This is a genomic window from Caloranaerobacter ferrireducens, assembly GCF_001730685.1.
GTDB lineage: Bacteria > Bacillota > Clostridia > Tissierellales > Thermohalobacteraceae > Caloranaerobacter > Caloranaerobacter ferrireducens.
Genome location: NZ_MDJR01000006.1, coordinates 1 through 57,671, shown reverse-complemented (window position 1 = coordinate 57,671; position 57,671 = coordinate 1). Strand labels below are relative to the sequence as shown.

Genomic DNA, 57,671 nt, shown 5'->3' with positions numbered 1-57,671 from the left:
TGTGTTATCAATTTGGGGAGGATATAACGAAAAATCTTTTTCGAATATTGATGCAAAAAAAATGCAAAAGAGAAGAACAGCAACTAGAGAAATTAACATTAAGTTTATGAATAGAATGGGTAAAGACTTAAGGTGGTGTGGAACACTATTTCCTACTTATGCAAGTGCACAAGAAGCTAATATGAGTTTAGAGGAATATGAAGATTTTGTTTATGGAGCAGGGCTTTTAGATAAAGATGACCCTATAAAAGAGTGGATAGAAATTTCTAAAAAACAGGAAAGAATTTGTGAATATTTAAATTCTAAGAAGACACTGCATATTATTTCAAAAGATACCGATCTCAAAATGAGTATTGAAGGTAGAAAGTGGATAAACTGTGATGGAAAAATGAACTTTCCTGATGGAGAAGTTTTTACAACTCCAATAGAAAATACAGTTGAAGGCTATATAAGATTTAGCTATCCTGGAATTTTTATGGGTAAAGAAATTGAAGATATCAGGTTAGAATTTAAGGAAGGAAAAGTAGTTAAAGCGACTGCAGCTAAAGGTGAAGATTTACTTCACGCTTTATTAGACACAGATGAAGGAGCAAGATATTTAGGAGAAATTGCGATAGGTACAAACTATGGAATTCAAAAATTTACAAAGAATATGTTGTTTGACGAAAAAATAGGTGGAACAGTACATGCTGCAATAGGTGCTGCTCCTAAGGAAACAGGTGGGAAAAATGAATCTGGAATACACTGGGATATGTTATGCGATATGAAAAATGGAGGTAGAATTTACGCTGATGGAGAACTGTTCTATAAGGATGGGAAATTTTTAATAGATTAATTTTGATTAAAAGGTCTATACTTTGTATAAGTATGGACCTTTTTTCTATAGATAATCATATAATTATAGAAAGTTCGATATTGTTTTAATATTCTTGAAATTGATTCATTTAAAAAATTGAAGGGTATAATAATAGCAATTCTTAAGTAAAAGCAGAAATATTGGGAGGTATAGTTATGTATGATGTAATAATTATTGGAAAAGGACCAGCAGGATTATCAGCTTCGCTTTATACAGGGAGAGGAAATTTAAAAACACTTGTTATAGGCAAAGAGAGTCAAGCATTGAAAAATGCATATATTGAAAATTATTGTTGTAGTGAACCTGAAAAAGGTGAAAAACTAATAGAAAAAGGAATAAAACAGGCTTTAGAGGTAGGAGTTGATATAAAAGATGAAGAAGTAATTGATATAAAGAAAAAAGGGGTATTTACTGTAACAACTACTGAAGGACAGTATGAAGGGAAGGCAGTAGTGATAGCAACTGGAAAGCCTAGAGTAAAAGTAAAAATTAATAATATAGAAAAATTTGAAGGTAAAGGTGTTCATTACTGTGTAGCTTGCGATGGCTTTTTTTATCAAGGAGCTAAAGTAGGAATACTTGGATTTAAGGGTTACGCATTTCATGAAATTATGGAAATGGCCACTATAACAGATAATATAACAATATATACAAACGGGAATAATTTAGATATGAAGGAAGAAAATATTAAAACGATAAAAGAAAAAGGTTACAAAGTAAATTATAAAAAAATCAAATCTTTAGAAGGAGAAAATTTGTTGGGAAAGATAATATTTGAAGATGGTACTGAAGAAAGTATTAATGGACTGTTTATTGCATACGGTTCAGCATCTTCTATTGATTTTGCAAAAAAATTAGGTGTTGTTGTAAAAAACAATAGTATAGAAGTAGATGAAAATCAAAAAACTAATATTGATGGATTATTTGCTGCAGGAGATTGTACTGGAGGAATAACACAAGTTGCTACTGCAGTAGGACAGGGAGCTGTAGCAGGCTTGAATGCTAAGGCATATGTTCAAAGAAATTCTTAGAAAAGAAAATTATATAAATGCCACTTTTAGTGGCTTTTTCTTTGATAATTCATAGAAAATTTATACCTTTAAAGAGGGCTTTACTTTTTTATGTATTTATGATACCATATACGGGTATAATAATAGCATATGCCAATAAAAACTTGAAGGAGATGAGGTAATGAAAGTACTAAATTATATTAAATCTAAGCTTCCATATTTTATACTTGTAATGATGATTTTAGGCCTTATAAATGGTTATGTAAATGATGTAGGGTATTTAAAAAAATTAGTTACACCAACATTGTTTTTAATGATATATCCTATGATGATAAACTTGAAGGTAATTGATTTATTTAATGGTTTTAAAAATCCAAAACCTTTGCTATTAAGTGTAGTAATTAATTTTTTGATATCACCAATTATAGCATTTGGCTTAAGCAAAATTTTCTTTAATAATAGTCCAATGTTGATGGTAGGATTGATTTTAATCAGTCTTATACCTACAAGTGGTATGACAGCTTCATGGACAGGATTAGCTAATGGAAATATGAAAACAGCTCTTGTATTGATTTCAGGAAACTTATTATTGTCTATATTGATGATTCCTTTATATATGAAATTATTTCTAGGAGAAGTTGTAACAATTGATACTATATCAATTATTAATAGTTTGTTGAAGGTAGTTGTTATACCTTTAATACTAGGGGATTTAACGAGAAGATTAATTATTAAAATATCAGGAGAAAAGAAATACAAAGAATTAAAACCTAATTTCGGGTCAATAAGTTCATTGGGAGTATTATTTATTGTATTTATAGCTATGTCATTAAAAAGTAAAACTATAATTAATAAAAGTGAGCTGGTTCTTTATTCTTTAATACCATTAGTCATATATTATGTTGTATTGCTTTTAATTAGCCATATAGTTGGTGAGAAAATGCTAGATAAAGAGAATAGAGTTTCATTAGTATATGGTACAACTATGCGTAATCTTACAATAGCGTTAGGGTTAAGTTTAGCAGCTTTTGGAGGTAGTTTAGCGGTATTTTTAATAGCAATTGGTTATATAATTCAAGTACCATTAGCTGCTTTTTATATGCAGTTAGTGAAAAAACAACAGACTGTTGGTTAGGGGTCTATGCTTTTTATAGTATAGACCTTTTTTGTCAATTATTTAAAAGGGGATGAAAAATTAATCTAGAAGATATTTAAGAATGATTATATAAGGATTTTAATTATATTGTTGAGATATTTAAAGATAAGTAACATAAAATATATAATGAAATTGGTTAAAATTAAAAACAAAACAGGGTATAAGTATGGTAGTGGAAAATATTTAAATTATATGTTTAAAAGGTGAGTGATAAAATGCCAGATGTATGGACACATTTGTTATGTGGACATGATGTTATAAGTTCTTTAGAAAATCAAGATTGGAAAAGAGTGTTAAATGAAAAAATAAACATATTCAAATTGGGATGTCAAGGACCAGATGTGTTCTTATACAATGATTTTTGGCCTTGGAAGAAGAAAAAAAGAGGGCCTAAATTTGGGAAAATCATGCATTTAAAAAGAACGGGTGATTTTTTTGTTGAGAGTTTTAAGTATCTTAAAAAAAGAGTAAATAATTATGATGATTATTTAACACTTTTTACTTATTTATCAGGCTTTATTTGTCACTTTGGATTAGATAGAAATGCTCATCCTTTTATCCATTACCAAGCTGGAGTGTATGATGAAAATGATTACGCTACATTTAAATATAGTATATATCATAAGAAATTAGAACTTATTATAGATACTATTTTGTTAAAAGAAAGAAAAAATTTATATACTTACAAATATCCAGCATATAAGGAGATTGATGTAGAGAAATTACCTAATGTGTTAATAGATTTTTACATATATATTTTGAAAAAATTATATAAACCTGAGATAGAAATAGATTTTATTGAAGATTCTTTTAAGGATATGAATAAAGTTTTAAAAATAATACATGATCCTTGTGGTTATAAGAAGGTTTTTTTAAACATGATAGATGTAGTTATAAAAAAACAAATTGACTATAGCAGTTTAATTTATCCAAGGCATATAGATGATAAAAAAGATTATTTGAATAGAAAACATAATTTGTGGAAACATCCTTGTAAAAAAGAAGAAATTTATTATGAAAGTTTTGATGATATATATATGAGATCTGTTATAGAAAGCAAAGAAATGATAGAAGGGGCTATTAAATATATAAAAGGAGAAGTAAGAGAGCAAGAGTTAATAAGATGTTTTCCGAATATATCTTATTCTACTGGCAAACATGTTGATAATGATTGTAAACTTATTTATTATGACCCTATCTTTGATAGATAGGGTTATATAATTTTTTGAAAATATATGAAAATAACGCTCATGCGAAAAAATTTAGAGAAAACTAAGGGCTCAAATTTTTAGAAAATCCTAACGCACCTAATCAAGAAGTCCTGTCTTGTAGGATGCTGGCTTAACATCCTGTTAAGCCTACGGATTTTCTTCAAAATTTTCACCTAGTTTTTAACTAAATTTTTTCAAGCATTCACTTTTATTTTCACTATTTAAAAGGATAAATTTATTATTAGCTTATATGACCCTATCTTTGATAGATAGGATCATAATTATTGCAAAAAAAAATAATATTATGTTATAATAATATCATATATTAGTACCAGATACTAAAATCAACCAATAAAATTGGGAGGTAATCGTATGAATATTAAGGATATAAAAGAGTTAATATTGACAATTGACAAAACTAGTATAAATAAAGTGGATATTGAAACTGAAGATATTAAAATTAGCATAAGTAAATCAAGCGATGTTGTTTTAGGTAGTGAGAATCTAGTTGAGGAAGCTAAACTAGAAAAAACTAAAAAAGAATCATTAACAAGTGAGAAAATAATCTATGATGAAAATATATTTATTGTTAAATCACCTATTGTGGGTACCTTCTATACATCACCAAGCCCGGGGGTCGAACCTTTTGTGAAAGTAGGAGACAAAGTTAATGAAGGTCAAACTTTATGCATTATAGAAGCGATGAAAATAATGAATGAAATTACGAGTGAAGTTTCAGGAGAGATTGTTGAAGTACTAGTTGAAAATGAGGAAGTAGTTGAGTATGGTCAGCCTTTGATGAAGATTAGGAGGTAAGGTTATGTTTAAAAAAATATTGATAGCAAATAGAGGTGAAATTGCAGTTAGGATTATAAGGGCTTGTAAAGAAATGGGCATTAAAACTGTTGCTGTATATTCAGAGATGGATAAAGATTGTCTACATGTTCATTTAGCTGATGAAGCTGTATGTATAGGCCCAGCATCATCTGCAAAGAGTTATTTGAATATACAAAATATAATTAGTGCAGCTTTATCTACAAGGGCAGATGCAATTCATCCTGGATATGGCTTTTTATCCGAAAATCCTAAATTTGCTTTAGCTTGCAAAGAACATGATATTAAATTTATAGGACCTTATCCTGAGCATATAGTAAAAATGGGTGATAAGGCTGAAGCAAGAAGGACTATGATTAATGCAGGAGTGCCAGTTGTTCCTGGCTCTGAAGGCTCTGTAAATGGATTGGATGAAGCTAAAGATATTGCTAAAAAAATAGGATTTCCTGTAATGATAAAAGCAGCTAGTGGCGGTGGCGGTAGAGGTATGAGAGTAGTGCACAGCGAAGATGAGTTTGAAAAAAGCTTTATTATGGCGCAAAGAGAAGCACTGTCTGCATTTAATAATGATTCTATGTATATAGAAAAGTTTATTGAAAATCCTAGACACATAGAATTTCAGATATTAGCTGATGAATATGGTAATATTATTCATTTGGGAGATAGAGATTGTTCTCTGCAGCGAAGAAATCAGAAAGTGCTTGAAGAAGCACCAAGTGAAGTAGTTAATGATGAGTTAAGAAATAAAATGGGTGAAGCTGCAATAAAGGCTGCTAAGGCTGTAGGTTATGTCAATGCTGGTACTGTAGAATTTCTGCTGGATAAATACAAAAATTTTTATTTTATTGAGATGAATACAAGGATACAGGTAGAACATCCTGTGACAGAAGCAGTAACTGGTATAGATTTGATAAAGGAGCAGATTAAAATAGCATCAGGAGAAAAATTAAGTATATCACAACAGGATGTGATTATTAAAGGTCATGCTATTGAATGTAGAATAAATGCGGAAGATGTTAAAGAAAATTTTAGACCTTCACCAGGATTAGTAGAGGTTTATCATACAGCTGGAGGGTATGGTGTTAGAATAGATAGTCATTTATATAGTGGCTATGTAATACCGCCAACATATGATTCTATGATTGGGAAATTAATCGTTTGGGGAGAGAGTAGATTAGAAGCGATTAATAGAATGAAAAGAGTTTTAGAGGAAACAGTAATTGAAGGGATTAGCACTAATATAGATTTCCATTTGGATATTTTAAATAATGAAAGATTCATTAAGAATGAAATTGATACTTCGTTTGTAAATGAAGTTATCTTAAAAAATATGGTGAGAGGTGAAAAATATGATAAAAGACCTCTTTCGTAAAAGAAAGTATGCAACTATAACTTTATACAGAGAGGATAATGGAGATGAAAAGTTAATAGACGAGAGACCTAAAAAGTTAGAAGAGAAAACGGTAATAAATGATGATAAGCATATTACATGTAAAAGATGTGGAGAAATATTACTTATAGATGAAGTAAAGAAAAATTTGATGGTTTGCACTAAATGTGATTATCATTTTAGAATAGATTCAACAGAAAGAATAAATATGATTTTTGATAATGGAAGCTTTAAGGAATATGATAAAGACTTAAAACCAGCTGACCCTTTAAATTTTCCAGAGTATGAAAAAAAGGTACAAGATTATAAAAAGAAGACAGGGCTTGATGAAGCTGTAGTGGTAGGTGAAGGAAAAATTAAAGGGTATCCGTGTGTTGCATGTATTATGGAACCTAATTTTATGATGGGAAGTATGGGTTCTGTTGTAGGAGAAAAAATAACTAGATCGATAGAAAGGGCTATAGAAAAGAAAATGCCTTTGATTATATTTTCTGCATCTGGAGGAGCTAGAATGCAAGAAGGTATATTATCTCTTATGCAGATGGCAAAAACTTCTGCTGCATTAGGAAGGCTTTCAGAGGAAGGACTTTTATATATATCAGTTCTTACAGACCCGACTACTGGTGGGGTTACAGCAAGTTTTGCTATGTTAGGAGATATTATAATATCTGAGCCAGGAGCTCTCATCGGTTTTGCAGGCCCTAGAGTAATTGAACAAACTATAAGACAGAAACTTCCTGAAGGTTTTCAAAGGGCTGAGTTTTTAAAAGATAAAGGTTTTGTAGACAAAATAGTTCATAGAAAAAATCTAAGAGATGTATTAGCAGATATATTATATATACACTCTTTAAGAGGTGAGTTAGATGTTTAATCATTTAGAATTTGAGAAACCTATAATTGAATTAGAAAATAAGGTAAAAGAATTAGAAAAATTTAGTGTAGAGCATAATGTAGATTTATCAAAGGAAATAGATATATTGAAAATTAAATTAGATACAATGAGAAAACAAGTATATGGTAATTTAACACCATGGCAAAAAGTAAAGCTTGCAAGACTTCCGGAAAGACCTACATCTATTGACTATATAAAAAAGATAATACCTGATTTTATTGAGTTTCATGGGGATAGACTTTATGGAGAAGACAAAGCGATAATCGGCGGAATAGGTACAATAGAAGGCATTCCTGTAACTGTAATTGGCCATCAAAAAGGTAAAGACTTAAAGGAAAATATAGAAAGAAATTTTGGTATGCCACATCCAGAAGGATATAGGAAAGCGTTGAGACTTATGAAACAAGCCGAAAAATTCAACAGACCGATTGTAACTTTTGTTGATACGCCAGGTGCTTATTGTGGTATAGGAGCAGAAGAAAGAGGACAGGGAGAGGCTATTGCAACAAATCTTATTGAGATGAGTAAGTTAAAGGTACCTATAATTATTATTGTAATTGGTGAAGGTGGAAGTGGTGGTGCTTTAGCTTTAGGAGTAGGTGATAGAGTTTGTATGTTAGAACACTCTGTTTATTCTGTTATATCACCAGAAGGTCTTGCGAGTATATTATGGAAAGATGCAAATTTAGCTAAAAAGGCTGCAAATATTATGAAATTAACTTCTGGAGATTTATTAGAATTTGGAGTTATAGATAAGATAATTGAAGAACCTTTAGGAGGGGCTCATAAAGATATAGCATTTGTAGCAGAAAAAATAAAGGAATATATATTGAGTGAAATTCCTAAATTAATGAAATTAGATAAAAAAGATTTACTTAATTTAAGATATGATAAAATCAGAAAAATAGGAATTTGGCAGTAAAACCATTCTGTAATCAGAATGGTTTTTCTTTATGCTTATAATAAAAGTTATTAAAATTTAGTAAAAGACTTTTTAATAAAAGAGGATTATTTGAATTTTTAAAGAATTATGAAATATATATTATTTAAAGAAAGGGAATAATTTGAATAAAATCTTCGATTTGAATAAATTAAGGAAGATTTTACCTATATCCATAAACGGAAATTATATTTAAAACTGTCCACAATTTAATAAGGTATATAATTCCCTATGGATTATAAAGAAATGTTTTGGTATATTTTTGAATTTAAATAAGTAGTAAAGCATGTTAAAAGATAAGGAGGGGTAGTGTGGAATATGAAAACCTTTTACTAAAAAAAGAAGGCAATATATGTATATTAACTATCAACAGACCTAAAGCTTTGAATGCTTTAAATTCTAAAGTTTTAGAAGAATTAAGTGATGCAGTAGATCAAATTGAAAAGGACAAGGATATTTGTGTAGTTATAATAACTGGAGAAGGTAAAGCATTCGTTGCAGGAGCTGATATTGTAGAAATGAAAGATATGACTTCAGAAGTTGCTAGAAAGTTTGCAGAACAAGGCATAGAAGTTTTTAGAAAGATTGAACTTATGGAAAAAGTGGTTATAGCTGCTGTAAATGGATTTGCTTTAGGTGGTGGATGCGAACTTGCGATGTGTTGTGATATCAGGATAGCATCTGAAAAAGCAAAATTTGGGCAGCCAGAAGTAGGGCTAGGGATTACTCCTGGATTTGCAGGCACTCAAAGATTATCACGCTTAGTCGGTATAGCTAAAGCTAAAGAGTTGATATTTACTGGAGATATGATAGATGCCAATGAAGCTGAAAAGATAGGTCTTGTAAATAAAGTTACTAAACATGAAGAGCTTATGAATACAGCTGTTGAGATTGCAAAGAAGATAGCTTCTAAAGGTCAGATTGCAGTAAGATATTCAAAAATAGCTATAAATAGAGGCTTTGAAACAGATATTGAAACAGGAATGGAAATAGAAAGAAATCTATTTTCATTATGTTTTGCTACAGATGATCAGAAAGAAGGAATGACTGCTTTTATTGAAAAAAGAAAGCCAAAGTTTAAAAATCAGTAATTAAAACATACTTCTAAAATAAATATTTTAAGGAGGAGATTTGATGAAAGTTTGTGTTATTGGTGCTGGTACAATGGGTTCAGGCATAGCTCAGGTTCTGGCACAAGCAGGGCATGAAGTAATACTAAAAGATATTGAAGAAAAATATCTTCAAAGAGGAATATCTATCATTACTAAGAATTTGGATAGAAATGTAAAAAAGGAGAGAATGACAGAAGAAGAAAAAAATCAAGTTCTTGATAGAATTACGACTACTACTGATATGGGTTTAATAAAAGATGTAGATATAGTTATTGAAGCAGCAGTTGAGAATATGGAAATAAAGAAAAAAATATTTGAAGAGTTAGATAAAGTATGCAAACCAGAAACAATACTTGCAACTAACACTTCATCTTTATCTATTACAGAAATAGCAAGTGTAACTAATAAACCTGAAAAAGTTATAGGAATGCATTTTTTTAATCCAGTACCAGTTATGAAACTTGTTGAAATTATAAAAGGTATTGCGACTTCAGATGAGACTAAGAAGTTAGTATGTGATTTATCAATAGAGCTTGGTAAAACTCCAGTTGAAGTTGAAGAAGCTCCTGGTTTTGTAGTAAACAGAATACTTATTCCAATGATTAATGAAGCAGTTGGTATTTTAGCAGATGGTGTTGCATCAGCAGAAGATATTGATAATGCCATGAAATTAGGCGCTAATCATCCTATAGGACCATTAGCACTTGCTGACCTTATAGGAAATGACGTTTGTTTAGCCATTATGGAAGTGCTATATAAGGAATTTGCTGATCCTAAATATAGACCACATCCATTATTAAGGAAAATGGTTAGAGGTGGTTTACTAGGAAGAAAAACTGGAAAAGGATTCTTTGATTACAGTAAATAAGAACAAAACCTTCGATTTGAATAAATTTAGGAAGATTTTGCCTATATCCATTACGGAAATTATATTTAAAATTATCCACAATTTAACGAGGTATATAATTTCCTATGGATTATAAAATAAGCTGTTAGTTAACAGCTATTAGTCAATAGTTCTTAGTTAATGTCTTTAGTTTATTGCTGTCGAATAGCGAATAGCGAATGGCGAATAGCCATAATGTAAATAGGCTGATAGCCGATAGCTGAATAATATATTAGTTTGTAGGAGGTTATAAATATGAGAGAAGTTGTTATTGTTGGTGCTGCTAGAACACCTATAGGAAGTTTTGGTGGTAGTTTATCTAAATTATCTGCAATAGATTTAGGTGTAGTGGCTGCTAAGGAAGCAATCAAAAGGGCTGGTATTAAGGAAGAAATGATTGATGAAGTAATAGTTGGAAATATTTTATCAGCAGGTTTAGGTCAAAATCCAGCGAGACAAATAGCTTTAGGAGCAGGTTTAAAGGAAACTACACCAGCTTTGACAATTAATAAAGTTTGTGGTTCTGGACTTAGAGCTGTAAGTATGGCAGCACAGTTTATCATGTTAGGAGATGCTGATGTTATTTTAGCAGGTGGTACTGAAAGTATGAGTAATGCTCCATATCTTGTACCTAGAGTTAGATGGGGACTTAAGATGGGACATGGAGAGCTAATTGATACAATGATTCATGATGGATTAACAGACATATTCAATAATTATCATATGGGTATAACAGCTGAAAACATAGCTGAAAAGTGGAATATATCTAGAGAAGAACAAGATGAGTTTGCTTTGCAAAGTCAGCTTAAGGCAGAAAAAGCACAGAAAGAAGGCAAATTTAAAGATGAGATAGTTCTTGTTGAAGTACCACAAAGAAAGGGAGATCCTATTATTGTAGATACTGATGAATATCCTAGACACGGAACTACTATTGAAAAACTTGCAAAATTAAAACCTGCATTTAAAAAGGATGGTACTGTAACAGCAGGTAATGCTTCAGGAATAAATGATGGCGCAGCTATGTTAATAGTAATGGCTAAAGAAAAAGCAGAAGAATTAGGGATAAAGCCTTTAGTTACTATTAAATCATATGCTTCAGCAGCATTAGATCCAAAGATTATGGGATATGGTCCAGTTCCAGCCACTAAAAAGGCATTGGAAAGAGCGGGGCTGAAAGTTGAAGATTTAGACTTGATTGAAGCTAATGAAGCGTTTGCAGTACAATCAATAGCTGTTATGAGAGATTTAGGATTAGATCCAGAAAAAGTTAATGTAAACGGTGGTGCTATAGCTTTAGGACATCCGATAGGAGCTTCAGGAGCAAGAATTCTTGTAACATTAATTTATGAGATGATGAGAAGAGAATCTAAATATGGACTTGCAACTTTATGTATTGGTGGAGGTCAAGGTACAGCAGTTATCGTTGAAAGATAAGGGTGAGCTTTTTAGCTCACCTTATTTATAATCCATAGGAAATTATATGCCTTATTAAATAGTGGATAATTATAAATATAATTTCCGTAATGGATATAGGCAAAATCTTCCTTAATTTATTTAAATCGAAGATTTTGTTCAGTTTGAAAAAAAACAAAATTAATGCTATAATCATTTAGTAATTCAAATATCTGTAACTTAAGTGTAACTTAATATTATAAATAATGTGTTATAATAATACTAGATTCTTTTGTATGTATGCAGCAGTAAATTAGCATATTGTTTAGGAAGGTGAAGATATATGAAACAATTTCTAAAAGTATTTACTATTGCGTTTTTTTGTTTTGTTTTAGCAATAGGTGCAGGCGTATTTACATTTATGAAATTTTATGATGCAAATGCAGCGACTCAAGAAGATTTAAAAAATGTTGATAATAATGATACAGAAGATAATAGTGATTCATCAAATGATAATTCTAAAAGTTTAGACCCATTTAAAAAAGCTATACAGGAAAGCAAAAGAATAAATATCTTGCTTTTGGGGTTAGAAGGACCAAGAACAGATACTATAATATTTGCTAGTTTTGATCCTGTTACAAAAAAAGTAGATTTAATATCAATACCTAGAGATACTTATTTTTACAGATTAGGCTATGAAGAAGCTGATAAAAGAAAAATTAATGCTGTTTATGGGGATGCAGGAGTAAAAGGTACAATGAAAGCAGTAGAAGCTGTACTTGGTGGGGTTCCAATACATCATTATGTTAAAGTTACTTATTCGGGAGTAGAGAAAATAGTTGACTCTCTAGGTGGTGTAGAGGTAGATGTTCCTTTTGATATGGTTTATGATGACCCTACTGCTAAACCTCCTCTTCATATAAACTTGAAGAAAGGAAGACAGATATTAAATGGAGAGAAAGCTGTTCAGTTTTTAAGATTTAGGCAAAATAATGATAAGACAGTAGGTTATCCTGATGGTGATTTAGGTAGAATTAGAGCTCAGCAGCAATTTATTAAATCAGCTGTAAAAAAAGCTTTAAGCTTTAGATTGCCAGTTGTAGCTCAAACTTGTTTTAAATATATTAAAACAGATATGAGTTTAACTGATACTTTATTGTATGTAAGTAAGGCAATAGGTATAAAAATAGAAGATGTTTCAATGACAACACTTCCTGGTAGGGCGATATATAAAAGTATAGATGGGAAAAGAGTATCTTACTTTGCATATGATTCAAAGCAGATTAGAGAATTGATGATGAAATTATATAATGTAAATATTGAAACTGAAAATTAGATATGTAAATGGGTTCCCAAAATAAATTCGGGAACCCATTTTTGATGGGGGGAGTGGGGGACTAAGTATTTATATTTATAACCAAATTTCTTAAAATTAAACACTATTAAATGAACAAAATTTTCGATTTAAATAATTATAAGGTAGATTTTGCCTATATTCATAAACGGAAATTATATTTAAAATTATCCGCAATTTAACAAGGTGTAATAATTTCCTATGAATTATAAAAAAGATGGTAGTTAATAATTGATAGTCTATTGACTATTATTCAATAACATTTCTCCTACCTTATAAATATCTCCTGCTCCGACAGTAAGAATAATATCACCTTCACTAGTTTGTTTTGATAAGTAATCAACAATATCTTTAAAGTTATTAATATATAAAGATTTCATACCTTTGCTTATAAGTAAATCTACTAAATCTTTTGAGTGAACAAGACCTGTATCTTTTTCTCTTGCAGCATATATATCAGTTACTATTACATTATCAGCGTCATGGAAAGCTTCACTAAACTCATTTAATAAAGCTTTAGTTCTCGTATAAGTATGAGGCTGGAATACACACCATATCTTATTGTGTCGGAGTTTTTTAGCTGCATTAAGAGTTGCTTTTATTTCAGTTGGATGGTGTGCATAATCATCTATTATTCTAATTCCATTTATAATACCTTTTGTTTCAAATCTTCTGTGAGTTCCTGTATAGCTTTCGATAGCTTCTATTATGGTATTAATAGGAATGTTAAGGTTATGAGCTGTTGCAATAGAAGCTAAAGCATTGTATACGTTATGTATTCCCATTACTTTAAGAGTTACGTTGTATTCTTCGGAATTATTAATTATTAGCTTAAATTTAGGAAAACCGTATGTTGTAAAAGATATATCATCTGCCTTATAATTACTTTTGTTTTTTATTCCGAAAGTAACGATATTGCAATTTGCTTTATTAATAATTTTTGAAGTGTTTATATCATCATTATTTATGACTAAAAATCCATCTTTAGGAAGCAAAGCTGCAAAGTCTGCAAATGTTTCGACTATGTGGTCAATATTTTTGAAATAATCTAAATGGTCTTCTTCTATGTTAAGAATTATACCTATATTAGGATTAAACTTCAGAAAGTTTCCTCTATATTCACATGCTTCAGTTAAAAATATATCTTCTTTACCGATTTTCACATTACCTCCGATGGTGTCTAAAACGCCGCCTAGCAAAATAGTTGGATCTAGATTAGAATGTTCAAGTATAACAGATATCATAGCTGTTGTAGTTGTTTTTCCATGTGTACCAGAAACTGCAATAGAAGATTTGTATATTCTCATTAATTGTCCTAAAAAAGTAGCTCTATCAACGATTGCTATATTTCTTTCTATAGCTTCTATATATTCTGGATTATCTTTACTGATAGCTGATGTATAGACTATTAGATCTGCACCATTTATATTATTTTTATCATGACCTATATATATGATAGCCCCTTTTTCTTTTAACCTTTCTATTATTTCGGAGTTTTTCATATCAGATCCTGAAACAGTATATCCTGCGTTTAATAAAATTTCTGCAAGGCCACTCATACTAATACCGCCTATTCCAATAAAATGTACATGCTTGAAATTGTGTTTATGTATGTCAAAGCTAAACATATAACTACCTCCTAGATAATACAGTAATAATATTATTTCCAATACTTTCAATATTATTTTATTCTTAGAAGAAAAGGCTGTTACTGAGTAAATTATATCATAATTAAATTGTGGATAATTTAATAATATAATTTCCGTTTATGGATTTCAACAAAATCATCCTTATAATTTATTTAAGTAGAAGATTTTGTTCATAAAAAAATAATTTCAATAAAGTATTGATTTATTTATATTTTACGAATAAAATTATATTTAATAAGATAAAATATTCGTGTTTAGGAGGATTTAAGTGATTAAGCTTAAGAGAAACGAAAGAATAGGAGCTATAATGAAGATATTGAGTGATAGACCTAATTATATTTTTACTTATAATTATTTTACAGATAAGTTCAATGCAGCAAAATCTACGATTAGTGAAGATATAGTAATAATTAAGGGAATGTTAGAAAAGCTTCAATTAGGGAAAATTGAGACTATTCCTGGGGCAGCTGGTGGAGTGAAATATATACCTCAGATTACTGAACATATGATAAGTGATTTTTTGAGCAATGTGGCAGGTGCGTTAGCTGAAAAAGAAAGAATAATTCCTGGTGGATTTATATATATGACTGATTTATTATATACTCCATCAATTGTTGGGATGGCAGGGAAAATATTTGCACATAGATTTGTTAGTGAAAGCGTAGATTATGTTGTTACTGTTGAAACTAAAGGTATACCAATCGCTTTAATGACAGCTCAATCATTAGATGTGCCATTAGTAATAATACGAAGGAATATAAAAGTTACAGAAGGAGCTACAGTAAACATAAATTATGTAACTGGTTCAACAAAAAAAATTCAGACTATGTCTTTATCACGAAAAGCTATGAAAGAAGGTGCTAGAGTTTTAGTGATAGATGATTTTATGAAAGCTGGGGGTACTGCAAAGGGAATTTGTGATATGATGAGAGAATTTAAAGCAGAAGTAGTAGGAACAGGAGTATTCATTGCGACAGAATTGCCAGAGGAAAAATTAATAGATAATTACTTACCATTATTATTATTAAAAAAGATTGATGAAGAGACAAAAGAGATTATCGTTGAGCCTAATAGAGACTTATTGAGTAATATTGATTAATTTGTTTTAAAAGTAGAAGGAATTTGTCAAAATTAAGAGAATACTAATTTATATATTGAACAGCTACGGGGGAAGGTGGTGAAGTTATGAAGGTTACTGATGTAAGGATTAGAAAGTTAAGTGATGAAGGTAGGATGAAAGCTATTGTATCAGTTACATTTGATGACGAGTTTGTAGTGCATGATATAAAAATTATAGAAGGAAATAATGGTCTTTTTATAGCAATGCCGAGTAGAAAAATGCCAGATGGAGAATTTAGAGATATAGCTCATCCTATTAATTCAGAAACAAGAAGCAAAATTCAAGAATCTATTTTAGCAGAATACGAAAAAGCGTTAAAAGAAAATAAGGAAGATTAGATAAAAGGGGGTCAATGCCCTCTTTTTTATGTTATTTTTTTTGACAAAAACTTAATAATATTTTAAAGGATACATATTTTTTTTGTTGAATTGTATACAGTGTTATATATTTAAAAAGATAACAATAGGTAAGTTGTATTTTTGAACAAAATCTTCAATTTAAATAAATTAAGGAAGATTTTGCTTATATCTATTACGGAAATTATACTTGAAATTATCCACAGTTTAATAAGGGCTATAACAACTCTGGCATGTAAGCATGCCAGACAAAGTTTCAATAAAATCAACATTAAATTTTTAAAAATATAAGATTTTATTATAATTTCCTATGGATTATAAAATAGTATTAGAGAGGGTGTTTAAAGTGATTACATCAATTATTTTGGCAGCAGGTGAAGGTACTAGAATGAAATCAAAACTACCTAAAGTATTGCATCAAGTGTGCGGAAAGTCTATGTTAAGTCATGTAATTGAAGCTAGTAAAGGTGCGGGGATAGATGAAAATATTGTTATTGTAGGGCATGGTAAAGAAAAAGTGAAAGATATGTTAAGGGGAGAGGGAGTATTATTTGTAGACCAACCTATTGGTGAGAAGGTTCCGTATGGAACTGGTTTTGCAGTAATGCAGGCTGAAGATTTAATAAAAGATGATAAATATGTTATAATCCTTTATGGAGACACACCTTTGATTACTAGTAAGACGATTACTGACTTAATAAATTATCATAAAGAAAGCGGTAATAATGCTACTGTTTTAACTGCTGAGTTTGATAACCCGACGGGTTATGGTAGAATAATTAGAGATGATAGAGGGAATATAGTAGGGATTGTAGAGGAAAAAGATGCTAGTATAGAACAAAAGAAAATAAAGGAAATTAATTCAGGAATATATTGTTTTGATGGCAAGTATTTAAAAATGGCTTTGCGTAATCTTAACAATAATAATGCTCAAAATGAATATTATATAACCGATTCAATCAAGATATTAAATGAAAAAGGATTAAAAGTAGGCGGATATAAATTAAGTGACAATACAGAAATATTTGGGGTCAATTCTAGAGTACAATTAGCTGAAGCTAATAAGATAATGAGAAGAAGGATTAATGAGAAATTGATGTTATCAGGAGTTACAATAATAGATCCTGATAATACATATATAGGTAAGGATGTTGAAATAGGTAGGGATACTATTATATATCCAGGAGTTTTTTTAGAAGGTAAAACTAAAATAGGAGAAGATTGCATAATAGGAAGTAATTCGAGAATAATTAACAGTAATATTGGAAATAGAGTAGTAGTGCAAACATCGACTATAATTGATAGTCAAGTTGATGAAGATACAACAATAGGACCATATGCATATTTAAGGCCTAATAGTAAAATAGGTAAGTCAGTTAAAATAGGAGATTTTGTAGAAGTGAAAAATTCTGTAATAGGAGACAATTCTAAGGCTTCACATTTAGCGTACATCGGTGATGCAGATGTGGGTAAAAATGTTAATATTGGCTGTGGTGTAGTTTTTGTAAATTATGATGGTGTAAACAAGCATAGAACAATTGTTGAAGATAATGCTTTCATTGGTAGCAATTCTAATTTGGTTGCCCCTGTAGTAGTTAGAGAAAAAGGGTATGTAGCAGCAGGTTCTACAATAACAGAGGAAGTTGGTAAAGGAACTCTATCTATAGCAAGGGCAAGACAGGTAAACAAAGAGGGTTGGGTTTATAAAAAGTTTAATCAAAATAAAGAATAAAATCTTCGATTTAAATAAATTAAAGAAGATTTTATTGAAATCCATAAACGGAAATTATATTCAAAATTATCCACAATTTAATAAGGAATATAATTTCCTATGGATTATAACAAAAAACATAGGAGGAGTTTTTTTATGAATATAGGAGGAAGAGAAATTAAAATTTTTACTGGTAATGCTAACGAGCGTTTTGCCAAAAAGATTTGTGATGAGCTAAATATTGAGTTAGGAGAAAGTCAAGTAGGAAGATTTAGTGACGGAGAGATTTCTGTTCATATTTCAGATTCCGTAAGAGGTGCAGATGTATTTGTTATACAGCCTACTTGTCCTCCAATCAATGAAAACCTAATGGAATTACTTATCCTTATTGATGCTTTAAAAAGAGCTTCAGCTGGTAGGATAAATGCTGTAATTCCTTATTATGGATATGCTAGACAAGATAGAAAAACTAAAGCAAGAGAACCAATTACAGCGAAACTTGTAGCTGATATATTAACAACAGCAGGGGCAGACAGAGTAGTGAGTATGGACTTACATGCAGGACAAATTCAAGGGTATTTTGATATACCAGTAGATCATTTAACAGGTGTGCCTATATTAGCAGAGTATTTCAGAAATATAATAGATAAAGAAACAGTAGTAGTATCACCTGATATTGGTGGGGTTAGAAGAGCGAGAAACTTTGCAAGTTTATTAGATTTACCAATTGCTATAATCGAAAAGAGAAGACCTAAAGCTAACGTATCAGAGGTAATGAACATCATAGGGGATATAGAAGATAAAAATGTGATTTTAGTTGATGATATAGTTGATACTGCAGGCTCACTAACAAAAGCTGCCAAAGTATTAAAGGATTTTGGGGCAAAGAAAGTATATGCTTGCTGTACACACCCAGTTCTTTCTGGGCCAGCTATTGACAGATTAAAGGATTCAGTAATTGAAAAATTAGTAGTAACAGATACTATTCCTCTTACTGAAGATAAGCAGATTGATAAAATTGAAGTTGTTTCAGTAGCTCCATTATTCGCTGAAGCTATTAAAAGAATCTATTCAAATGAGTCAATAAGTAAACTTTTCGATTAATTAAATTTTGGTTTACAAGGTTAACATAGGGAGTTGATTCCTTTGTATGTAGTAATTGGACTAGGAAATCCGGGTAGAGCATATGATGGCACTAGACATAATGTAGGGTTTGATACAATTGATTGCTTAGCAGTAAGAAATAATGTGAAATTAAACAAAATAAAACATAAAGCAGTATATGGAGAAACATTTATAAATAATGAAAAAGTTATATTAGTAAAGCCGCAAACATATATGAATAGAAGTGGTGAATGTGTTTTAGATATATATAATTATTACAAAATACCAACTGAAAATATTATTGTTATATATGATGATATCGATATAAAGTTTGGTTCATTAAGAATAAGACAAAAAGGTAGTGCTGGAAGTCATAATGGAATGAAATCAATATTATATCACTTACAAAGTGAAAACTTTCCAAGAATAAGAATAGGCGTAGGTAAACCTAAAGAAGGTATGGATTTAGCCGACTTTGTGTTAAGTAAATTTACCAAGGATGAAAGAGAAATAATTGATTCTACGATAGAAAGGGCAGCTTCGGCTGTAGAAACGATTATTTCTCAAGGATTAAATAAAGCTATGAATGAATACAATGGTTAGCACATGAATAAAATATCAATAAAGCATAAAAATGATAAGTGACAAACCATAGCCCAGGTTTTTGCCTGGGCTAAAGCTGCTGCTAAAAAGGAGCTGATTTTCTTGTTTCTGAATGTTTTTATTGACCAGCTGAAGAATTCAAATCAATATAGCAAATTAATAGAAGCTATAAATAGCAAAAGATATCCTGTATCTTTATATGGTTTATCGGAAGAAAGTTTAGCACATATTTGTTATGGATTGAATCAACATACTAGTAGACAAGTTCTTATAGTTACTTATAATGAACTTAGAGCTAAAAAAATTGTTGAAGATTTAAGGCTATTTTCTTCTAGAGGTGTAGAACTATTTCCACAAAGGGAAGTTGTTTTTTACAATATTGATGCTTATAGTCATGGAATTCTACATCAAAGACTAAAGGTTATAGATAGGTTGATTGAAGCAGAACCGATAATTGTTGTAGCTTCTGTTGAGTCAATAATGGATAAAGTTTTCAATAAAGAAATATTAAGTAAATATAGAACAGTTTTAAAATATGGAGATAAGATTGACTTAGAAAAACTAATAAAAAATTTAAATATACTAGGCTATGAAAGAGTAGATATGATTGAAGGGAAAGGACAGTTCAGTGTAAGAGGTGGTATAGTAGATTTTTATCCTATAACCTCAGAAAATCCTGTAAGAGTAGAATTGTTTGATGATGAAATTGACTCATTAAGAACTTTTGACATAAAAACACAGAGGTCAATTGAAAATATTTCAGAGGTTAAAATAGGACCTGCTAAAGAAATTATCTTTGAAGATGAATATAGGGAAGAAGTAGTAAAACAAATAGAAAAAGACTTAACAAAAACTGTTAAAAAGATAAATAAGGAAGAAAATGGTCAATTAATGGTTGAGAAGCTTACTGAAAAGTTCACGCATTATATTGAATTAATTAATTCAGGATTAAATTTTGATAATATAGAGCCTCTTTTACCATATTTCCCTGTTCAGTATAAAAGCATAATAGATTATTTTGCTGAATCAGCACTAATGCTTATAGATGAACCACACAGAATAGAAGAAAGTGCAAGGACTTATTTAAAAAGTTTTAGAAGTAAATTTTTAGACTTTTTTGAAAGAGGAGAAGTGTTACCTAAACAAGAAGGGATTTATTATAACTTTGATGAGTTAAAAGAAAAATTAAATGAAAGACCTTGTATTGTGTCAATGGGATTAAGAAAGGGTATTGATATCTTTGAAAGTAAAGAAACAGTTAATATTGTAACAAAAGGTATGCAGTCATTTCATAACAAGATAGAATTTTTGGTAAATGAGCTTAAAAATTTAAAATATAGAGGATATAAGATAATAATACTTTCAGGAGTAGAAGATAGAGGAAAGAGGCTTGTTGAAACGCTTAAAGAGTATTCAGTAGAATGCAGCTTCATAAAAACCTTCGATGTAGAAATAAAATCTGGACAAATTTTTGTTTTAGCAGGAACTATTAGTAGAGGATTCGAATATCCAGATTTGAAGTTTGCAATAATTAGCGATAAAGAAATATATGGAAAATCCAAAAAGAAAAGAGTTAAAAAATATAGTAAAGATACTAAGAAGATAACTTCATTTACTGACCTTAAGCCAGGAGATTATGTTGTACATGAAACGCATGGAATCGGTGTATATGTAGGTATAGAGCAATTAAAGGTTCAAGGAGTAAAGAAGGATTATTTAAGTATAAAGTATTCTGGTAAAGATAGATTATATGTTCCTGTAGATCAAATGGATTTAATACAAAAATATATAGGAGCAGATTCTATAAAGCCTAAAGTAAATAAACTTGGAACAGGAGAATGGGTTAAGACTAAACAAAAAGCTAAGAAGGCAATTGAGAATATGGCTAAAGAGCTTCTTGAACTTTATGCAAAAAGGCAAACTACTAAAGGATTTGCTTTTTCAAAGGATCAGCCTTGGCAAAAGCAATTTGAGGATTTATTCCCTTATGAAGAAACCAATGATCAATTAAAATGTATAGAAGAAATTAAACGAGATATGGAAAAAGATAAACCTATGGATAGATTGTTATGCGGAGATGTAGGATATGGAAAAACAGAAGTGGCTTTAAGGGCTGCATTTAAAGCTGTTATGGACGGAAAACAGGTTGCATTTTTAGTACCTACAACTATTTTAGCTCAACAGCATTATAATACGATAAGAGAGAGATTTAGTCAATTTCCTGTTAAAGTAGATATGTTAAGTAGGTTTAGAACGCCAAGTCATCAGAAGAAAATTTTAAGAGATTTAAGAAGTGGGAATTTAGATATTGTAGTCGGAACGCATAGGTTATTATCAAGTGACGTAAAATTTAAAGATTTAGGATTATTGATTATAGATGAGGAACAGAGATTTGGTGTTAAACATAAAGAAACTCTAAAGAAACTAAAGGAATCAATTGATGTATTAACGTTAACTGCAACTCCAATACCAAGAACTCTTCATATGGCATTAGTTGGTATCAGAGATATGAGTGTTATAGATGAACCGCCTGAAGAAAGATATCCAGTACAAACATATGTTATGGAATATAATGAGGGTATAATTAGGGATGCAATAGTTAAGGAGTTAAATAGAGGTGGTCAAGTCTATTTTGTATATAATAGAGTACAAGGTATTCAGCAGATGGCGGCTAGATTAAAAAAATTAGTCCCTGAAGCTAGGATAGCAGTTGGGCATGGGCAAATGAGTGAAAGAGAACTTGAGAAAGTTATGATAGATTTTCTAAAAAGAGAGTATGATATATTAGTATGTACGACTATTATTGAAACAGGATTAGATATATCTAATGTAAATACTTTAATAGTTTATGATTCTGATAAAATGGGATTGTCACAGCTTTATCAGTTAAGAGGTAGAGTAGGAAGAAGTAATAGGATAGCATATGCATACTTTACTTATGAAAAAGACAAAGCACTATCTGAGGTTGCTGAAAAACGTTTAAAAGCGATAAAAGAGTTTACTGAGTTTGGTTCTGGTTTTAAGATAGCCATGAGAGATTTGGAAATACGAGGTGCTGGAAACTTATTAGGACCTGAACAGCATGGTCACATGGCTTCGATTGGTTATGATTTATATGTGAAATATTTAGAGGAAGCAATAAAGAAACTTAAAGGTGAAATAAAGGAAGAAGAGATAGAAACTACAATAGAACTGAATGTAGATGGATATATACCTAGTCGTTATATAGCTAATGAAGAACAGAAAATAGAGATATACAAGAAAATATCATCAATTCAAAACAGAGAAGATTTATCAGATGTACAGGAGGAGATAATTGACAGATTTGGAGACATACCTAAAGAAGTTGATAATTTGATGAGAATATCATTAATAAAATCAATGTGTAAGAGAGCTAAAGTAAGTTCATTAACTCAAATAGATAATTACATTAAGATAGAATTTGCTAAGCCTGATATTATCACACCACAACTTATTAATGAACTTTTAAATAGTTTTGGAAGGCGTATGTCATTTGATATTTCAAAAACTCCTCATATAAAATATAAGCTAATGAAAAGCATGCAAGAAAGCATATTGAAAGAAGTTGAACAAGTTATTCAAAAAATTAGCAGTTTTCATGAAGGGGAAATTGATATATAATTAAATAGAAAAGGTGCATGAAGGTAGAGCAGAGGAGTTGATAAATTTGTTTAATAAAATAAGAATAAAATCTATTGGGATTTTGTTAGTAACGGTACTTATTTTTGTACTGTCAGGTTGTGTAAATCAAGAGACTAAAGGGGAAATTGTAGCAAAAGTTAATGGTGATAGTATATATAAGGAAGATTTCGAAAAGGATTTTAATGTCTATAAAAAGGCTGTTGAGAGTAAGGTAGGGTCTGAAATATGGAAGCAGCTTGAAGAAGAAGCAATGAGAAAATTTTTAGACAAGTTAATTATTGAGCAGATAATATCTCAAAAAGCTGAAGAGCTAGGTATTAAAGTGACAGATAAGGAAGTTGATGAAGAAATTAAAAATTATATTAATTATTTTGAAAACGAAGAAAAATTTAAGGAATTTTTAAAACAGAGCAATATAACTGAAGATTATTTTAGAAAAGAAATAAAAAAGGAAATGTTGATTTCTAAATATAAAGAAGAAGTTTTGAAAGATATAGAAATTTCTCTTGATGAAGCAAAAAAATATTACGAAGATAATATAGATTTATTTAGAGACTATAGAGTAAGAGCTAGACATATATTGGTTAAAACAGAAGATGAAGCAAAAGAAATTCTTAAGCAATTGAAAAATGGTAAAGACTTTGCGGAATTGGCAAAAGAAAAATCAATAGGTCCTTCAGCAGCAAATGGTGGAGATTTAGGTTATTTTGGTAAGGGACAGATGGTACCAGAATTTGAAAAGGCTGCTTTTTCTCTAGAACCTGGACAAATTAGTGATATAGTAAAAACACAGTACGGTTATCATATTATTAAAGTAGAGGATAAGATCGATAAAATATATTCATTCGATGAAGTTAAAGATAATATAATACAAGAGTTGAAAAATAGAGAATATGATAAAAAGTTAAAAGAATTAAGAGAAAATGCTAATGTAGAAATATTTTTAGAATAATCTAATTAAAAAGCTCATCAACGAAAAGTTGATGAGCTTTTTAATTTACTTTAAATTACCATCAATGCATAAAAAGTTCTTGATAGTAAAATAATAAATATACAACTAAACGGTGTAATTTTGTTAAAACACATGAGTGTTTAAAACAAAATCCACCTTAAAATTTAATTTTGTAGACTTTGTAATAAGGAGGGAAAAAATTGAAGGCCACAGGAATAGTAAGAAGGATTGATGATTTAGGTAGAGTAGTAATCCCTAAAGAGATTAGAAGAACTCTTAGGATAAGAGAAGGAGATCCTTTAGAGATATTTACGGACAGAGAAGGCGAAATAATATTAAAAAAATATTCACCAATTGTTGAATTAAGTGAATTTGCTACTGAATTTGCAGAATCGCTTTATGAAACTACAGGGCATATAACTGTAATAACAGATAGAGATACAGTAGTTGCGATTTCTGGAGGATCAAAAAACGATTATTTGGATAAAAAAGTTAGCCCAGAGCTTGAAAAGATTATGGAAGGAAAGGAAACGTATATAGCTTCTGGAAAGAGTAAGCCTATAAGAGTAACATCTGATGAATTTAACGCCGATAAATATACTAGTCAAGTAATAGCCCCTATAATTACTCAAGGAGATCCGATTGGAGCAGTTATTTTATGTACTAAGGATAATGATAAGAAAATGGGAGAGTTAGAAGCAAAATTAGCTGAAACTGCAGCAGGTTTCTTATCAAAACAAATGGAGCAATAATTTGAGTTACATAGCCTACCTTGCAAGGTAGGCTTTTCGTTTGACGAATATTAGATGCAAAGTAACTTCTCAATAAAATCACTATTTAATGAGTACTGTATTTCTGATATAATGAATTTGTTAACTAAACGTGGCTGAAAATTAGGAGGAAGTTTATGACTAAGGAAAATTTTTTGAAAGGTGCTGCTATATTAGGGATAGCAGGAGTATTAGCTAAAATATTAGGTTCAGTATATAGGATTACATTATATTATGTACTTACTGATGTAGGAATTGGTTACTATCAAACTGTTTATCCACTTTATAATTTTTTATTAGCAATATCTACAGCAGGTTTTCCAGTTGCAGTCGCTAAGCTTGTAGCTGAAAGAAGAGCATTAGGAGACTATAAAGGAGCCCATAGGCTATTTAAGATAACTTTTTTTGGATTTCTATTCGCTGGAATAGCTACTTCATTATTTGTTTTAATAGGAGCAGGATATTTATCAAATCTGTTCAGTAATAAAAATGCATATTATTCATATATAGCTATAGCGCCTGCTTTGATGTTAGTTCCGATTATGTCTGCGTTTAGAGGATATTTTCAAGGTAGACAGACAATGGTTCCTACGGCAGTATCTCAACTAGTTGAACAATTATTTAGAGTTGCAGTTGGTCTTATTTTAGCATATCAATTTTTAGGAAGAGGATTACCGTTAGCTGCTGGAGGAGCTACTTTCGGAGCTTCTGCTGGAGCTCTAGCAGGTACTATTGTAATAATGATTATTTATCTTTCACAGAGAAAATATATAAAACAGGAAATAAGAAGTAGCGCTGATTACCCTTTAGAGAGTTTAAATTCTGTTATTAAGAAAGTTTTATTAATTGCAATACCTATAACTATTGGTGCTTCTATAGTTCCTATAATGAATAATATTGATGTTGCTATAGTAATGAGAAGGTTGCAATCTATAGGTTTTACAGAAACAGAAGCGAGTGGTTTGTATGGAAGATTAGCGGGAATGGCTCAGACCCTTATAAATTTACCTCAAGTTTTATCAGTTGCATTAGCTATGAGTTTAGTTCCAGCTGTATCTGATGCATTTGCTAGAAAAAACTATGCTAAAATCAGTAAAATAGTAAGGTCTGGTGTAAGAGTTACCCTTCTTATCGGTTTACCTTCTGCATTAGGCTTATATATTTTGTCTACGCCTATTATTGAATTAGTATATTTCGTTTCAGATTTAGAAACTCAACAAAGTGTAGGATCTATACTTGCAATATTGTCTTTTAGCTTGATTTTCTTAACCTTAGTACAATCACTTACAGCTATTATGCAGGGGTTAGGTAAACCTATGATTCCTGTGAAAAATTTAGCGATTGGGGCAGTAGTGAAAATAATTTTAACATATGTATTGACAGGAATACCTGAAATAGGGGTCAAAGGAGCAGCTTTAAGTACAGTAGCTGCATATTTAGTAGCTGCAGTATTAAATTTCATTGCGGTTATGAAGCATACCAGGACATCATTAAATTTTGTAAATATTTTTGTTAAACCGATAATTTCAGTTATATTAATGGTTGTATTTGTAAAGTTCTCATATGTATTTTTATCATCTATAATAAGCAGTAAAATAGCAACTTTAGCTTCTATAATTGTAGGAGCGTTAGTATATGGTTTTGCATTATTAGTAACTGGAGCAATAACTTCAAGAGATTTTGAATTACTGCCAGGTGGTAGAAAAATTTCTAAAGTATTAGGCACAATAGGGCTTTTGAGGGAATAGCTAGGTATAAACCTAGCTTTTTTGGCAAATATAAGAATAATGGAGGTTTTCATATGGGAAAGATTATTGTTATAGGATTAGGTCCAGGAGACCCTGATTTATTAACAATAGGTGCGGTAAAAGTTTTGAAAAAAGGTTATAAAGTTTATTTAAGAACTGAAAAACATCCAACAGTAAGTTTTCTTTATGAAAATAATATTGAATTTGAATCATACGACTTTATGTATGAAAAAGGTGAAGATTTTGATGTAATTTATGAAAATATAGCTAAAGACCTAGTGAAAAAATCTGAAGAACATGGTATCATTATTTACTGTATACCGGGACATCCTTTGGTGGCTGAAAAGACAGTATCGTTGTTGATAAAATATAGAGATGAAGGTCAAGTAGAATTACAGATATATTCGGGTGTAAGTTTTATAGATAGTGTAATAAACACTGTTCAGAAAGATCCAATAAGTGGTATGAAAGTTGTAGATGGTTTAAATTTAAGTATGCAGTCAGTAGATATTAATGTAGACAATATAATAACACAAGTTTATAACAGAATGATTGCTTCAGAAGTAAAATTGAAACTAATGGAAGTGTATGATGATGAATATCAAATATATGTAATTAGAGCAGCAGGAGTACCAGAAGAAGAAAGGATATTAAAGATACCTTTATATGAGCTAGATAGAATAGAATGGATCGATTATCTGACAAGTATTTATATCCCTAAGATTGATGATGAAAATAGATCAAAATATGATTTAAATAACTTAATTAATATTATGCAGAAATTGAGAAGTAGAGAAGGATGTCCGTGGGATATTAAACAAACTCATCAATCTCTTAGAGAGTATGTTTTAGAAGAAGCTTATGAAGTAGTTGATGCAATAGATAAAGATGATATGGATTTATTAACTGAAGAATTAGGAGACCTGTTGCTACAAGTGGTATTTCATTCTCAGATAGGCAAAGAAGAAGGTTACTTTACTATCTGGGATGTAATATCTAGTATTTGTAGTAAGCTAATTAACAGACATCCTCATGTTTTTGGGGAGCTCAATTGTAAAGACTCTGAAGAAGTAATGACAAACTGGAACAGGATAAAAGATAAAGAAAAAAATATTGAAAGTCACAGTCAAAGGTTTGAAAGTATAGCTAAGGGGTTACCTGCTTTAATAAAAAGCTTTAAACTGCAGCAGAAAGCTGCTGATATAGGCTTTGATTGGCCAGATGTAAATGGAGCTTTAGAAAAAGTGAAGGAAGAATTACAAGAAGTATTAATTGAATTAAAAGAGAATAATAAGAATAGAATTGAAGAAGAGATAGGTGATTTATTATTTGCTGTAGTAAATGTTAGTAGATTTCTAAAAGTAAATCCAGAAATTGCTTTAAATAAGACAATAAATAAGTTTATTGAAAGGTTTAAATATATGGAAGATATGAGTAGAAAAATAGGGAAAGATTTACAATTTATGACACTAGAAGAGATGGATGAGTTGTGGGAAAGAACAAAGATACATAAAAATAAAAAAATAGATAAAAAATAATACTAAAAAGAAGGATTTTACTTAAAAAGGTAGAATATGCTTATACGTACTAATTTTAATATAATTGAATAATAAGGAGGTATTTATTGTGAACAAGGCAGAATTAGTTTCAAGCATAGCTGAAAAAAGTGGTTTAACAAAAAAAGATGCTGAAAGCGCATTAAATGCATTCATGAAGAGTGTAGAGGAAGCATTAGTAAGAGGAGAAAAGGTTCAATTAGTAGGTTTCGGTACTTTTGAAGTAAGAGAAAGAAAAGCTAGAAAAGGTAGAAATCCAAGAAATCCTCAAGAAGTAATCGATATTCCAGCATCAAATGCACCAGTTTTCAAAGCTGGTAAGAGCTTAAAAGAAGCAGTTAACAAATAAAAAATCAGGTCATTGACCTGATTTTTTTCTTTATTGGCTGTTAGTTGTTAGCCGTCAACTTTCAGCTATTAATTATGAAAAAGGAAGGTGATTACATGAGGATAGATAAATTTCTTAAAAATTCTAGAATAATCAAAAGAAGAACAGTTGCTAAAGAAGCTTGCGAACAAGGTAGAGTATTAGTAAATGGTAAGATAGCTAAACCTGGTACTTTAGTAAATATAGGAGATATAATTGAAATTAATTTTGGTACTAGGACAATGAAAATTGAAGTATTACAGTTATTAGAACATGCAACTAAGGATAATGCTCATAATATGTATAATATAATATGAGTTTGTTGACAAAGTAGATTATTTATGAAAATAAGATAAGTTTGTCAATAGTCTGGGCTAACAGCTATTAGCTGTTAGCTTATTTTGATATAGTCAGTAAGTTTTATGATACTATTTAATAAAATGTATAATTTAGGAATAAAACTTAATTTTACTACATAATCATTTAACATAAGTATTCTGGGGGGATGGGGGATGAGTGAAAAGAAGACTACAAGCAGAAGTCAAAATATAATATTAGAAAATAGAGAGAAGCTTAATATATCTGGAGTAGAACATGTTGATAGTTTTAATGATAATACAATTATTCTATTAACTGTAAAAGGTCTAATGACTGTTAAAGGAGATGACTTAAACATTAGCAAACTGAATTTAGAAGATGGGAATATAGTTATAGAAGGTAAGATAAATGGTATCTTATACACTAACAAAGATACTTCAGGTTCAAAAGGTTCTGGCTTATTAGGCAAAATGTTTAAATAAAACCGATGGTTTATACCATTGGTTTTCATTTTCATTAGGGGTGATTTTGTGGGAAACACAGTTGAGAGTCAAGCTTATATTTTTTTGCTTACCATGTATGGTGGAGTTTTGATTGGCTTCGTATATGATTTATATAGGATATTTAGGTATTTTTCTAAACCTAAGAAAATTGCTACCTTAGTAGAAGATTTGATTTTTTGGATTATTGTATCGATTATAGCTTTAGCTACATTAATTTTTAGTAATTGGGGAGAATTAAGAGGGTATGTTTTTTTAGGCTTTATTTGTGGTGCACTAATTTATACAAAACTTTTAAGTAAGCCAGTTATAACTCTAATGGTTTATTTAGTAAGGGTATTTATTAAGTTACTTAAATATGCAATAAATATACTGACATATCCATTTAGGTTTATTATGGATTTGTTATTAATCCCTTTTAGAAAAATAAATGATAAAGTTAATAGATTTAATAAAAACATAAGAAAAATAACTAAATTACCAAAACGTATCTTTAATGACATTAGGAAGTACACAAGTACTATATTGTTAAAAAAATAAAGGATTTTAAGAAAATACATAGAAATATTCATACATAATTTAGAAAAAGTTGGAGGGTTTATTATGCGCCAAACTAAACAGAAAAGAAGGTTTAGACTTAGATACATATTATTATTAGCATGTTTATTTTATTTAAGTACTATATTTTTTAATCAGGAAAAAATGATGAGAGATTTAGAACAAGAAAGAAAAGCAAAAGAGGATAAGATTAATAGTTTGAACGTAGAAATTGCAGAACTTCAAGATAAAATTAGATATGCTGATACACCTGAGTTTATTGAAAAAATTGCTAGAGAAGAATTGAATATGCTTAAACCTGGTGAAATAATTTATATAGATAAGGAGAAAAATAAAAATAAATTTATTAAAGGTATTGGCAACTAAAAATAACCAATTTATGACAAAGAGCGACTTAAGATTAAAGTCGCTTTTTTTTTCTAAAATTTTGATAGCAACAAGTTTGGTTTCTAATTATATATAAATTTTTTGTGTTTTGAGAAAAATGTGCTGATGAAATATATGTCCATTTTTTAGATTTCAACTAAAAGAAGCATAATTTTTGTCAAAAAGTTTTTTGAATAGGACAACCCTAATTGACAAATATCTCATAATTTATTTGATAAAATAACAGAAAATCAAATATGGGGTGGGGGATCTCAAATGATAAACAGAGCTGAATTACTTACGGTTAAAGAGGAAAATACTTTTTTTAAAATTTTAAGGAATTTAGTTTTAAAACTGAACTTTAAAAATATAGCAATAGGTCTTTTAGCATTATTTATATCGCGAGCATCTATAATGGATGGATTAACCCCTTTTGGAATTGCATTTTTAACGGCGTATTTAATTAGATATGGTAATGCTTTAGGGATAATAGTACTTTCGTCTCTTGGAATATTAAGTATTCATGGTATGAGTGCATATCATTATTTAGTGGTAATATGGTCATTATTTTTCTTAAATGGAATTTTAAAAAATAGAATTAGAGTAAACACGTTAAAATATTCTATTTTGTCACCTCTGTTATTAATTATGACAAAAACTGTTTTATTACTTATAAGTACCTTTTATATGTATGATTTTATTATGGCGATATTTGAAGGTGTAATAGTATTTACATTAACATATATTTTTTCATATAGTATTTCTATTTTTGAAAGAAGATTAAGTGATGTCTTTACAAATGAAGAAATTATAAGTGGGGCAATAATGATCTCATTAGCTGTTTCGGGGTTAGGAGATATAACTATTTTAGATTTATCTTTAAAAAGAATTATTGGAGTAGTTATTATTTTAATATTTGCCTATTTTAAAGGACCAGCATTTGGAACTACTATTGGAGTGACAATTGGTTTGATAACAGGAATGTCAAATAACAATATACCACTAATTATTTCAGTATACGGTTTTTCAGGATTGTTAGGTGGATTATTTAAGGATTTAGGGAAATTAGGAACTAGTTTAGGGTTTATTATAGGAAATGCTATAATGTCTTTTTATATAAATGGTTTTGTAGAAAGTATGCTTTTATATAAGGAGATTGCAGTTGGTATTTTTATATTTTTTATATTAGCTATTTCTATAGAAAAAAATCATGGAGTAATATTTGGGAATAATGGTTTGACTTATTCAAATATACAATATAGTAAAAGAATAAGGGATATAACTTATAAAAGATTAAAAGAAGTATCTAATGTATTTAATGAGTTAGCATCAACGTTTAAAAAAGCAGCAGAAACAAAAAGTTTTTCACAGCAGAAAGACATATCGAATTTTGTAGATGAAGTAGTTAATGATGTTTGTAAAGACTGTAGTATGTATAAATTTTGCTGGGAACAAGATTTTTACACTGCATATCATTCTATGTTTGATATTATGAGTTTAATAGAACTTAATGGAAATATAAATAAAAATTCATTGCCAGAATATTTTAGAAAAAGATGCTTGAAACCTCAATATATAATAGATAAATGCAATTACCTCTTTGATATATACAGAGTTAATCATAGATGGGAGAAGAAGATTTTAGAAAGTAGACAATTAGTAACTGATCAGTTAGAAGGAGTAGCTACTATAATAAATGATTTGGCAAATACTATTTATAAAGATATTAGATTTGTAGATGATTTAGAGAAAGAAATCTATTTAAAGCTTAAAGAAAATGGAATTGATATAAAAGAAGTAAATTGCACACAATTTCAGGATGGGAAATTTGAAATTTTATTGGAATTAAAGTCTTGCAAAGGAAAAGGTATATGTTTGAAGGATATTATACCTATTGTTTCAAAAGTCGTGGGTTTTGATTTAACTAGAGATAAATTTAGCTGCAGCATACCTGGAAAGAATAATAGATGTAGTCTAAAACTTATAAAAGCAAATAGATTTGGTGCTATAACAAAGGTTTGTAAATGGGACGAGTCATTTAATTATGTTTCAGGTGATAGTTATACTTTTGGTGAGAATGAAAATGACTATTTTATAGCTTTAAGTGATGGAATGGGAGTAGGTAGAAAGGCAAATCAAGAAAGTAATATTACTATTTCACTTCTAGAAAAGTTTTTAGAGGCAGGTTTTGATAAAGAATTAGCACTTAAAACTATTAACTCAATTTTACTTTTAAAATCGTCTGACGAAATGTTTTCAACTGTTGATATGACTATAATAGATTTATATATGGGTAAGGCGCAATTTATTAAAATTGGTTCTGCTCCAACATTTATAAAGAGAAAAGACAGAGTAGATATAATAAATGCTAATAGTTTACCTGTAGGTATATTAAAAGATGTGGATTTTCAGGTCTATGAAGATAATATAGAAGATGGGGATTTAATAATAATGATGTCAGACGGTGTTTTGGATTCCAATGATAAAGTAGATGATAAAGAAAAATGGATGGCAGAGGTTATTAGTAGTATATCTAGCGTTAACCCTCAAAAAATTGCTACAGAGATAATTAATATAGCCAAATCAGTAAGTACTGATAAAAATAAGGATGATATGACAGTTCTTGTAACTAAGGTTTGGAAGAGAAGGTAAAAAAGCGGTATTAGTCGCTTTGAGTTTATTGAAAAAGTAAGTTATATATGAAAATAACGCTCATGCGAAAGAATTTAGAAAAAACTTAAGGCTCAAATTTTTAGAAAATCCTAACGCACCTAATCAAGACGTCCTGTTTTGTAGGATGCTGGCTTAGCGTCCTGCTAAGCCCACGGATTTTCTCGAAAATTTTCACCAAGTTTTTTTAACTAAATTCTTTCAAGCATTCGCTTTTATTTTCATAAATATTTTAAAAGAATAAGTTTGTCAACAGTTTGAAAGCGGCATTAGCCGCTTTTTTTATATTTAAATATAATTTCCGTTTATGGATTTCAACAAAATCTACCTTAAAATTTTTAAAAATTAAAGATTTTGTTTTGAATATTAAGTCAGTAAAGAAAATATATATAATTAAGGACAAACTGTTGTTTAGGAGTAAAAAATGAATACGAAATATTATATTGTCAATAATTACTAAAAAAACGGTAGGAGGAATAAAATGGATAAGAAAGGATTAATAAAACAAATAATATTGGTAAGTGATGGGGAATCTAATGTAGGTATAGACCCTGTCGAGGTATCTAAAAAAGCCAAGGAAATGGGGATAATTGTAAGTACTATAGGGATAGTAAATAATCGGACAAAAGAAAAGCCGCTAGCTGAGATTCAACAGATAGCTAACCAAGGAGGAGGAATATGGGAAATAACAGATTTGGAGAGTTTTTCGAAAACTATGGAAATGTTAACAATAAAAACAGTTCACAAGACTATACAAGAAGCTGTAAATAAAGAATTAAAAAATATACTTGGAGAGGGGTTAGAAGATTTTAATCCTGAATCTAGGAGGAAAATAATTGATGTCATTGATAAACTTGGTGAAGAAGTGGACATTAGATGCTGTATAGTTATTGATTTAAGTGGCAGTATGACGAACAAGGTAAGTATAGCTAGAAATAGCATTATTAATTTATTGAGAATACTTAAGCAGAGAAAAGGTAAAACAGAAATCGCAGTTGTAGGTTTCCCAGGTGCAGATTATGAATTTTATAAAACTATTTGTGATTTTACAGAAGATATTGATGAATTAAAGAAAAGTCTAAACAATATAACTACAGGTGGGACAACTCCAACAGGACCAGCTCTGCAAAGGGCTATAGAAATGTTATTAGATGTAAAAGAAATGAACAAAGGGATACTTGCAGCAAACATAGTGTAAATTTATAACTTTGGGGGAGTTTGAATGCTTAAGAGAGGAGATAAAATTGAAGGTAAATGGTATAAAAATGAATATACAGTACTTGAAAAAATAGGTCAGGGTGGAGTAGGTACAGTATTTAAGGTTATAGATTATAGAGGATATGTAAAAGCATTGAAAATAAGTGAAGATATAATGTCTTTAACTAGAGAATTTGAAATTATACAAAAACTCCCCTTATTAAATAATATACCTAAAGTTTATGAAATTGATGATTGGGTATATAAGAACAGGAGATATTACTACATTGTTATGGAGTATATAGAAGGAGATAATTTAAAAGAAATTATTAATAAAGATAAATTAAGTATAAGAGAAGTTTTAGGAATATCATTAATATTATCGGGACTTATAAACAAACTTTATCAGATGGGATATATTTATGGAGATTTAAAACTAGAGAATATCATAGTAGATAGAAAGACTAAAAAGGTAATGTTTGTGGATTTTGGTGGGGTATTTAAAAAAAATGGATGCATCAAAGAATTTACTCCTACATATGATATAAATTCATGGGGAATAGAAAATAAAAATTCACATATTGAAAGGTTGATTTTCAGTACAACTATGTTAATGGTATGCCTTATTACCAGACGTGAATATGACCCTTTTCATATTTCTATGAAAGAAGTATTAGTGATTATAGATTCACTTAATGTAAGTGAAAAACTTAAAATATTTATAAAAGATGGTTTATTAAATAAAATTAATGATATAAACTGCTATATAGAAAGATTAAAAATGCTTTTCATTGAATCAGTTAATAATAGGTCTATAATTAGTAATGATGTTATTAATTTAATATTTATAGCGAGTATATGTTTTTTTGTATTAACTATATTTTTAGGAATAAAATTTTATGTATAATAGAAATAGGACAGTTGATAGCTAACAGCTGACAGTCAAAGAATTTTTAGATGCTAATAAGATAGGTGATTATATGAAGGAAAAAGTAATAAATACTATTATAAAAAACAACTTAATTGAAAAAGGAGATAATATTGTTGTAGGTGTTTCGGGAGGGCCTGATTCAATGGCTCTTCTTTATGTTCTAAGAGAAGCTAAGAAAAAAATTGATTTCAAATTGTATGTTGCGCATGTTAATCATGGTGTTAGAGGTAAAGAAGCGGACGAAGACGAAGAATATGTAAGGGAAGTAGCTGATAAATTAGGAATTCCTTTTTATTCAATAAAAGTAGATATGTCTAAATATGCTAAAGAAAATAGGCTTTCTGAAGAGGAAGCTGGTAGAGAGATAAGATATAGTTTTTTTAGACAAGTGTTATCACAGATAGGAAATGGTAAGATTGCAGTTGCTCATAATAAAAATGACCAAGCAGAAACTTTAATGATGAGATTTATAAGGGGAACAGGATTAGATGGTTTAAAGGGAATGGATTATAAAAATGGGGATGTTATAAGGCCATTGTTAGATGTTAGTAGGGATGAGATTGAAAGATATATAAAGGAAAATAATATTGAAGTTAGAATTGATAAGACAAATTTTAAACCGATTTATAGTAGAAATAAAATTAGACTTGAACTTATTCCTTTTATCAAAGAGAACTTTAATGAAAATTTTATTGATACTATTTATAGAACTTCGAGATTGATGGCTGTAGATAGTGATTTTTTAAAAAAGCATGCTCTAGAAAAATATGAGCAAATGATACATAAAGAGACTAAAAATAAGATCATTATAAGTAGAGAAAAATTTTTAGATCAGCATGATTCTATAAAGTCAAGGATATTGAGAATAGCTATTGAGAAATTATTAGGACATATTAAGGGAATAGAAGAAAAGCATATATATGACGCTATTAATCTTGTGTTTAATAATAATACAGGAAAAAGGATTCATTTACCTAAAAATATACAAATTAGTATAGGCTATGGGTATTTTACAGTAGAAAAAATAGATTTAAAGGATGAAATACCAAATTATGAGTATATAATTGATATAGAAAAAATAACAAAAATTGATGAGTTAAAGATTGAAATAATTACGGAAATATTAGATGTTAATGAAGTTGATATAAATAAAACTAATAGGTTTATAAAATACTTTGATTATGATAAAATATATGGAAACTTATATATTAGAAATAGAAAACCTGGAGATAAATTTTTTCCTTTAGGAATGAAAGGAAAAAAGAAACTAAAAGATTTTTTTATAGATTTAAAAATTCCTAGAGATATAAGAGATAAAATACCTCTTTTAGTAGATGATTGTAATATTATTTGGGTTGTAGGATATAGAACAAGTGAGCTTTATAAAATTAAACCTGAAACCAAAAGGGTTTTAAAGATACAAATTAAATATAAGGAGGATTTATATGAAACAAGATATTCGCCAAATATTAATTGAAACAGATGAATTACAAAAAAGAATCAAAGAATTAGGTCAAGAGATAACTAAAGATTATAAGGATAAGGATTTAGTTGTAATTTGTGTGCTTAAAGGGGCAGTAATGTTTATGTCAGATTTATGTAAAAATATTGACTTACCATTAAATATGGATTTTATGGCTGTATCTAGTTATGGTTCATCAACACAATCATCAGGAGTTGTAAGAATTTTAAAGGATTTAGATTCAAGCATTGAAGGTAAAGATGTATTGATTGTAGAAGATATAATAGATACAGGATTAACTTTAAGTTATTTAGTTGAAAATCTTAAGTCTAGAGGCCCTAGAAGTGTAAAGATATGTACTTTGCTTGATAAACCTGAGAGAAGGAAAGCTAAAGTTAAAGTAGATTATATAGGATTTACAATACCAGATGAATTTGTTGTGGGTTACGGATTAGATTTTAATGAAAAATACAGAAATTTACCATATGTATGTGTTCTTAAAGAAGAAGTTTATGAATAATAAATTAAAAGATAACCTCCTTAGGGTATTGTTGTGTTTTAATTGCCATTATGGTAAAATATTTTAATATGAGAGATTTAGGGCAGTGAGAGGAGGACTCTAGTTGAAAAGATATTTCAGAGGAATAAGTTTCTATCTACTGATGTTCATAATAATTGTAGTAGCAGTTCAGCTTTTGAATAGACCAGTTGGAGAAGTTAAACAATTTGATTTTACTGAATTAGTTCAGCAGATAAAAAGTAATAATGTTGATTCTATTACTATAGTGAGAGAAGAAGGTACAATTACAGGTAAATTGAAAGATGGAACGGCATTTACATTAATACTTCCAGAAGGGACAGAGGAAGACCTTTATGAAGATTATTTAAAGGACCTAATAGATAAAAATAAGATAAGATACGCTGGTGAAAAACCACCTGAAACACCTTGGCTTTTAAATATTCTTCCAACAATTTTTATGATACTAATATTTATTGTTTTTTGGTTTGTATTTATGCAGCAGTCACAAGGTGGCGGAAGTAAGGTTATGAATTTCGGAAAGAGCAGAGCAAGACTGCATAAAGATGATGATAGAAAGAAGATAACATTTAAAGATGTAGCTGGATTGGAAGAAGAAAAAGAAGAGCTTAAAGAAGTAGTAGATTTTCTTAAAAATCCAAGAAAGTATATTGAATTAGGTGCTAGAATACCTAAAGGAATTTTAATGGTTGGTCCTCCTGGTACTGGTAAAACATATTTATCTAGAGCTGTTGCAGGAGAAGCAGGCGTACCTTTTTTTAGTATAAGTGGTTCTGATTTCGTTGAGATGTTCGTAGGAGTAGGTGCTTCAAGGGTAAGGGATTTATTTGAACAAGCAAAAAAGAACGCTCCTTGCATAGTTTTTATTGATGAGATAGATGCTGTTGGTAGAAGAAGAGGTGCTGGATTAGGTGGAGGACATGATGAAAGAGAGCAAACTTTGAATCAGCTTCTTGTTGAAATGGATGGTTTTGGTGTAAATGAAGGGATTATTGTTATAGCAGCTACAAACAGACCTGATATATTAGACCCTGCACTTTTAAGGCCAGGAAGATTTGATAGACAAGTTTATGTGGGGGTACCAGACATTAAAGGTAGAGAAGCTATTTTAAGAGTACACACTAGAGGTAAACCGCTAGATGATGATGTTGATCTTAAAGTTGTAGCAAGAAGAACTCCTGGATTTACTCCAGCTGATTTGGAAAATTTATTAAATGAGGCAGCACTATTGACTGCAAGAAAAAATCTAAAGAAAATACCGATGGAATTAATTGAAGAAGCTATAACTAAGGTGATAGCAGGACCTGAAAAGAAAAGTAGAGTAATAAGTGAAAAAGAAAGAAAGCTTACAGCGTATCATGAAGCTGGGCATGCTGTTGTAGCGAGATTATTACCTAATACAGATCCGGTTCATTTAATAAGTATTATTCCAAGAGGCAGAGCCGGTGGGTTTACAATGATACTACCTAAAGAAGACAAATATTATATGTCTAAAACAGAAATGGAAGAGACATTAGTACATCTTCTTGGTGGTAGAGTAGCTGAAAAATTAGTTTTAGATGATATTAGTACAGGAGCTCAGAATGATCTAGAGCGAGCTACTAAGATAGCAAGAGATATGGTAACACATTATGGTATGAGTGAAAAATTGGGACCTATGACATATGGTACAGATACAGATGAAGTTTTCTTAGGAAGAGATTTAACTAGAAGCAGAAATTATAGTGAAGAAGTAGCAGCTGCTATAGATAGGGAAATGAGAAGTATAATAGATAAGGCTTATCATACAGCTGAGGACTTATTAAAAGAAAATATAGATAAGCTTCATAGAGTAGCAGAGGCTCTATTGGAAAAAGAAACGCTTGATGCTAAAGAATTTGAAGAAATATTTACTATGGAGTAAAGTGGTCATTGACCACTTTTTTTTTTAGTTATGTTATAATAAAAGTTGGATATAAATTCTTGATATTAAAGAAAGAGAGAAAGGGAAGGTGGGTATATGGAGTTTAATTTGAAAGTTGGCTTAGAAGGTATAGCAGAGAAGATAGTAACTGAAGATGATACAGCTGCGAAATTTGGTAGTGGAGATGTTTATGTTTTTGCGACACCAATGATGATAGGGCTTATGGAAAATGCTGCATTGAATGCAGTAGATAAGGAATTAGGAGAAGGTTATGCAACTGTAGGAATACATGTAGATATTAAGCATTTAGGAGCTACACCAGTTGGTATGAAAGTAAAAGGTATAGCAAAACTTACAAAGATAGATGGTAAAAAATTATATTTTGATGTAGAGGCTTATGATGAGGAAAAATTAATAGGCAAAGGTACACATACTAGATATATAATAAATGTAAAAGAGTTTTTTGAAAAGATAAATAAAAAATAGAAGCATAAGTTTAAAGAGCTTATGCTTCTATTTTTTTTGAAATATAGTATAAAACCATATAGCCAAAAGCCAATAGCGAATGACTAAAATATCCTTTTACAATCTTTTGTTTCAATAAATTACCAATCGAGCAAAAAATTAATTAGGAAAAATAATAAATAATTAGAGGAATAATTTTTTATGTATAGAATAATTCTATTTGTGAAAAATATACTTCAATATTTAAAAAAATTGAAATATATATTGCAAAATTTTGAATTGTATAATAGTCTATATTTGGGCAGGAAAACATTTGCTTAACTGTCCGTATTAAACCATGGCCTACTTAAAAAGGAGGATTACAGATGTTTGATAATGAAAAACTAGAAAAAATTTCAGATGCTAAAAAGGAATGGGAAAATTCTACATTATCAAAAACTATTTCAAGATTTCCTGAAAGAAAAGAAAAATTCACAACAGGTTCAGGATTGGAAGTTAAGAGACTTTATACACCAGAAGATATTAAGGATTTGGACTATAATGAAGATTTAGGGTATCCTGGACAATATCCATTTACACGTGGTGTACAGCCTACGATGTATAGAGGTAGGCTTTGGACAATGAGACAATACGCAGGTTTTGCAACAGCAGAAGAGTCAAATAAGAGGTATAAGTACTTACTAGAGCAAGGACAGACTGGGCTTAGTGTAGCTTTTGACTTACCAACTCAGATTGGATACGATTCAGATCATCCTCTTTCAGAGGGAGAGGTAGGTAAGGTTGGAGTTGCGGTAGATTCTCTAAAAGATATGGAGATTCTTTTTGATGGTATTCCTCTAGATAAGGTAAGTACTTCTATGACTATAAATGCTCCTGCTGCAGTATTATTGGCTATGTATATAGCAGTAGCAGAAAAGCAAGGAGTATCAAAGGATAAATTAAGAGGAACTATACAAAATGATATTTTAAAGGAATATATAGCAAGAGGAACTTATATATTCCCACCTCAACCTTCAATGAGACTTATTACAGATATATTTGAATACTGCTCAAAGAATGTTCCAAATTGGAATACAATAAGTATCAGTGGATACCATATAAGAGAAGCAGGTTCTACAGCTGTTCAAGAGGTTGCATTTACTATTGCCAATGGTATAGCTTATGTTGAGGCAGCTATTAAAGCTGGACTTGATGTTGATTCATTTGCACCTAGATTATCATTCTTCTTCAATGCTCATAATGACTTATTAGAAGAAGTTGCTAAGTTTAGAGCAGCGAGAAAATTATGGGCAAGAATTATGAAAGAAAGATTTAATGCTAAGAACAAGAAATCAATGATTATGAAATTCCATACTCAAACAGCTGGTTCTACTCTAACAGCTCAGCAGCCGGATAATAATATAATTCGTGTAACAATTCAAACTTTAGCAGCTGTATTAGGTGGAACTCAATCACTTCATACTAATTCTAGAGATGAAGCATTGGCATTACCAACAGAAGATTCAGTTAGAATAGCTTTAAGGACTCAGCAAATAGTGGCTCATGAAAGTGGAGTTACTGAAACTATAGATCCATTAGCAGGTTCATATTATATAGAAAGCTTAACTAAGAGAATAGAAGAGGAAGCTTATGAGTACATCAAGAAAATAGATGAGCTTGGTGGTTCTCCTAAAGCTATAGAGAAAGGATTTATACAAAAAGAAATTCAAGATAGTGCATATAGATATCAAATGGAAGTAGAAACAGGAAAGAGAATAGTAGTTGGTGTTAATAAATATCAAATAGAAGAAGAAGGTCACAAAGACATATTAAAAGTAGATCCTTCAGTAGGTGAGTTGCAAAAAGAAAAATTAAGAAAATTAAGAGCAGAAAGAGATAATGAAAAAGTAAAAGAAACTCTTGAGGCTTTAAGAAAAGCTGCGAGAACTAATGAAAATACAATGCCATATATTTTAGATGCGGTTAAAGCCTATGCTACACTAGGAGAAATCTGTGGCGTGCTAAGAGAAGAGTTTGGAGAATATCAGCCTTCAATAATTCTATAAAAATGTAAACTAAAAGGGTTAGTTTTGTTTTGGCAAAACTTATACTATTATCTTTGAGGAGGTTTAATAATGAGTGAAAGACCTATTAGAGTACTAGTAGCCAAGCCAGGCCTAGATGGGCATGATAGAGGAGCAAAAGTAATTGCTAGAGCACTTAGAGATGCTGGCATGGAAGTTATTTATACAGGTTTAAGACAAACTCCAGAGCAAATTGTTGCAGCTGCTATTCAAGAAGATGTAGATGTAGTGGCTATGAGTATATTATCAGGTGCTCATAATCATTTATTTCCAAAAGTAGTTAATTTATTAAGAGAACAAGGAGCTGAAGATGTTTTAGTAGTAGGTGGTGGAGTTATTCCTGAGGATGATATACCTTTCTTGAAAGAAGCAGGAATATCAGAAATATTTACTCCTGGGACTCCTACATCAGTAGCAATAGACTATATTAGGGAACATGTTAAAAGAAAATAGCAATTTTTAGGTGGTGCAATAATTTGGAGCTTGAAAAAAGACTACTTGAAGGTGACAAGAGAGCTTGTGCAAGACTTATATCAATGTTTGAGATGGGTAGTAGTGAAGCAGTAAATCTTATTAAGAAGCTTTATAAACACACTGGAAAAGCTCATGTCATTGGTATAACAGGGCCCCCTGGTGGTGGCAAAAGTACTTTAACAGATAAATTAGTAAAGGAATTAAGAAAAAGAGGCAAAAAGGTTGGGATAATTGCAGTAGACCCTACCAGTCCCTTTACAGGTGGAGCGATATTAGGCGATAGAATAAGAATGCAAGATTTAGCAACTGATCCTGGTGTATTTATTAGAAGTATGGGTACTAGAGGTTCATTAGGAGGACTTTCGAAAGCAACATACGGAGCAATTAAGATATTAGATATTTTTGGAGTAGATTATATTTTTGTTGAGACTGTTGGGGTTGGTCAATCTGAAGTTGATATAGTTAAAATAGCAGACACTGTTGTTATGATTATGGTACCAGGTTTAGGAGATGATATACAAGCTATAAAGGCTGGTGTTATGGAAATAGGGGATATATTTGCAGTAAATAAAAGCGATTTAGATGGAGCAGATAAAACTGCTTTAGAGATAGAAATGATGCTTGAGTTTGGAGAAAATAGAGGTTGGAAACCACCTGTACTTAAAGTATCAGCATCTAATAATACAGGTATCGATGAGCTTTTAGCAAAAATAATTGAGCATAGAGAGTATATGATTAACTCTGGTGAATTTGATAAACGACGATTAGCAAATGCTAGATTAGAGGTATTGAAATTAGTAGAAGAGAAACTTATGGATATAGTACTGAAAAAGACAAGTAATGGGCATTATTTAGATAAATTGTCTGAAAAAATTGCAAAAAGGGAAATAGATCCTTATACTGCTAGGGACAAAATCATTACTATGTTAGGAGAATAAGGAGGATAAAAAATGGTAAAAAAGGTAGACCATATTGGTATAGCAGTTAAAAATTTAGAGGAAACTTTGAAGTTCTATCAAGAAGTGTTAGGCTTAAAATTAGACGGAATTGAAATAGTTGAAGAACAAAAAGTAAAAGTAGCATTTTTACCGATTGGCGATACTGAAATTGAGCTTTTAGAGTCAACAGATAAGGAAGGACCTATAGCAAGATATATTGAGAAAAAGGGAGAGGGAATTCAACATATAGCTTATAGAGTTGACGATATAGAAAAAGCAATAGAAGAAATGAAAAGTAAAGGTATTAGAATGATAGATGAAAAGCCAAGATACGGAGCAGGTGGTGCAAAAATAGCTTTCTTGCATCCAAAGAGCACTTATGGTGTATTAATTGAACTATGTCAAAGAGACTAATATATATACCTAATGAGTTTTATGACTAAGGAGGTAAATTCATGTCAATTGAAAAGATAGAGAAGCTTAGGGCGGCTAAAGAGAAAATTAGGCTAGGTGGAGGCATTGATAAAATAGAGAAGCAGCATAAAAGTGGTAAATTGACAGCAAGAGAGAGAATAAATTTATTACTTGATGAAGGAAGTTTTGTTGAATTAGATGCTTTCGTTGAACATAGATGTACTAATTTTGGAATGGATAAAAAGAAAGCACCAGGGGAAGGTGTAGTGACTGGTTATGGAACAATCGATGGTAGACTTGTATTCGTTTATGCTCAAGATTTTACTGTTATAGGTGGTTCTCTAGGAGAAATGCATGCTGCTAAAATTTGCAAAGTACAGGATATGGCATTAAAAATGGGGGCACCTATAATTGGATTAAACGATTCAGGAGGAGCTAGAATACAAGAAGGTGTAGATGCCTTATCAGGTTATGGTAGAATATTTTATAAAAATACTATATCATCAGGAGTTATTCCTCAGATATCAGTAATTATGGGACCATGTGCAGGAGGAGCTGTATATTCACCAGCACTTACAGACTTCATATTTATGATAGAGAATACAAGTAAGATGTTTATTACAGGACCACAGGTTATTAAGACTGTAACTGGCGAAGATGTTTCTGCAGAAAAGCTTGGAGGAGCTATGACTCACAATAGTGTGAGTGGAGTTGCACATTTTATTGATAGTACAGAAGAGGATGCTATAAATAGAATAAGAAAATTATTAAGCTTTTTACCATCAAATAATTTAGAGGATCCTCCAGCATTTGATACTGATGATGATATGAATAGAATAGATGAAATATTAAATGAGATTGTACCTGACAATCCTAATAAACCATATGATATGAAAGAAATAATAAAAATAATAGCTGATAATGGAGATTTCTTTGAAGTACAGCCTTATTTTGCTCAAAATATCATAACAGGTTTTATAAGATTAAATGGTAAATCAGTTGGGGTAATTGCAAATCAACCTAAGGTACTTGCTGGTTGTTTAGATATTAATGCTGCAGATAAAGCTTCAAGATTTATAAGAACTTGTGACGCTTTTAATATACCATTGTTAAATTTAGTAGATGTTCCAGGCTTCTTACCAGGAACAGATCAAGAATATGGTGGAATTATAAGACATGGAGCAAAAATGCTATATGCATATAGTGAGGCTACTGTACCAAAGGTTACTTTGGTTATAAGAAAGGCATATGGTGGTTCATATCTTGCCATGTGTAGTAAAGATATGGGTGCAGATTTTGTATTTGCATGGCCTAATGCGGAAATTGCTGTTATGGGACCTGAAGGAGCTGCGAATATTATTTTCAGGAAAGAAATACAGAATTCAGATGATCCATTAACTACAAGAACTGAAAAGATTAAAGAGTATAGAGATACAGTAGCAAATCCATATGTAGCTGCTTCAAGGGGATTTGTTGATGATATAATTGAACCTATGACTACAAGACAAAGAGTTATTAGTGCATTTGATATGTTATCAAGTAAGAGGGAAAATAGACCGGCTAAGAAGCACGGAAATATGCCCCTATAAAGAGGTGATATAATTGCTAGGAGATAAGGTTACTTTAAGTCAAGCTTTGATAGTTACAGTATTTAGTATGGGTATAGTTTTCTTGGCACTACTTATTATTTCTTATATTATAGATGGATTTAGATTTATCTTTTATAAAGATAATAAAAAGGTAGATAAAGAGCAAAAAAAAGATATTAAACCTGAAAAAAGTGTGCCAAAAGAAACTATTAATGAAGAAGATGATGAAGAGCTAATAGCAGTTATAACAGCTGCTATTGCAGCAAGTATCTCTAGGCCAGCTTCTGAAATTAAGGTGAGAAATATAAGAAGAATACCTACAAAAACACCGATTTGGGCTAGAGCTGGCAGACTTAAGCAGATGAATTAATCGATAGATAAGGAGGCTAAAAAATGAAAAAATATATAATTACAGTTAATGGAAAGAAATATGAGGTTGAGGTTGAAGAAGTAAGACAGGGAGCATCAGAGAGAGTGAGTGCACCTGTTGTTGATAAACCTGTTGTTAAAACACCAGAAAAGGAAATAAAAAGAGAACCAAAAGCTGAACCTAAAAAAGAAGTAGAAGCAAAACCAGTTCCACAAGGAGCTGAAACAGTAGAAGCTCCAATGCCAGGAACTATATTAGATATAAAAGTTAAAGAAGGAGATAATGTTAAGAGTGGTCAAGTTTTAGTAATACTTGAAGCTATGAAAATGGAAAATGAAATAGTAGCACCAAGAGATGGTAAAGTAGTTAGTATAAATACAACTAAAGGTGCTTCTGTAAATGCAGGTGATGCATTAGTATCACTTGAATAAATTTAAATAAATCAGAAAGTGGGGTAAACCTAAATGTTTTTAGATATATTGCAACAGTTTTGGACAAGTACAGGTTTTTCCGCATTAACTATAAAGGAAGTTATAATGCTTGTAATTGCCTCCACACTTCTTTATTTGGCGATTAAAAAAGGATACGAGCCGTATTTATTAATACCAATTGCTTTTGGTATGTTGCTTACTAATTTACCATTAGGTGGCCTTATGGCTGAACCTGTAAAAGAGTTAGTAAAAGATCCTGTAACAGGTAAAATGGTCTATAAAACTAAAGAAGTAGGAGGACTATTATATTACCTATATCAGGGAACAAAGTTAGGGATTTATCCTCCAATTATTTTCTTATGTGTAGGTGCGATGACTGATTTTGGTCCATTGATTGCTAATCCTAGAAGTTTACTTTTAGGAGCAGCTGCACAATTTGGTATATTCTTTACTTTTATTGGCGCTATATTTTTAGGATTCACAGGACCTGAAGCTGCATCTATAGGTATAATTGGAGGAGCGGATGGACCTACTGCATTATATTTAACAACTAGATTAGCACCTCATCTATTAGGTGCTATAGCCGTGGCTGCCTATTCTTACATGGCATTAGTTCCAATTATACAGCCACCAATAATGAGAGCACTTACAACTGAAAAAGAGAGAAAAGTTAAAATGCAGCAGCTAAGACCAGTTTCAAAAAAGGAAAAGATTATTTTCCCTATAGTTGTTGCTACATTCAGTATATTATTATTACCATCATCAGCACCACTTCTTGGGATGCTTATGTTTGGTAATTTAATTAGAGAATCAGGTGTAGTTGAAAGACTTTCAAATACTGCACAAAATGCACTATCTAATATAATTACAATTTTCCTAGGATTAACAGTTGGTGCTACAGCTAAAGCTGAGTCATTTCTTGATATAACAACAATTAAGATAATTGTATTAGGGCTAATAGCTTTTTCAATAGGAACAGCAGCAGGGGTTATATTTGGAAAGATTATGTATAAAGTTTCTGGAGGCAAAGTAAATCCATTAATAGGTGCCGCAGGAGTGTCTGCAGTTCCTATGGCAGCTAGAGTTGTACAAAAGGTAGGACAAAAGGAAAATCCAGCTAACTTCCTTTTAATGCATGCTATGGGACCAAACGTTGCGGGAGTTATTGGTTCTGCAATAGCAGCAGGAGTATTGTTAATGTTCTTTGGAGGTTAAAAGGACTCTGTTTAGAGTCCTTTTTATTTTTGTCTATCTCCTATTCCATGTCCTCTATTATTAGCTATTGATAATCAACTATGTAACAGCCTATATAGAATTGTCATATATATAAATCAGGAAAAGTGTAATAGAGAAAAAAAGGGGGCATTAGAATGTCTGAATTATATAAACTAACACAATCTCAATTAGGGGAAATTCAAGATATAGGTCAAGAGATACGTTTAGACGTTCAGCTTGATGTAAATCCGTATTTAGATACAGGTTCAATAACAGGTACTGTTACAGATCCTAATGGAGACCCTATTGAAGGCGCTTTAGTAAAAGTATTAGATAAAGACCATAACCCTTTGTATCACACATTAACGGATGCGTATGGAAAATATGATATTTCGAATATAATCCCAGCATCTGAATTGCATGTGTATGCAATAAAACAAGGATATCTATTAGCTGAAACACAGGCAATTGCTATAGCAGCAGGGCAAACAGTAGCATTAGATATAGTAATGCAGCCAGATCCAGATGCAAGTAACTCAGCTATTGCTGGACACGTAGTTGATATAGATGATAATCCGGTGTCTAACCTTCAAGCAACATTAATTAGGATGGAAAATGATCAGGAAATTGTCGTAGTATCAACTATAACAAATGAATATGGACAGTATGCATTTGTAAATTTACCAATTGGAAATTATTTTGTTCGTTTATCAGGATTAGGATATAAAACTACAGATGTAGAAATTCAGATAACTCAACCTGGTTCAATAACTAGATTGCAAACTACAATTCAAATTGCACCTGAACAATCTAAAGGAACTATTAATGGAATTATAAAAGATTCGCAAGGCAATCCAATTGAGGGGGCTGTAGTTATTCTTTACGAAGTAACTGGAGATCCAGAAAATCCAACGTTAATTCCTATAAGATATACAAAGACTATAGCTGGTGGAGTATATTTGTTTGGAGATGTTCCTCAAGGTAAATATATAGTGAAAGCAAATAAAGAACAATAATTGTTGTGAGGTGGTAATATGGCTGAATTTAAAGAATTATATAAATTAGGGCAATCTGAAACTCGTTCGCTAACTAACTTAGGCGAAGAGATTCGTATAGATTTACAGCTTGAAGATAACATTTTAGTAGAGGTAGGTACTGTTTTTGGAAAGGTTGTTGATGGAAATGGTACTCCGATTGAAGGGGCTACTGTTAAAATAACTGATACAAAATATAACCCTCTTTATCATGCAATAACGGATATAAATGGGGATTATACAATTAATAATGTAACACCAGGAGAACAATATCTAATTTTTGCAACTAAAGATAATTATAATTTAAATCAGGGTATTTCTTTCACAATTCAGACAGGTCAGCAGATAGAGAGAAATTTTACACTTACACCAGTTTCTAGCACTAATAATAGCTTAATAGCAGGAGATATAACAGATGAACAAGGACAGCCATTACAAGGTGCTATTGTAAGACTTATTGATAATACTGACCCAGAAAACCCACAAATATTAAAAACCACTTACACTAACGAATATGGTCAATTTATTTTCTTTGATTTAGCACAAGGTATTTATAATGTATCAGCTAGTAAATTAGGTTATACAAGTGTTGATATAAATGTAGTAATAGATCAGCCAAATCAAGTAAGAAATGTTATTATTTCTATGCCAATTGACCCAGTAACTAGAAAGGGAACAATAAATGGTATTATAAAGGACAAAGATGGAGTACCAATAGAAGGAGCATTTGTAATATTATTTAGAGTAGATATTGATGAAAATGGAAAAGAAATATTAGTTCCTATTAGAGTAACTAAAACTAATGATGAAGGATTATATCTATTTGAACAGGTTGAACAAGGAAATTATAAAATTAAAGCTAGTAAACAGGCACCTGAAATCTCTGCTTAATAAGAAGGCATATAGTTTATCTATATGCCTATCATACATAAAAAAGTAGGTGAAATTATGGAAAAGTATATTTTAGGGCAATCTGAAACAAGAGAAGTAAATAAGGAAAATCCTGAAATAAGGATAGATTTATATCTGGAAGAAAATAAATATTTCAATAATGCTTTGATTTATGGTCATGTAAGGGACAACAGAGGTAGTCCATTAGAAGATGTAAAGATAAAATTTGTTGATGAAAGTGGAAGTATAATTGGTTATGTATATAGCAGCAAGGATGGATATTATACATATAATGGTGTTAGATTAAATAGTAAAATTAGAATTGAAGCAGAAAAAAATGATTATAAAACTCATAGAAGCTGCTATATAAATATAAAGTCCAGACGTATCATATATAACATCATTTTAGAAGAGGAAGCATATAGGTCTACTTTGATAACAGGACATGTATTTGATAAAGATAAAAAACCAATAGCTTATATTACGGTTACATTATTTAAAAATGAAAAACTTTATAAATATACTTGTACAAACGAATATGGTCAATTTATATTTTCAAGTATAGTAAAAGGAAAATACAAGTTAGCTATAAATGATTCAAAATATTATCCTTATGAAGCAGTTTTAGACATAGAAGATTTGAAAGATATTTATAAAACGGACATATTTTTAAAAAATAGAGTTAGTAAAACTAAAATTAATGGTACTATTTATGATGAAAGTAATAGTCCTATAAAAGATGCATTAGTTATTTTATATAAAGTAGAAGATGAAGATAAATATACCCCTATAGATTTTAGGTTTACTGATGAATTTGGTAAATATGAATTTGAAGATATACCATATGGTAGTTACGTTGTAAAAGCAGTTTATTAGGAAATATGGAGTATTACTACCATATTTTTTTTTGTAAATGATATAATATTATTGTGCTTAATAAATGCTCTGTTAAGGAGGAAAAAAAGTGAAAGATGAAATTTTGAAGCTACTTAAAGAAAATAATAATAAGTTTGTTTCTGGACAAAGTATTAGTGATACTTTAAATGTAAGCAGAACAGCAATATGGAAATATATAAATCAATTAAGAGAAGAAGGGTATTTAATAGATTCAGTTACACGAAAAGGGTACAAGTTAACTTATACACCAGATATATTGACTTATGGAGAAATTGCAGAATACTTAAAAACAGATTATATCGGCAGAAAAATAGTATATTTTGATAGTATAGATTCAACAAATATTAAAGCTAAACAATTAGCATCTGAAGGTATAAAAGAGGGTACAGTCGTTATATCGGAAGAACAGACTATGGGTAGAGGACGATTAGGACGAGAATGGGTATCTCCAAAAGGTAAGGGAATTTGGATGTCTATAATACTTAGGCCAGATATTAATCCAATAGATGCTTCGAAAGTAACTCAGATAGGAGCGGCTGCTGTATGGAAGGCACTTAAGAAAGTAGGTTTAGATGCTTATATAAAATGGCCAAATGATATAGTGTTAAATGGTAAAAAAGTTTGTGGTATTTTGACAGAAATGAGTGCAGAACTTAATAGAATAAATTATTTAGTTATAGGTATAGGAATAAATGTGAATATAAATTCAGAAGAATTTCCTGAAGAAATAAAGGATATAGCTACTTCTATTAAGGCTGAGATAGGACATGATGTAGACAGAAAGTTTATTGTGGCTGAAGTTCTTAATAATTTTGAGGGATTTTATAATGAGCTTATTAAATATGGTAGTATAAAAACTTCGATTGAAATATGTAGAGAAGCTTCGATTTTACTAGGGAGAGAAATAAAAATCATTACTAATAAAGGGGAAAGAAATGCTAAAGCTATAGATATAACAGACCAAGGAGAATTATTAATAGAAGAAAATGGACAGATTGAAAAGTTAGTATCAGGAGAGATATCAGTAAGAGGAATATATGGATATGTATAAATATTTAATAAAATTTAAATAGTATTGAATAAAGACTTTAAAATTGCTAAAATCTAAGTAAATTATGTTTAAAAATTGTATATAAATAGCAAAGGAGAAGGTGAATATTTTGATATTAGTATTTGATGTTGGAAATACGAATATTGTATTAGGAGTATATGAAGGCAAGAATTTATTAAAATATTGGAGAATTTCTACAGATAAAAATAAAACTTCAGATGAATATGGTATGCTTATTAATCAATTGTTTGAATATAATGGATTTAAACTTAATGAAGTTGAAGCTGTTATAATATCTTCAGTAGTACCACCACTTATGTATTCATTACAAGCTATGTCAATAAAATACTGCAATAAAGAACCACTTATAGTCGGACCTGGAATTAAAACTGGAATGAATATTAGATATGATAATCCTAAACAGGTAGGTGCTGATAGAATTGTTAATGCTGTTGCAGCATATGAAAAATATGGAGGACCTACGATAATAGTCGATTTTGGTACTGCTACAACTTTTTGTGCGGTATCTGAAGAAGGAGATTATCTTGGGGGTGCTATTGCACCGGGTATTAAAATCTCAAGTGAAGCACTTTTTCAAAGAGCAGCTAAATTACCTAAAATTGAATTGATAAAGCCAAAAACTGTTATATGCAAAAATACTGTAAGTAGTATGCAGTCAGGTATAATATATGGTTATGTAGGTATGGTTGATTATATTGTTGAAAGAATGAAAAAAGAGATAAAGGGAGAAGTAAAAAATATTGTATGCACGGGAGGACTATCTACTTTAATTGCAAGTGAGTCAAAAACTATTAATAGAGTAGACAAGTTATTAACATTAGAAGGTTTGAGAATAATATATGAAAGAAACAAGTAGCCTAATCAGGCTACTTTTTTGACGAACGGAGAAATGAGGTGAAATAATGAAAATAGGTAATATTGAAACAAAAAATAATGTTTTTCTTGCTCCTATGGCAGGTATTACAGATATGGCATTTAGATTGATTTGCAGTGAATTAGGTGCAGGTCTCGTTTACAGTGAAATGATAAGCTCAAAAGGTCTTTATTATGAAGATAAGAAAACATACGAACTAATGAAGATAGATGAAAATGAAAGACCAATAGCACTGCAGATATTTGGTCATGAAGCAGATATTATGGCTCATGTCGTATCATCAATATTGAATAAACAAGATGATATTGACATTATTGATATAAATATGGGATGCCCTGCACCTAAAATAGTTAAAAATGGAGATGGAAGTGCTTTATTAAAGGAACCAAAGATAGTTAGACAAATTGTAAGAGCTGTTGTTAAAGTATCAGACAAACCTGTTACTGTAAAAATAAGAATGGGATGGGACGAGAAAAGCATAAATGCAGTAGAAATAGCTAAAATTATCGAAGATGAAGGAGCAGCTTTAGTAGTTGTACATGGTAGAACTAGAGAACAATTTTATTCTGGAGAGGCAAACTGGGATATTATTAGAGAAGTTAAAAGGCATGTTTCAATTCCAGTTGTGGGCAATGGGGATATTTTTACTCCTGAGGATGCCAAGAGAATGATTGATTACACTGGTTGTGATGGAGTAATGATAGGTAGGGGGAGTCAGGGGAATCCTTGGATTTTCAAAAGAACCGTAGCACTTGTTGAAAATGGAGAAGAAATACCGCCACCAACAAATCGTGAGAAAATAGATATGGCGATAAGACATCTTGAGTTGTTAACTAACTTGAAGGGAGAAAAGATTGCAGTTAGAGAGATGAGAAAACATATTGGATGGTATATTAAAGGCATGAATAATGCAGCAGATATGAGAAGAAGGATAAATACTATTGATAACAAAGATGAAATTATAGATGTATTAAGTGAATACTTAGAGAAATTATAAGATGGTTAGTTTTTACCATCTTTTTCTTTATAAAAATTGTACAAAATGGTAATATATAAGTATGAATTCAATATTGTGCACAATACAAATGGGGGAGGTGGATCGTTGGATATTGTTAGAATTGGAGATAAGGTAATAGATATAAATAAAATATACAGAAATATTAATAAAATTATTGAATTAAGAATAAGAGGTAAATCACAGCAGGAAGTTGCAGATATTTTAGGGATTCATAGAACATTTATTTCTAGACTAGAAGGATTAGGGGAGATAAGAAAGGGAAAGAGTGTAGCTTTAATTGGTTTTCCGATAAAAAATAAGGAGGAAGTAGAAAATCTTTGTCTAAAATATGGTGTTGAATATAATTTTTTAATGTCAGAAGAAGAACGCTGGAACTTTATACAAGATAAAAGTGGATTAGAATTGTTTAATAAGGTATTGGATATTATAGCTGAGTTAAGAAATTATGATTTAATTATTACGTTGTTTTCTGACATGAGAAATTCTCTAGTACATAAGTTATTGGATAAAGAAATTATATCAATAGATATCGGTCAATCTCCTTTGACAGAAGATGTTGAAATTGATTTGATAGCTATAGAAAATATTCTTAAATTAGTTAAAGACAGGGGGTAAATATTTTGAAGAGAGTAGTAAGTGTTAGTTTAGGTTCATCTAAAAGGAATCATAGGGTTGAGGTAAATATTTTTGGAGAGGATTTTATAATAGAAAGAATTGGTACAGATGGTGATAGAGATAAAGCTATAGAACTGATTAAGGAATTAGATGGTAATATTGATGCTTTTGGAATGGGTGGAATAGATATTTATTTAACTTGTAAAGATAAAAGGTACATAATAAAGGATTCACTTCCAATCAGAGCAGCTGCTAAAAAAACTCCAATGCTAGACGGTACTTTTTTAAAAGATACTTTAGAGAGAAGAGCTATAAGATATATAAATGAAAATAATATTATTAATTTGAAAGATAAGAAGGTTCTTATTACATCAGCACTTGATAGATACGGTATGGCTGAGGCATTTCAGGAAGCTGGCAGCAATGTGGTTTATGGAGATGCTATATTTGCCTTAGGAATACCTATAAAAATCAAATCATATAATACACTATATAATATAGCAAGAGTAATTGCACCAATAGTTGTTAAAATGCCATTCGAAATGTTATATCCTACGGGGCAAAAACAAAACAAATCTGTTGACAGTAAATTTTCTAAATACTACTACGAGGCAGATATAATAGCTGGTGATTTTAATTATATAAAAAGATATATGCCTGAAAATATGGAAGGAAAAATTATAATAACAAATACTGTAACTTCATATGACATAGAAGATATGAAAAATAGAGGAGTTAAGATATTAGTGACTACTACTCCTGAATTCAATGGTAGATCATTTGGTACAAATGTAATGGAAGCTATGATTGTTGCTTTCTTAGGGAAAAACCCTGATGAAATGACTAGTGAAGACTTCGATAAGGCTTTAGATACTCTAGAATTCAAACCAAGAATAGAGTATTTGAATGATAAGGAGGAAGCTTTAGTTTAATAATTTATGGGGGGATTATATGGAAGGGTAAATGGGTTTATATTTTAGAACCACAGTATTATAGAAAATTTATTAAAAGAGGAATAATAAAAGTTATTCCTGATAGAATATTATTAAATCTTGAAAAAAAAATAAAACCTAAAATTGTATGTAAATATATAAATAATAATAATGAAGTAAAAGGATATGGAGTAGGGATTTTTCTTGAAGATAAAGATGATAACTATAGAGAAATTATTGAAAGAATAGTTAACAGTATTAATTATTTAAATTTAGAAGATATAGAAAAAATTTTTCTATATAGAATTGATTTGCTTGATAGTGAGAGTATCGAATATATTCAACAAAAATATAATATTAATGTGTGTGATGGTAGAGATTTGAAGTGCAAGATGATAATATACGCTTTAAAAAAACTACTTAAGGATAAATATAATTTATTTAAGGACAAAGAGATTCTTATTATTAGCGATAGTACTGATGTAAGTAGGAATATGGTTTTTGAAATTGCAAAGGAATTTAAATATATTACAGTTTTAGGAGAAGATAAAGAGTTTATTAGTGAATTAGCAGATGATATTCTAAATGAGATTGGGCTTTCTATATATACAACAATAAAACCTATCAGAAAGTTGAATAAATATAGTATAATCGTTAATCTGAATAATAATCTAAAATTAAACGTATCAGATATTTGTGACAAAAGTATTATATTTGATTTTAGTGTTGAGAGAGTAATATTTAAAGAAATAAATAAAACGAAAAAAATAGCGGCAGTAATAACTGATTTTATATTTAAAAGGGATCAAGACATAAGAAGTTTGCCATCAGGGTATGAGTTTAGTAAAGAAATACCTTCATATTTTTATCAAAATATACAGATGTTTAATTTTAGAGATTTGGTAAAAATTGAGATTAACAATAAAAGATATAGGTTTAAAGAAGCTAGAAAAATGTTCTTTGGGCATGTATAGGTACGATTGTAATTATATGAAAATTTGAACTAATAAGTTTATTAACCTCTTGACAATGTTATATACCTAAATTATAATAGTCATCATACAAAAGATGGGTATGGCACTGTAAAAAAATTTACGGTGCTTATTATTTAAGATGGATAATATTAAAAATTATCAGAATTAGATAAAATTGGTTATGAAGGGGAGAGAGCAAAGTGGCAGATAAAGAAGTGGTTTTAACCGTAGAAGGGTTAAAAAAGATTGAAGATGAATTAGAGTATCTTAAAACAGTTAGGAGAAAAGAGGTAGCCGAAAGAATTAAGCATGCACTTGCTTTTGGAGATATCAGTGAGAACTCAGAGTATGACGAAGCAAAGAATGAACAAGCACAATTAGAAGAGAGAATAGCTAAATTAGAAGGGATATTAAGGACAGCTAGAATTATAGACGATGAAGATATTAACTTAGAGATAGTAAGCATAGGTACTAAAGTTAAGGTTAAAGATTTAGAATTTGATGAGGAAATAGAATATACTATTGTTGGTTCAGCAGAAGCAGATCCTTATGAAGGAAAGATTTCTAATGAATCACCTGTAGGAGAAGCTCTAATTGGAAGGAAGAAAGGAGAAATAGTAGAGGTACAGGTTCCAGATGGGGTTATTAGGTATGAGGTACTAGAGATAACTAGGTAATTTGGAGGTGTATTAAATGACATATGAAGAAAGCAATCTTAATGAGATGTTAAGACTTAGGAGAGAAAAGCTTAATAAACTTAGAGAAATGGGAAGAGACCCATTTAAAATAGAAAAATATGAAGTGACTTATCATAGTAAGGATATTATTGATAATTTTGATGAAATGGAAGGAAAGTTTGTTTCGATAGCAGGTAGAATCATGTCTAAAAGAGGGCATGGTAAAGCAAGTTTTATTGATATACAAGATAGTGAAGGTAGAATTCAAGTTTTTGTAAAGGTTAATTTAATTGGAGAAGAAGAATATGAAATTTTTAAAACCTATGATATTGGAGATATAATTGGCGTAAAGGGAGAAGTATTTAAAACTAAGAAAGGTGAAATTTCTGTAAAAGCTGAAGAAATCGTATTACTTACTAAATCATTACAAATATTACCTGAGAAGTTCCATGGACTTAAAGACCCAGATTTAAGATATAGACAGAGATATGTAGATTTGATTGTAAATCCTGAAGTTAAACAAACATTTATTCTAAGGTCAAAAATAATAAAAGCAGTTAGAGAGTATTTAGATAACAGAGGCTTCTTAGAAGTTGATACACCAATTTTAAACACTATAGCTGGTGGTGCGGCTGCTAGGCCATTTATCACTCATCATAATACTTTAGATATAGATATGTACTTAAGAATTGCAAATGAGCTATACTTAAAAAGATTAATAGTAGGTGGATTTGATAAAGTTTATGAAATGGGCAGAATGTTCAGAAATGAAGGAATGTCAATAAAACATAATCCTGAATATACAGCTATTGAATTATATCAGGCTTATGCTGATTATGAAGATATGATGAGATTAACTGAAAACTTAGTTGCATATGTTGCAGAAAAAGCGTTAGGAACAACTAAAATAAACTATCAAGGTAAAGAAATAGATTTAACACCACCATGGAATAGAATGAGCATGGAAGAAGCAGTAAAGAAATATGCAGGGGTAGATTTTAGTGAAATAAACACAGATGAAGAAGCATTAAAAATAGCAAAAGAAAAAGGGATAGAGATAAAGCCAGGAATGACTAGAGGACATGTAATAAATGAGTTATTTGAAGAGTACGCAGAGAAACATTTAGTTCAACCTACTTTTATTACACATCATCCAGTAGAAGTATCACCATTAGCTAAGAGAAATCCTGATGATCCAAGAATTACTAATAGATTTGAAGCATTTATTAATACATGGGAGATAGCTAATGCATTTTCTGAATTAAACGACCCAATAGATCAAAGGCAGAGATTTATTGAACAATTAAAACAAAGAGAAGCAGGTGATGATGAAGCTCATATGATGGATACTGACTTCCTAAATGCTTTAGAGGTAGGTTTACCACCAACTGGAGGGTTAGGTATAGGTATAGATAGATTGATAATGATTTTAACTAATCAATCATCAATCAGAGATGTTATACTATTCCCAACTATGAAGCCTATTGAAAATAAATAATTAGATACAGAAAAAGCTAAGAGTTGAAGTACTCTTAGCTTTTTAATGTATTTGATATTATGAAAAATGTTCTTGACTAATGAAAAATTTTGTGATAAATTATTTCTTGCCGTTGAGGAAAAGGCAAAAGAAAAAAAGCAAAAAAAGTTCTTGAC

Annotated in this window: 54 protein-coding genes (1 of these 54 running past the window's edge); 53 read left to right on the top strand and 1 reads right to left on the bottom strand. The window is 30.3% G+C overall.

Features of this window, described 5'->3' with window-relative positions:
- The 12 genes from BFN48_RS09400 to BFN48_RS09345 form a co-directional block, all read left to right on the top strand.
- Positions 1-835, top strand: the 3' portion of a protein-coding gene (locus BFN48_RS09400; RefSeq protein WP_069650653.1) for an aminopeptidase. Its footprint begins 269 nt before the window's first position; only the last 835 of its 1,104 coding nucleotides appear in the window; its start codon lies beyond the left edge, outside the window; its stop codon occupies positions 833-835.
- Between the two features lie 176 nt (positions 836-1,011).
- Positions 1,012-1,887, top strand: coding sequence for an NAD(P)/FAD-dependent oxidoreductase (locus tag BFN48_RS09395; RefSeq protein ID WP_069650652.1), 876 nt, complete (start codon positions 1,012-1,014; stop codon positions 1,885-1,887).
- Between the two features lie 160 nt (positions 1,888-2,047).
- Positions 2,048-3,001, top strand: coding sequence for an arsenic resistance protein (locus BFN48_RS09390; protein ID WP_069650651.1), 954 nt, complete (start codon positions 2,048-2,050; stop codon positions 2,999-3,001).
- A 224-nt stretch (positions 3,002-3,225) separates the two neighbouring features.
- The gene (locus BFN48_RS09385; RefSeq protein WP_176718860.1) at positions 3,226-4,233 is read left to right on the top strand and encodes a zinc dependent phospholipase C family protein; all 1,008 of its coding nucleotides are present in this window, start codon (positions 3,226-3,228) and stop codon (positions 4,231-4,233) included.
- A gap of 372 nt (positions 4,234-4,605) precedes the next feature.
- Positions 4,606-5,049 (top strand): acetyl-CoA carboxylase biotin carboxyl carrier protein, encoded by a 444-nt coding sequence (accB, locus tag BFN48_RS09380; protein WP_069650649.1) that lies wholly within the window; start codon positions 4,606-4,608, stop codon positions 5,047-5,049.
- 4 nt (positions 5,050-5,053) lie between these two features.
- Positions 5,054-6,439, top strand: coding sequence for an acetyl-CoA carboxylase biotin carboxylase subunit (accC, locus tag BFN48_RS09375; protein ID WP_069650648.1), 1,386 nt, complete (start codon positions 5,054-5,056; stop codon positions 6,437-6,439).
- The gene (gene accD, locus BFN48_RS09370; protein WP_069650647.1) at positions 6,417-7,328 is read left to right on the top strand and encodes an acetyl-CoA carboxylase, carboxyltransferase subunit beta; all 912 of its coding nucleotides are present in this window, start codon (positions 6,417-6,419) and stop codon (positions 7,326-7,328) included. Before accC ends, accD begins: the two co-directional genes overlap by 23 nt.
- The gene (locus BFN48_RS09365) at positions 7,321-8,271 is read left to right on the top strand and encodes an acetyl-CoA carboxylase carboxyltransferase subunit alpha (protein ID WP_069650646.1); all 951 of its coding nucleotides are present in this window, start codon (positions 7,321-7,323) and stop codon (positions 8,269-8,271) included. Before accD ends, BFN48_RS09365 begins: the two co-directional genes overlap by 8 nt.
- 329 nt (positions 8,272-8,600) lie before the next feature.
- Positions 8,601-9,380 (top strand): short-chain-enoyl-CoA hydratase, encoded by a 780-nt coding sequence (locus tag BFN48_RS09360; RefSeq protein WP_069650645.1) that lies wholly within the window; start codon positions 8,601-8,603, stop codon positions 9,378-9,380.
- Between the two features lie 43 nt (positions 9,381-9,423).
- Positions 9,424-10,269: a 3-hydroxybutyryl-CoA dehydrogenase gene (locus tag BFN48_RS09355; protein ID WP_069650644.1), complete on the top strand. Its 846-nt coding sequence runs from the start codon at positions 9,424-9,426 to the stop codon at positions 10,267-10,269.
- 273 nt (positions 10,270-10,542) lie between these two features.
- Complete coding sequence (locus BFN48_RS09350) at positions 10,543-11,721, top strand: acetyl-CoA C-acetyltransferase (protein ID WP_069650643.1); 1,179 nt, start codon at positions 10,543-10,545, stop codon at positions 11,719-11,721.
- A gap of 301 nt (positions 11,722-12,022) precedes the next feature.
- A complete protein-coding gene (locus BFN48_RS09345) occupies positions 12,023-13,015 on the top strand; it encodes an LCP family protein (protein WP_069650642.1) in 993 nt (330 codons plus the stop codon).
- A 257-nt stretch (positions 13,016-13,272) separates the two neighbouring features.
- Here the strand turns inward: BFN48_RS09345 and murC are convergent, their stop codons facing one another.
- Entirely contained in the window at positions 13,273-14,661 is a 1,389-nt protein-coding gene (gene murC / locus BFN48_RS09340) for a UDP-N-acetylmuramate--L-alanine ligase (protein WP_069650641.1), read from the bottom strand.
- Between the two features lie 289 nt (positions 14,662-14,950).
- On the opposite strand from murC, the gene purR reads away from it, so the two are divergent.
- From purR to lysS, 41 genes are all read left to right on the top strand, one after another.
- The gene (purR, locus tag BFN48_RS09335; RefSeq protein WP_069650640.1) at positions 14,951-15,781 is read left to right on the top strand and encodes a pur operon repressor; all 831 of its coding nucleotides are present in this window, start codon (positions 14,951-14,953) and stop codon (positions 15,779-15,781) included.
- A gap of 86 nt (positions 15,782-15,867) precedes the next feature.
- Positions 15,868-16,140, top strand: a complete 273-nt coding sequence (gene spoVG / locus BFN48_RS09330) for a septation regulator SpoVG (protein WP_069650639.1) — start codon at positions 15,868-15,870, stop codon at positions 16,138-16,140.
- Between the two features lie 364 nt (positions 16,141-16,504).
- A complete protein-coding gene (glmU, locus tag BFN48_RS09325; RefSeq protein WP_278287332.1) occupies positions 16,505-17,890 on the top strand; it encodes a bifunctional UDP-N-acetylglucosamine diphosphorylase/glucosamine-1-phosphate N-acetyltransferase GlmU in 1,386 nt (461 codons plus the stop codon).
- Between the two features lie 135 nt (positions 17,891-18,025).
- The gene (locus tag BFN48_RS09320; RefSeq protein WP_069650637.1) at positions 18,026-18,973 is read left to right on the top strand and encodes a ribose-phosphate diphosphokinase; all 948 of its coding nucleotides are present in this window, start codon (positions 18,026-18,028) and stop codon (positions 18,971-18,973) included.
- Positions 18,974-19,015: 42 nt separating this feature from the next.
- Positions 19,016-19,576, top strand: coding sequence for an aminoacyl-tRNA hydrolase (gene pth / locus BFN48_RS09315; RefSeq protein ID WP_069650636.1), 561 nt, complete (start codon positions 19,016-19,018; stop codon positions 19,574-19,576).
- Positions 19,577-19,678: 102 nt separating this feature from the next.
- Positions 19,679-23,218 carry a transcription-repair coupling factor gene (gene mfd, locus BFN48_RS09310; RefSeq protein WP_141706161.1) on the top strand — a complete coding sequence of 1,180 codons (3,540 nt, stop codon included), beginning with the start codon at positions 19,679-19,681 and terminating at the stop codon, positions 23,216-23,218.
- 13 nt (positions 23,219-23,231) lie between these two features.
- Entirely contained in the window at positions 23,232-24,191 is a 960-nt protein-coding gene (locus BFN48_RS12480) for a peptidylprolyl isomerase (RefSeq protein WP_069650635.1), read from the top strand.
- 200 nt (positions 24,192-24,391) lie between these two features.
- Entirely contained in the window at positions 24,392-24,943 is a 552-nt protein-coding gene (gene spoVT / locus BFN48_RS09300) for a stage V sporulation protein T (RefSeq protein ID WP_069650634.1), read from the top strand.
- 155 nt (positions 24,944-25,098) lie between these two features.
- A complete protein-coding gene (locus BFN48_RS09295; protein ID WP_069650633.1) occupies positions 25,099-26,709 on the top strand; it encodes a putative polysaccharide biosynthesis protein in 1,611 nt (536 codons plus the stop codon).
- 53 nt (positions 26,710-26,762) lie between these two features.
- Positions 26,763-28,247, top strand: a complete 1,485-nt coding sequence (gene yabN, locus BFN48_RS09290) for a bifunctional methyltransferase/pyrophosphohydrolase YabN (protein ID WP_069650632.1) — start codon at positions 26,763-26,765, stop codon at positions 28,245-28,247.
- Between the two features lie 88 nt (positions 28,248-28,335).
- A complete protein-coding gene (locus BFN48_RS09285; RefSeq protein ID WP_069650631.1) occupies positions 28,336-28,614 on the top strand; it encodes an HU family DNA-binding protein in 279 nt (92 codons plus the stop codon).
- Between the two features lie 95 nt (positions 28,615-28,709).
- The gene (locus BFN48_RS09280) at positions 28,710-28,949 is read left to right on the top strand and encodes an RNA-binding S4 domain-containing protein (RefSeq protein ID WP_069650630.1); all 240 of its coding nucleotides are present in this window, start codon (positions 28,710-28,712) and stop codon (positions 28,947-28,949) included.
- Positions 28,950-29,144: 195 nt separating this feature from the next.
- Positions 29,145-29,432, top strand: a complete 288-nt coding sequence (gene yabP / locus BFN48_RS09275; RefSeq protein ID WP_069650629.1) for a sporulation protein YabP — start codon at positions 29,145-29,147, stop codon at positions 29,430-29,432.
- Between the two features lie 48 nt (positions 29,433-29,480).
- Complete coding sequence (yabQ, locus tag BFN48_RS09270) at positions 29,481-29,990, top strand: spore cortex biosynthesis protein YabQ (protein ID WP_083238889.1); 510 nt, start codon at positions 29,481-29,483, stop codon at positions 29,988-29,990.
- Positions 29,991-30,053: 63 nt separating this feature from the next.
- Positions 30,054-30,374: an FtsB family cell division protein gene (locus tag BFN48_RS09265; RefSeq protein WP_069650628.1), complete on the top strand. Its 321-nt coding sequence runs from the start codon at positions 30,054-30,056 to the stop codon at positions 30,372-30,374.
- Between the two features lie 276 nt (positions 30,375-30,650).
- Positions 30,651-33,026, top strand: a complete 2,376-nt coding sequence (gene spoIIE, locus BFN48_RS09260; protein WP_069650627.1) for a stage II sporulation protein E — start codon at positions 30,651-30,653, stop codon at positions 33,024-33,026.
- Positions 33,027-33,525: 499 nt separating this feature from the next.
- Positions 33,526-34,242: a vWA domain-containing protein gene (locus BFN48_RS09255; protein ID WP_069650626.1), complete on the top strand. Its 717-nt coding sequence runs from the start codon at positions 33,526-33,528 to the stop codon at positions 34,240-34,242.
- 24 nt (positions 34,243-34,266) lie between these two features.
- Complete coding sequence (locus tag BFN48_RS09250) at positions 34,267-35,148, top strand: protein kinase domain-containing protein (protein WP_069650625.1); 882 nt, start codon at positions 34,267-34,269, stop codon at positions 35,146-35,148.
- Positions 35,149-35,221: 73 nt separating this feature from the next.
- The gene (tilS, locus tag BFN48_RS09245; protein ID WP_069650624.1) at positions 35,222-36,649 is read left to right on the top strand and encodes a tRNA lysidine(34) synthetase TilS; all 1,428 of its coding nucleotides are present in this window, start codon (positions 35,222-35,224) and stop codon (positions 36,647-36,649) included.
- Positions 36,618-37,154: a hypoxanthine phosphoribosyltransferase gene (gene hpt, locus BFN48_RS09240; protein WP_069650623.1), complete on the top strand. Its 537-nt coding sequence runs from the start codon at positions 36,618-36,620 to the stop codon at positions 37,152-37,154. The genes tilS and hpt overlap by 32 nt, the downstream gene beginning before the upstream one ends.
- A gap of 103 nt (positions 37,155-37,257) precedes the next feature.
- The gene (gene ftsH, locus BFN48_RS09235) at positions 37,258-39,075 is read left to right on the top strand and encodes an ATP-dependent zinc metalloprotease FtsH (protein WP_242863257.1); all 1,818 of its coding nucleotides are present in this window, start codon (positions 37,258-37,260) and stop codon (positions 39,073-39,075) included.
- 96 nt (positions 39,076-39,171) lie between these two features.
- Positions 39,172-39,561 (top strand): thioesterase family protein, encoded by a 390-nt coding sequence (locus BFN48_RS09230; RefSeq protein WP_069650622.1) that lies wholly within the window; start codon positions 39,172-39,174, stop codon positions 39,559-39,561.
- Positions 39,562-39,905: 344 nt separating this feature from the next.
- Complete coding sequence (locus BFN48_RS09225; protein ID WP_069650621.1) at positions 39,906-41,585, top strand: acyl-CoA mutase large subunit family protein; 1,680 nt, start codon at positions 39,906-39,908, stop codon at positions 41,583-41,585.
- A 69-nt stretch (positions 41,586-41,654) separates the two neighbouring features.
- On the top strand, positions 41,655-42,056 hold the full coding sequence (locus tag BFN48_RS09220) for a cobalamin B12-binding domain-containing protein (RefSeq protein ID WP_069650620.1): 402 nt from the start codon (positions 41,655-41,657) through the stop codon (positions 42,054-42,056).
- Positions 42,057-42,079: 23 nt separating this feature from the next.
- A complete protein-coding gene (meaB, locus tag BFN48_RS09215; protein WP_069650619.1) occupies positions 42,080-43,015 on the top strand; it encodes a methylmalonyl Co-A mutase-associated GTPase MeaB in 936 nt (311 codons plus the stop codon).
- A gap of 12 nt (positions 43,016-43,027) precedes the next feature.
- Entirely contained in the window at positions 43,028-43,429 is a 402-nt protein-coding gene (mce, locus tag BFN48_RS09210) for a methylmalonyl-CoA epimerase (RefSeq protein ID WP_069650618.1), read from the top strand.
- Positions 43,430-43,470: 41 nt separating this feature from the next.
- Positions 43,471-45,018 (top strand): acyl-CoA carboxylase subunit beta, encoded by a 1,548-nt coding sequence (locus BFN48_RS09205; protein WP_069650617.1) that lies wholly within the window; start codon positions 43,471-43,473, stop codon positions 45,016-45,018.
- A 13-nt stretch (positions 45,019-45,031) separates the two neighbouring features.
- On the top strand, positions 45,032-45,388 hold the full coding sequence (locus BFN48_RS09200) for an OadG family protein (RefSeq protein ID WP_083238888.1): 357 nt from the start codon (positions 45,032-45,034) through the stop codon (positions 45,386-45,388).
- 23 nt (positions 45,389-45,411) lie between these two features.
- Positions 45,412-45,819 carry a biotin/lipoyl-containing protein gene (locus tag BFN48_RS09195; protein ID WP_069650616.1) on the top strand — a complete coding sequence of 136 codons (408 nt, stop codon included), beginning with the start codon at positions 45,412-45,414 and terminating at the stop codon, positions 45,817-45,819.
- Between the two features lie 33 nt (positions 45,820-45,852).
- Entirely contained in the window at positions 45,853-47,034 is a 1,182-nt protein-coding gene (locus BFN48_RS09190; RefSeq protein WP_069650615.1) for a sodium ion-translocating decarboxylase subunit beta, read from the top strand.
- A 155-nt stretch (positions 47,035-47,189) separates the two neighbouring features.
- On the top strand, positions 47,190-48,050 hold the full coding sequence (locus BFN48_RS09185; protein ID WP_069650614.1) for a carboxypeptidase-like regulatory domain-containing protein: 861 nt from the start codon (positions 47,190-47,192) through the stop codon (positions 48,048-48,050).
- 18 nt (positions 48,051-48,068) lie between these two features.
- A complete protein-coding gene (locus BFN48_RS09180) occupies positions 48,069-48,959 on the top strand; it encodes a carboxypeptidase-like regulatory domain-containing protein (RefSeq protein ID WP_069650613.1) in 891 nt (296 codons plus the stop codon).
- Between the two features lie 57 nt (positions 48,960-49,016).
- The gene (locus BFN48_RS09175) at positions 49,017-49,835 is read left to right on the top strand and encodes an MSCRAMM family protein (RefSeq protein WP_069650612.1); all 819 of its coding nucleotides are present in this window, start codon (positions 49,017-49,019) and stop codon (positions 49,833-49,835) included.
- An 88-nt stretch (positions 49,836-49,923) separates the two neighbouring features.
- The gene (locus BFN48_RS09170) at positions 49,924-50,907 is read left to right on the top strand and encodes a biotin--[acetyl-CoA-carboxylase] ligase (protein ID WP_069650611.1); all 984 of its coding nucleotides are present in this window, start codon (positions 49,924-49,926) and stop codon (positions 50,905-50,907) included.
- 100 nt (positions 50,908-51,007) lie between these two features.
- Entirely contained in the window at positions 51,008-51,784 is a 777-nt protein-coding gene (locus tag BFN48_RS09165) for a type III pantothenate kinase (protein ID WP_479722814.1), read from the top strand.
- Positions 51,785-51,830: 46 nt separating this feature from the next.
- Positions 51,831-52,799, top strand: coding sequence for a tRNA dihydrouridine synthase DusB (gene dusB, locus BFN48_RS09160; protein WP_069650609.1), 969 nt, complete (start codon positions 51,831-51,833; stop codon positions 52,797-52,799).
- A gap of 105 nt (positions 52,800-52,904) precedes the next feature.
- The gene (locus BFN48_RS09155; RefSeq protein ID WP_069650608.1) at positions 52,905-53,435 is read left to right on the top strand and encodes a helix-turn-helix domain-containing protein; all 531 of its coding nucleotides are present in this window, start codon (positions 52,905-52,907) and stop codon (positions 53,433-53,435) included.
- 5 nt (positions 53,436-53,440) lie between these two features.
- Positions 53,441-54,367 carry a quinate 5-dehydrogenase gene (locus BFN48_RS09150; protein WP_069650607.1) on the top strand — a complete coding sequence of 309 codons (927 nt, stop codon included), beginning with the start codon at positions 53,441-53,443 and terminating at the stop codon, positions 54,365-54,367.
- A gap of 311 nt (positions 54,368-54,678) precedes the next feature.
- The gene (locus BFN48_RS09145) at positions 54,679-55,341 is read left to right on the top strand and encodes a hypothetical protein (protein ID WP_176718858.1); all 663 of its coding nucleotides are present in this window, start codon (positions 54,679-54,681) and stop codon (positions 55,339-55,341) included.
- Between the two features lie 200 nt (positions 55,342-55,541).
- The gene (gene greA, locus BFN48_RS09140; RefSeq protein ID WP_069650605.1) at positions 55,542-56,018 is read left to right on the top strand and encodes a transcription elongation factor GreA; all 477 of its coding nucleotides are present in this window, start codon (positions 55,542-55,544) and stop codon (positions 56,016-56,018) included.
- 16 nt (positions 56,019-56,034) lie between these two features.
- The gene (gene lysS / locus BFN48_RS09135) at positions 56,035-57,516 is read left to right on the top strand and encodes a lysine--tRNA ligase (RefSeq protein WP_069650604.1); all 1,482 of its coding nucleotides are present in this window, start codon (positions 56,035-56,037) and stop codon (positions 57,514-57,516) included.
- The last annotated feature ends 155 nt before the right edge of the window (positions 57,517-57,671 follow it).

Coding starts and splice junctions, on each gene's coding strand:
- BFN48_RS09395 (WP_069650652.1), top strand. CDS start 1,012: ATGTATGATGTAATAATTATTGGAAAAGGACCAGCAGGATTATCAGCT.
- BFN48_RS09390 (WP_069650651.1), top strand. CDS start 2,048: ATGAAAGTACTAAATTATATTAAATCTAAGCTTCCATATTTTATACTT.
- accB (WP_069650649.1), top strand. CDS start 4,606: ATGAATATTAAGGATATAAAAGAGTTAATATTGACAATTGACAAAACT.
- accC (WP_069650648.1), top strand. CDS start 5,054: ATGTTTAAAAAAATATTGATAGCAAATAGAGGTGAAATTGCAGTTAGG.
- accD (WP_069650647.1), top strand. CDS start 6,417: ATGATAAAAGACCTCTTTCGTAAAAGAAAGTATGCAACTATAACTTTA.
- BFN48_RS09365 (WP_069650646.1), top strand. CDS start 7,321: ATGTTTAATCATTTAGAATTTGAGAAACCTATAATTGAATTAGAAAAT.
- BFN48_RS09355 (WP_069650644.1), top strand. CDS start 9,424: ATGAAAGTTTGTGTTATTGGTGCTGGTACAATGGGTTCAGGCATAGCT.
- BFN48_RS09350 (WP_069650643.1), top strand. CDS start 10,543: ATGAGAGAAGTTGTTATTGTTGGTGCTGCTAGAACACCTATAGGAAGT.
- BFN48_RS09345 (WP_069650642.1), top strand. CDS start 12,023: ATGAAACAATTTCTAAAAGTATTTACTATTGCGTTTTTTTGTTTTGTT.
- murC (WP_069650641.1), bottom strand. CDS start 14,661: ATGTTTAGCTTTGACATACATAAACACAATTTCAAGCATGTACATTTT.
- spoVG (WP_069650639.1), top strand. CDS start 15,868: ATGAAGGTTACTGATGTAAGGATTAGAAAGTTAAGTGATGAAGGTAGG.
- BFN48_RS09320 (WP_069650637.1), top strand. CDS start 18,026: ATGAATATAGGAGGAAGAGAAATTAAAATTTTTACTGGTAATGCTAAC.
- BFN48_RS09295 (WP_069650633.1), top strand. CDS start 25,099: ATGACTAAGGAAAATTTTTTGAAAGGTGCTGCTATATTAGGGATAGCA.
- yabN (WP_069650632.1), top strand. CDS start 26,763: ATGGGAAAGATTATTGTTATAGGATTAGGTCCAGGAGACCCTGATTTA.
- BFN48_RS09280 (WP_069650630.1), top strand. CDS start 28,710: ATGAGGATAGATAAATTTCTTAAAAATTCTAGAATAATCAAAAGAAGA.
- yabP (WP_069650629.1), top strand. CDS start 29,145: ATGAGTGAAAAGAAGACTACAAGCAGAAGTCAAAATATAATATTAGAA.
- BFN48_RS09265 (WP_069650628.1), top strand. CDS start 30,054: ATGCGCCAAACTAAACAGAAAAGAAGGTTTAGACTTAGATACATATTA.
- spoIIE (WP_069650627.1), top strand. CDS start 30,651: ATGATAAACAGAGCTGAATTACTTACGGTTAAAGAGGAAAATACTTTT.
- BFN48_RS09255 (WP_069650626.1), top strand. CDS start 33,526: ATGGATAAGAAAGGATTAATAAAACAAATAATATTGGTAAGTGATGGG.
- BFN48_RS09250 (WP_069650625.1), top strand. CDS start 34,267: ATGCTTAAGAGAGGAGATAAAATTGAAGGTAAATGGTATAAAAATGAA.
- tilS (WP_069650624.1), top strand. CDS start 35,222: ATGAAGGAAAAAGTAATAAATACTATTATAAAAAACAACTTAATTGAA.
- hpt (WP_069650623.1), top strand. CDS start 36,618: ATGAAACAAGATATTCGCCAAATATTAATTGAAACAGATGAATTACAA.
- BFN48_RS09230 (WP_069650622.1), top strand. CDS start 39,172: ATGGAGTTTAATTTGAAAGTTGGCTTAGAAGGTATAGCAGAGAAGATA.
- BFN48_RS09225 (WP_069650621.1), top strand. CDS start 39,906: ATGTTTGATAATGAAAAACTAGAAAAAATTTCAGATGCTAAAAAGGAA.
- BFN48_RS09220 (WP_069650620.1), top strand. CDS start 41,655: ATGAGTGAAAGACCTATTAGAGTACTAGTAGCCAAGCCAGGCCTAGAT.
- mce (WP_069650618.1), top strand. CDS start 43,028: ATGGTAAAAAAGGTAGACCATATTGGTATAGCAGTTAAAAATTTAGAG.
- BFN48_RS09205 (WP_069650617.1), top strand. CDS start 43,471: ATGTCAATTGAAAAGATAGAGAAGCTTAGGGCGGCTAAAGAGAAAATT.
- BFN48_RS09195 (WP_069650616.1), top strand. CDS start 45,412: ATGAAAAAATATATAATTACAGTTAATGGAAAGAAATATGAGGTTGAG.
- BFN48_RS09190 (WP_069650615.1), top strand. CDS start 45,853: ATGTTTTTAGATATATTGCAACAGTTTTGGACAAGTACAGGTTTTTCC.
- BFN48_RS09185 (WP_069650614.1), top strand. CDS start 47,190: ATGTCTGAATTATATAAACTAACACAATCTCAATTAGGGGAAATTCAA.
- BFN48_RS09180 (WP_069650613.1), top strand. CDS start 48,069: ATGGCTGAATTTAAAGAATTATATAAATTAGGGCAATCTGAAACTCGT.
- BFN48_RS09175 (WP_069650612.1), top strand. CDS start 49,017: ATGGAAAAGTATATTTTAGGGCAATCTGAAACAAGAGAAGTAAATAAG.
- dusB (WP_069650609.1), top strand. CDS start 51,831: ATGAAAATAGGTAATATTGAAACAAAAAATAATGTTTTTCTTGCTCCT.
- lysS (WP_069650604.1), top strand. CDS start 56,035: ATGACATATGAAGAAAGCAATCTTAATGAGATGTTAAGACTTAGGAGA.